This window comes from Kitasatospora sp. NPDC038210 (genome assembly GCF_055600605.1).
In genome coordinates this window covers 224,940-282,610 of sequence record NZ_JBVJYK010000001.1, presented here as the reverse complement: position 1 = coordinate 282,610, position 57,671 = coordinate 224,940, and the positions used below count along the sequence as shown (strand labels likewise).

The 57,671-nt window shown below is 73.9% G+C and carries 41 protein-coding genes (2 of these 41 cut by a window edge); 20 read left to right on the top strand and 21 right to left on the bottom strand.

All coding sequences use genetic code 11. From position 1 onward, the window contains the following. The 4 genes from ACZ7KX_RS01190 to ACZ7KX_RS01175 all read right to left on the bottom strand — a co-directional run. Positions 1–760: the 5' end (the start) of a phytoene desaturase family protein gene (locus ACZ7KX_RS01190; RefSeq protein ID WP_470324654.1), read on the bottom strand. The gene continues 980 nt to the left of window position 1, outside the view; the window shows 760 of its 1,740 coding nt (coding positions 1–760); the start codon lies at positions 758–760; its stop codon lies off the left edge, out of view. Then, positions 747–9,989 carry a non-ribosomal peptide synthetase/type I polyketide synthase gene (locus ACZ7KX_RS01185; RefSeq protein ID WP_470324653.1) on the bottom strand — a complete coding sequence of 3,081 codons (9,243 nt, stop codon included), beginning with the start codon at positions 9,987–9,989 and terminating at the stop codon, positions 747–749. The genes ACZ7KX_RS01190 and ACZ7KX_RS01185 overlap by 14 nt, the downstream gene beginning before the upstream one ends. A gap of 73 nt (positions 9,990–10,062) precedes the next feature. Further along, positions 10,063–10,920 (bottom strand): sterol desaturase family protein, encoded by an 858-nt coding sequence (locus tag ACZ7KX_RS01180; protein ID WP_470324652.1) that lies wholly within the window; start codon positions 10,918–10,920, stop codon positions 10,063–10,065. Between the two features lie 274 nt (positions 10,921–11,194). Next, the gene (locus tag ACZ7KX_RS01175) at positions 11,195–12,619 is read right to left on the bottom strand and encodes a helix-turn-helix domain-containing protein (protein WP_470324651.1); all 1,425 of its coding nucleotides are present in this window, start codon (positions 12,617–12,619) and stop codon (positions 11,195–11,197) included. Between the two features lie 374 nt (positions 12,620–12,993). Between ACZ7KX_RS01175 and ACZ7KX_RS01170 the strand changes: the two genes are divergently transcribed. Further along, positions 12,994–16,203 (top strand): M28 family peptidase, encoded by a 3,210-nt coding sequence (locus tag ACZ7KX_RS01170; RefSeq protein ID WP_470324650.1) that lies wholly within the window; start codon positions 12,994–12,996, stop codon positions 16,201–16,203. 107 nt (positions 16,204–16,310) lie between these two features. Here the strand turns inward: ACZ7KX_RS01170 and ACZ7KX_RS01165 are convergent, their stop codons facing one another. Together ACZ7KX_RS01165 and ACZ7KX_RS01160 are read right to left on the bottom strand one after the other, a co-directional pair. Then, positions 16,311–17,156 carry a hypothetical protein gene (locus ACZ7KX_RS01165; protein ID WP_470324649.1) on the bottom strand — a complete coding sequence of 282 codons (846 nt, stop codon included), beginning with the start codon at positions 17,154–17,156 and terminating at the stop codon, positions 16,311–16,313. A 68-nt stretch (positions 17,157–17,224) separates the two neighbouring features. After that, positions 17,225–17,851, bottom strand: coding sequence for a hypothetical protein (locus ACZ7KX_RS01160; protein WP_470324648.1), 627 nt, complete (start codon positions 17,849–17,851; stop codon positions 17,225–17,227). Positions 17,852–18,041: 190 nt separating this feature from the next. On the opposite strand from ACZ7KX_RS01160, the gene ACZ7KX_RS01155 reads away from it, so the two are divergent. The 4 genes from ACZ7KX_RS01155 to ACZ7KX_RS01140 all read left to right on the top strand — a co-directional run bounded on the left by ACZ7KX_RS01155 (position 18,042) and on the right by ACZ7KX_RS01140 (position 23,190). Next, positions 18,042–19,280, top strand: a complete 1,239-nt coding sequence (locus tag ACZ7KX_RS01155) for a cytochrome P450 (protein ID WP_470324647.1) — start codon at positions 18,042–18,044, stop codon at positions 19,278–19,280. A 165-nt stretch (positions 19,281–19,445) separates the two neighbouring features. Beyond that, positions 19,446–19,952 carry a carboxymuconolactone decarboxylase family protein gene (locus tag ACZ7KX_RS01150; RefSeq protein WP_350522000.1) on the top strand — a complete coding sequence of 169 codons (507 nt, stop codon included), beginning with the start codon at positions 19,446–19,448 and terminating at the stop codon, positions 19,950–19,952. Positions 19,953–20,138: 186 nt separating this feature from the next. Next, a complete protein-coding gene (locus ACZ7KX_RS01145) occupies positions 20,139–21,905 on the top strand; it encodes a penicillin-binding transpeptidase domain-containing protein (protein WP_470324646.1) in 1,767 nt (588 codons plus the stop codon). Positions 21,906–22,065: 160 nt separating this feature from the next. Continuing rightward, a complete protein-coding gene (locus ACZ7KX_RS01140; protein ID WP_470324645.1) occupies positions 22,066–23,190 on the top strand; it encodes a hypothetical protein in 1,125 nt (374 codons plus the stop codon). 53 nt (positions 23,191–23,243) lie between these two features. On the opposite strand, the gene ACZ7KX_RS01135 is transcribed toward ACZ7KX_RS01140, so the two are convergent. Both ACZ7KX_RS01135 and ACZ7KX_RS01130 read right to left on the bottom strand, forming a co-directional pair. Next, positions 23,244–24,488 (bottom strand): RNA polymerase sigma factor, encoded by a 1,245-nt coding sequence (locus tag ACZ7KX_RS01135; RefSeq protein WP_470324644.1) that lies wholly within the window; start codon positions 24,486–24,488, stop codon positions 23,244–23,246. Further along, entirely contained in the window at positions 24,485–24,856 is a 372-nt protein-coding gene (locus ACZ7KX_RS01130; RefSeq protein WP_350522004.1) for a YciI family protein, read from the bottom strand. The genes ACZ7KX_RS01135 and ACZ7KX_RS01130 overlap by 4 nt, the downstream gene beginning before the upstream one ends. A 387-nt stretch (positions 24,857–25,243) precedes the next feature. On the opposite strand from ACZ7KX_RS01130, the gene ACZ7KX_RS01125 reads away from it, so the two are divergent. Then, entirely contained in the window at positions 25,244–26,149 is a 906-nt protein-coding gene (locus ACZ7KX_RS01125) for a UTP--glucose-1-phosphate uridylyltransferase (protein WP_470324643.1), read from the top strand. An 85-nt stretch (positions 26,150–26,234) separates the two neighbouring features. Then, a complete protein-coding gene (locus ACZ7KX_RS01120) occupies positions 26,235–26,648 on the top strand; it encodes an Imm7 family immunity protein (RefSeq protein WP_470324642.1) in 414 nt (137 codons plus the stop codon). A 92-nt stretch (positions 26,649–26,740) separates the two neighbouring features. Here ACZ7KX_RS01120 and ACZ7KX_RS01115 read toward each other — a convergent pair whose 3' ends face one another. Then, on the bottom strand, positions 26,741–28,090 hold the full coding sequence (locus tag ACZ7KX_RS01115; RefSeq protein ID WP_470324641.1) for an FAD-dependent monooxygenase: 1,350 nt from the start codon (positions 28,088–28,090) through the stop codon (positions 26,741–26,743). A gap of 208 nt (positions 28,091–28,298) precedes the next feature. Here ACZ7KX_RS01115 and ACZ7KX_RS01110 point away from each other — a divergent pair, with 208 nt between their 5' ends. Then, entirely contained in the window at positions 28,299–29,078 is a 780-nt protein-coding gene (locus ACZ7KX_RS01110) for a DUF2625 family protein (protein ID WP_470324640.1), read from the top strand. Positions 29,079–29,147: 69 nt separating this feature from the next. After that, a complete protein-coding gene (locus tag ACZ7KX_RS01105; RefSeq protein ID WP_470324639.1) occupies positions 29,148–29,717 on the top strand; it encodes a hypothetical protein in 570 nt (189 codons plus the stop codon). Positions 29,718–30,201: 484 nt separating this feature from the next. Here ACZ7KX_RS01105 and ACZ7KX_RS01100 read toward each other — a convergent pair whose 3' ends face one another. From ACZ7KX_RS01100 to ACZ7KX_RS01090, 3 genes are all read right to left on the bottom strand, one after another. Then, on the bottom strand, positions 30,202–31,341 hold the full coding sequence (locus ACZ7KX_RS01100; RefSeq protein ID WP_470324638.1) for a nucleotide disphospho-sugar-binding domain-containing protein: 1,140 nt from the start codon (positions 31,339–31,341) through the stop codon (positions 30,202–30,204). Positions 31,342–31,373: 32 nt separating this feature from the next. Beyond that, positions 31,374–32,729 (bottom strand): ATP-grasp domain-containing protein, encoded by a 1,356-nt coding sequence (locus tag ACZ7KX_RS01095; protein WP_470324637.1) that lies wholly within the window; start codon positions 32,727–32,729, stop codon positions 31,374–31,376. 171 nt (positions 32,730–32,900) lie between these two features. Beyond that, positions 32,901–34,937: a PEP/pyruvate-binding domain-containing protein gene (locus ACZ7KX_RS01090; protein ID WP_470324636.1), complete on the bottom strand. Its 2,037-nt coding sequence runs from the start codon at positions 34,935–34,937 to the stop codon at positions 32,901–32,903. A 707-nt stretch (positions 34,938–35,644) separates the two neighbouring features. On the opposite strand from ACZ7KX_RS01090, the gene ACZ7KX_RS01085 reads away from it, so the two are divergent. The 6 genes from ACZ7KX_RS01085 (at position 35,645) to ACZ7KX_RS01060 (ending at position 41,421) form a co-directional block, all read left to right on the top strand. Next, complete coding sequence (locus ACZ7KX_RS01085) at positions 35,645–35,983, top strand: hypothetical protein (RefSeq protein WP_470324635.1); 339 nt, start codon at positions 35,645–35,647, stop codon at positions 35,981–35,983. Positions 35,984–35,993: 10 nt separating this feature from the next. Beyond that, positions 35,994–36,230, top strand: coding sequence for a hypothetical protein (locus ACZ7KX_RS01080; RefSeq protein WP_470324634.1), 237 nt, complete (start codon positions 35,994–35,996; stop codon positions 36,228–36,230). 242 nt (positions 36,231–36,472) lie between these two features. Further along, on the top strand, positions 36,473–37,276 hold the full coding sequence (locus ACZ7KX_RS01075; protein ID WP_470324633.1) for a glycerophosphodiester phosphodiesterase: 804 nt from the start codon (positions 36,473–36,475) through the stop codon (positions 37,274–37,276). Then, positions 37,273–38,700, top strand: coding sequence for an MFS transporter (locus tag ACZ7KX_RS01070; RefSeq protein WP_470324632.1), 1,428 nt, complete (start codon positions 37,273–37,275; stop codon positions 38,698–38,700). The genes ACZ7KX_RS01075 and ACZ7KX_RS01070 overlap by 4 nt, the downstream gene beginning before the upstream one ends. A 291-nt stretch (positions 38,701–38,991) precedes the next feature. Continuing rightward, positions 38,992–39,882: a DUF4253 domain-containing protein gene (locus ACZ7KX_RS01065; RefSeq protein ID WP_470324631.1), complete on the top strand. Its 891-nt coding sequence runs from the start codon at positions 38,992–38,994 to the stop codon at positions 39,880–39,882. A 168-nt stretch (positions 39,883–40,050) separates the two neighbouring features. After that, the gene (locus ACZ7KX_RS01060) at positions 40,051–41,421 is read left to right on the top strand and encodes an NUDIX hydrolase (protein WP_470324630.1); all 1,371 of its coding nucleotides are present in this window, start codon (positions 40,051–40,053) and stop codon (positions 41,419–41,421) included. A gap of 15 nt (positions 41,422–41,436) precedes the next feature. Here the strand turns inward: ACZ7KX_RS01060 and ACZ7KX_RS01055 are convergent, their stop codons facing one another. Both ACZ7KX_RS01055 and ACZ7KX_RS01050 read right to left on the bottom strand, forming a co-directional pair. Beyond that, complete coding sequence (locus tag ACZ7KX_RS01055) at positions 41,437–41,802, bottom strand: hypothetical protein (protein ID WP_470324629.1); 366 nt, start codon at positions 41,800–41,802, stop codon at positions 41,437–41,439. A 470-nt stretch (positions 41,803–42,272) separates the two neighbouring features. Further along, positions 42,273–42,893 (bottom strand): CGNR zinc finger domain-containing protein, encoded by a 621-nt coding sequence (locus tag ACZ7KX_RS01050; protein WP_470324628.1) that lies wholly within the window; start codon positions 42,891–42,893, stop codon positions 42,273–42,275. An 86-nt stretch (positions 42,894–42,979) separates the two neighbouring features. Between ACZ7KX_RS01050 and ACZ7KX_RS01045 the strand changes: the two genes are divergently transcribed. After that, entirely contained in the window at positions 42,980–44,629 is a 1,650-nt protein-coding gene (locus ACZ7KX_RS01045) for an FAD-dependent monooxygenase (RefSeq protein ID WP_470324627.1), read from the top strand. A 57-nt stretch (positions 44,630–44,686) separates the two neighbouring features. Here ACZ7KX_RS01045 and ACZ7KX_RS01040 read toward each other — a convergent pair whose 3' ends face one another. Then, positions 44,687–45,115 carry a hypothetical protein gene (locus ACZ7KX_RS01040; RefSeq protein WP_470324626.1) on the bottom strand — a complete coding sequence of 143 codons (429 nt, stop codon included), beginning with the start codon at positions 45,113–45,115 and terminating at the stop codon, positions 44,687–44,689. A gap of 120 nt (positions 45,116–45,235) precedes the next feature. After that, positions 45,236–45,844: a DJ-1/PfpI family protein gene (locus ACZ7KX_RS01035; RefSeq protein WP_470324625.1), complete on the bottom strand. Its 609-nt coding sequence runs from the start codon at positions 45,842–45,844 to the stop codon at positions 45,236–45,238. 122 nt (positions 45,845–45,966) lie between these two features. Between ACZ7KX_RS01035 and ACZ7KX_RS01030 the strand changes: the two genes are divergently transcribed. After that, positions 45,967–46,611 carry a DUF6368 family protein gene (locus ACZ7KX_RS01030; RefSeq protein WP_470324624.1) on the top strand — a complete coding sequence of 215 codons (645 nt, stop codon included), beginning with the start codon at positions 45,967–45,969 and terminating at the stop codon, positions 46,609–46,611. A gap of 68 nt (positions 46,612–46,679) precedes the next feature. Continuing rightward, positions 46,680–47,204 (top strand): DUF6879 family protein, encoded by a 525-nt coding sequence (locus ACZ7KX_RS01025; RefSeq protein ID WP_470324623.1) that lies wholly within the window; start codon positions 46,680–46,682, stop codon positions 47,202–47,204. A 27-nt stretch (positions 47,205–47,231) separates the two neighbouring features. On the opposite strand, the gene ACZ7KX_RS01020 is transcribed toward ACZ7KX_RS01025, so the two are convergent. After that, complete coding sequence (locus ACZ7KX_RS01020) at positions 47,232–47,714, bottom strand: ATP-binding protein (RefSeq protein ID WP_470324622.1); 483 nt, start codon at positions 47,712–47,714, stop codon at positions 47,232–47,234. A 199-nt stretch (positions 47,715–47,913) separates the two neighbouring features. Here ACZ7KX_RS01020 and ACZ7KX_RS01015 point away from each other — a divergent pair, with 199 nt between their 5' ends. Next, positions 47,914–49,167, top strand: coding sequence for an XRE family transcriptional regulator (locus tag ACZ7KX_RS01015; protein WP_470324621.1), 1,254 nt, complete (start codon positions 47,914–47,916; stop codon positions 49,165–49,167). Next, a complete protein-coding gene (locus tag ACZ7KX_RS01010; RefSeq protein WP_470324620.1) occupies positions 49,164–49,676 on the top strand; it encodes a GNAT family N-acetyltransferase in 513 nt (170 codons plus the stop codon). The genes ACZ7KX_RS01015 and ACZ7KX_RS01010 overlap by 4 nt, the downstream gene beginning before the upstream one ends. Before the next feature lie 88 nt (positions 49,677–49,764). Here ACZ7KX_RS01010 and ACZ7KX_RS01005 read toward each other — a convergent pair whose 3' ends face one another. The 4 genes from ACZ7KX_RS01005 to ACZ7KX_RS00990 form a co-directional block, all read right to left on the bottom strand. Next, the gene (locus tag ACZ7KX_RS01005) at positions 49,765–50,460 is read right to left on the bottom strand and encodes a DUF7158 domain-containing protein (RefSeq protein ID WP_470324619.1); all 696 of its coding nucleotides are present in this window, start codon (positions 50,458–50,460) and stop codon (positions 49,765–49,767) included. Continuing rightward, complete coding sequence (locus ACZ7KX_RS01000) at positions 50,457–54,728, bottom strand: glycoside hydrolase family 38 N-terminal domain-containing protein (RefSeq protein ID WP_470324618.1); 4,272 nt, start codon at positions 54,726–54,728, stop codon at positions 50,457–50,459. Before ACZ7KX_RS01000 ends, ACZ7KX_RS01005 begins: the two co-directional genes overlap by 4 nt. Before the next feature lie 38 nt (positions 54,729–54,766). Then, on the bottom strand, positions 54,767–57,226 hold the full coding sequence (locus ACZ7KX_RS00995; protein ID WP_470324617.1) for an endo-beta-N-acetylglucosaminidase: 2,460 nt from the start codon (positions 57,224–57,226) through the stop codon (positions 54,767–54,769). A gap of 151 nt (positions 57,227–57,377) precedes the next feature. Continuing rightward, a protein-coding gene (locus ACZ7KX_RS00990; RefSeq protein ID WP_470324616.1) for a LacI family DNA-binding transcriptional regulator crosses the window boundary here: on the bottom strand, positions 57,378–57,671 show its 3' portion. 789 nt of this gene lie beyond the right edge of the window; only the last 294 of its 1,083 coding nucleotides appear in the window; its start codon lies beyond the right edge, outside the window — the gene reads right to left on this strand; its stop codon occupies positions 57,378–57,380.

Below are 57,671 nucleotides of genomic sequence, written 5' to 3'. Positions count from 1 at the left end.
GCTCCTCCACCGAGCGCGCCAGCCCCAGCGAACCACCCTGCGGGAAACCCGCGTTGCCGTTGTGCGCGGCGGCCAGCGTGTACAGGTACGGCAGCAGCGGGAAGCCCGCGGGCTCCTGCAGGAACATGTTGGGGAAGGCCCGGCGCAGCAGTGGGTCCTGGAAGCGTTCCGCGAAGCCGCTCATCGGGGTGGTCGCGGTGCGCCAGAACAGCCGGAAGGCGGGCAGGACGGTGCGCAGGGTGCGCAGCCGCTCCGCCGTGGTGCGCAGCGGCGGCGGGGTGAGCTCCCAGGGAAGGTCGATCGCGGCGAAGCGGCGCAGGTCCCGGCAGAAGGCCCGGATCGGCCCGGCGTCGCCGGGGGCGAGGGCCAGCAGGTGGCGTTCCAGCCGGTCCGGGTCGCCGTAGAAGGTGACGGCGCGGCCGTGTTCGTCGACGACCCGGTTGAAGGTGTCGAAGCGGGTCACCGACTTGCCGTCGAGGGCGCCGAGTTCGCTCCAGACCTGGTGCGCGCCGGTGCCCTCGGCGGTGCCGATCAGCCAGTCGATGCAGTAGTCGAACAGGTAGCCCTGCCGGGACCACGCGGTGCAGCAGCCGCCGGGCAGCACGTGCTTCTCGAAGATCCGGGTCTCCAGCCCGCTCATCTGCGCGTAGCAGCCGGTGGCGAGGCCGGCCAGGCCGGCCCCGATCACGATGACCCGGGGCGGGCCGCCGGGGGCCCGCTCCCTCGTGGACCAGTCCGGTCCGCGGTCAGCCGCGGCCATCGGCGGTGCCTCCGGCCAGGATGGCACCCGCCAGTTCGGCGTTGCGGGCGGCGTACTCGCCGTCGAGCATCTCGGCGTGGCTGCCGTGGCCGGCGTACACGGCGGTGCCGGTGGTGGAGGCGCCGTGCCAGGAGCCGTCCTCCCCGCCGACGTGCACGCCCAGCCGCTCGCGCTCGCAGACCACGTCGAGCTGGGCGCGCACGGTGCCCGTGTTGGGGGTGCGGCTGCAGAACTCCAGGTAGTCCCGGGCCTGTTCGAGCGTCTCGCGGGCGACGATCCGCGAGCCGGTGTGGCGGTGCAGGTGCTCGTGCAGTTCGCGTTCGAAGACGGCCACGTGCTCCTCGCCGAGGTCGAAGGCGTCCAGGACCCGGTAGGCGTCCACCAGCAGCACCGAACCGACCGTCCGGCCCCGGCGTTCCAGCTCCTTGGCCACTTCGAAGGCGAGGTTGCCGCCGAGCGAGTAGCCGAGCAGGACGTGCGGGCCGGACGGGTCCAGTTCCTCGACCAGGTCGGCGTAGCGGGCGGTCTTGTCGTCGCCGGTCAGGTAGTTGAAGGCGGCGATCCGGTGCTCGGGCAGGTGGGCGGCGAGCTGCCGGTAGACCAGGCCGTGGCCGCCGGCGGGCGGGAAGCAGAAGACCGTCCGGCCGCCGGTGGCCCCGGCGTTGAACCAGAGGTGGGGCTGGCCGCCGGCCACCTCGCCGGTGATGATCTGCTCGATCGTGCGGGCCATGCCGTGCAGGGTGGTGACCTTGAACAGCAGGCCGACCGGGATGCCGATGTTGAACTCGGTCTGGAGGTGGTGGATCAGCTCGATGAGCCGGATCGAGCTGCCCCCGAGTTCGAAGAAGTCGTGCTGCAGGCCGACCTCCTCCAGGCCGAGCAGGGTGCGCCAGTGCTCGGCGACCCGGGTCTCGTAGAGGGTGACGGGCGGTTCGTGCCGGGCGCCGCCGGTGTCGGCCTTCGGCTCCGGCAGCGCGGCGAGGTCGACCTTGCCGTTCGGGGTGAGCGGCAGGGAAGGCAGCTCGGTGAGGTAGGAGGGGATCATCACGGTGGGCAGGTGCTCGGCCAGGTGGCGGCGCAGTTCGCGGCGGTCCAGCACGGTGCCCTCGGCGGGGACGACGTAGGCGGCCAGGACGGTCTCGCCGGAGGAGTCCTGGCGGACCGCCACGCAGGCCTGGGCGAGTTCGGGGCGGGCGGTGAGGTGGGCCTCGATCTCGCCCGGTTCGATCCGGTGGCCGCGGACCTTGACCTGGTTGTCGATCCGGCCGAGCAGGTGCGCGGTGCCGGCGGTGTCCCAGTGGCCGAGGTCGCCGGTGCGGTAGAGGCGTACGGGCCGGCCGTCCAGCTCCAGGGTGGTGAAGCGCTCGGCGGTCTGCTCCGGGTCGTTGGGGTAGCCGGCGGCGACGCCCGCGCCGCCGATCCACAGCTCGCCGGGCACGCCCGCCGGGACCGGCTCGCCGTACGGGTCGAGGATGTACAGCGCGCTGTTCGGGAAGGGGCGGCCGATCGGCACCATCCGGCCGGGCTCCAGCTCCTCGGCCGCGCCCTCGTAGTAGGTGCTGTCGACGGTGGCCTCGGTCAGCCCGTAGGAGTTGACCAGCCGGGTCCGCCCGCCGCACAGGGCGCGCAGCCGGCGGTGCTCCGCGGCCTTCCAGGAGTCGGATCCGACGACGACCAGCTTCAGGAAGTCCAGTCGCAGCCCGTCGCGTTCGCAGTGGGTCAGCAGTGCGCGGGCCACGGCGGGCACGAACTCCCCGCAGTCCACGGCTTCTTCGCGCATGACCCGGTGCAGCCGGGCGCTGTCGAAGAGCAGCTCGCGGTCGACCAGGACGAGGGTGCCGCCGGTGCCGAGCGCCCGGGCGAGGTCGCCGGAGAAGACGTCGAAGGCCGTTCCGGCCATCTGCAGGTGCACCCGGGCCTCGGTGTCCAGCCGGTACTCGGCGCGCCAGCCGGCGGTGACGGCGGCCAGGTTCCGGTGGTCGACCCGGACGCCCTTGGGGCGGCCGGTGGAGCCCGAGGTGTGGATGACGTAGGCGGCCCGGTCGGGGTCGGCGGCGGGCAGCGTCCCGGTGGCCGCGGCGGGCAGCTCCAGTTCCTCCAGGGTGACCGGCCGGGCGGGCAGTTCGGCGGGCAGCGGGCCGCGCTGGTCGACCACGACCAGCTCGGCCCGGGCGTCGGCCACCTGGTACGCCAGCCGGTCCGCCGGGTGCCCGGGGTCGAGCGGGAGGTACGCGGCGCCGGCCCGCCAGATCGCCAGCAGGGTGGTGATCAGCTCGGGTGACTTGTCCAGGCAGACGGCCACCACCGAGCCCTCGCCGACGCCCAGTTCGCGCAGCCGCAGGGCCGCGCGCCGGGAGCGCCGGTCCAGTTCGCCGTAGGTGAGGCGCCGGACCTCGTCGCGGCCGGGCGCGACCACGGCGACGGCCTCGGGGTGCTCGGCCGCGGCCTTGGCGATCAGTTCGGGCAGCGGGGTGTCGTGGTCGATCCGGCGTTCGGCCCCGCTGAAGCCCGTGAGGATCTCGCGGCGCTCGGCCGCGTCCAGCATCCGCAGCCGCCCGACCGGCTCGCCCTCGGGGGCGCGGGTCATGGCGTCCAGCAGGTTGCGGTAGTGCGCCGCGAGCCGCCGGACGGTGGCGGGCTCGAAGAGGTCGGAGTTGTACTTGAAGACGCAGTGGAAGCAGCCGTCCGAGCGGTCCTCGTAGGCGGACAGCGTGAGGTCGAACTGCCCTTCCTCCTCCGGGAGTTCGATGTACTCCAGGCGGTAGCCGAAGCGCTCCACGGCGACCTTGTGGGTGAGCAGGATGAACATCGCCTGGAACACCGCGGAGCGGCTCGGGTCGTGCTGCAGCCCCAGCTGCTCGACCAGCAGCGGGAAGGGGTACTCCTGGTTGTCGAGCCCGCCGAGCACGCTCTCCCGCACCCGGGCCAGCAGCTCGGCCACCGTCGGCTCCCCGGCCAGGCTCACGTGCAGCGGCAGCGGGTTGACGAAGTAGCCGTAGACGGAGGCGAACTCCTCCTGGGTGCGGCCGGTGACCGGGCTGCCGACCACGATGTCCGGCTGCCCGGACCAGCGGTGCAGCACCAGGTAGTAGGCGCTGAGCAGCACCATGAACGGGGTGGCGTTGTGCGCGCGGGCCAGCTCGTGGACGCGGGAGGTGAGTTCGGCGTCCAGCCGGAAGAACTCGGAGGCGCCGTTGTGGGTCTGCACGGCCGGCCGGGGCTTGTCGGTCGGCAGCGCCAGCACCGGCATCTCGGCGGGCAGGTGGCCGCGCCAGTAGTCGAGCATCCGCTGTGCGGCGGGCCCGGCCAGGAAGCGGTTCTGGTGGTTGAGGAAGTCCAGGTAGCGGGCGGCGACCGGGGGCAGGTCGGGGGTGCGGCCCTGGCGCAGCGCCTCGTAGACCTCGAACAGCTCCTCGATGAAGGTGAAGGTGGAGATCGCGTCCGAGACGATGTGGTGGACGGCCTTCATCAGCACCCAGCGGTCCGGTCCGCGCCGGAACAGCCGCAGCCGCACCAGCGGGTCCTCGGCGAGGTCGTAGGGCCGCCGGTACTCGCGGACGATCAGCTCGTGGATCTCCTCCCACGGGCGGCCCTCGACGTCGAACAGCCCGGTGTCGGCCTCGGCCTGCGCGCGGATCCGCTGGACCGGCCGGCCCTCCTCCGCCGTGAACGCGGCGCGCAGTCCGGGGTGGCGGGCGACGAGGTGGCGGAAGGCGGCGAAGACCAGCTCCGGGTCGAGCACCGCCCGCACCTCGACGGCGCCGCCGATGTTGTACGCGAAGCCGTCCGGGTGCAGCTGGCGCAGGAACCAGAGCGCCTGCTGGTTGTGGGTGAGCGGGTAGCGGGACTCGTCGGTGTGCAGGTCGACCTCGGCCCGGGCGGCGTCGCCGTCGGTGTCGAGCCGCTCGGCGAGGCCAGCGGTGAGCAGGTCGGCCAGGTCCCCGACGGTGCCGTTGCTGAGCAGGGCCACCACGGGCAGGGCGACGCCCAGCTCGCCGTGCACCCGGGCGCGCAGCTCCATGGCGAGCAGCGAGTCCAGGCCGTGCGCGCCGAGCCGGGTGTCGCTGTCGACCCGCTCGGCGCCGATCCGCAGCACGGCCGCGGCGGCGGCGGTGAACCGCTCGGTGACCAGCGCGCGCCGGGTCTGCGGGTCGGCCGCCCGGTAGGCGTCCAGGAAGCCGCCGGTCTCGGCCGGGGCCTGCTCGGCGGCGCTCGCCGCGAGGTCGGCGACCAGCGGCGGCGGCGCCGGGTACCAGGCGAGGAAGGTCGGCCAGTCGACCACGGTGGCGACCAGCAGCTGGGCGCGGTCCTGCCCGAGGACACGCTCCAGGACGGCCGTCCCGGCGTCCGGCGGCAGCGAGCTCATGCCGCGGGCGTCGCGGTAGTGGGCGACCAGGCCCAGCTCCTCGATCATGCCGGTGGCCCAGGGGCCCCAGTCCAGGCTGAGCGCGGGCAGGCCGTCGGCCCGGCGGTGGTGCGCGAGGGCGTCCAGGAAGGCGTTGCCGGCCGCGTAGTTGGTCTGCCCGGCGGTGGTGAGCAGGGAGGCGACGGAGGCGAACAGCACGAAGTGGTCGAGCGGTTCGTCGCGCAGCAGCCGGTGCAGCAGGTGACCCCCGACCACCTTGGGGGCGTAGCCGGCGTCGAAGGACGGCCGGTCCATCTGCGCCAGCAGGGTGTCCTTGACCTGCCCGGCGAGGTGGAACACGCCGCGGATCGGCGGGCGTTGGCGCTCCCGGTAGTCGGCCAGCCAGGCGGCGAGGGCTTCCTCGTCGGTGACGTCCACCGGGGCGAGCAGCGGTTCGGCGCCGAGCGCCTGGAGTTCGCGCAGGAAGGCGATCCGCTCCCCGGCGGGGGTGTCCGGGTCGGTGTGCGCCCACTGCGAGCGCTCGGGCAGGGCGGTGCGGCCGACCAGGATCAGCCGCCGGGCGCCGCGCTTGACCAGGGTGCGGCACAGCAGCCGGCCGAGGGCGCCGAAGGCACCGGTGACCAGGTAGCTGCCGTCGGGGCGCAGGACCGGCGGGAGCGGCCGGGTGAGGCCCTCGGCCTGCCGCAGTCGGCTGGTCAGGCGGCCGCCGGCCCGCAGCGCGATCTCCTGCTCGTCCCGGGCAGCGAGTTCGGCGAGCAGTGCCCCGGCCTGGTCGGTCGCGGCGACGGCCGGGTCGAGGTCGATCAGGCTGCCGCGCTGGGTGACGAGTTCCTGCTGCCACAGCACCCGTCCGATGCCCCAGGCGGGGGCGCCCAGCGGCTCGACCCGCTCGCCGGGGGCCGCGGGCTGGGTGCCCCGGGTGACGATGTGCAGCCGGCCGTCCGGGCGGGCCTCGGGCAGGGCCCGGGCGAGGGCGATCAGGGAGTAGGCGCCGAGGGTGGCGAGGCCGTCGAGCCGGTCGGCCGTGGTGGCGTCGAGCGCGGGCAGGTCGAGGTTCCAGAGGTGGACGACGGTGTCGTAGCCGGGCTCCAGGGCGGCGAGCAGTCGCCGGACGTCCTCGGCGGAGTCAGGGCGTACGGTCGAGTGCCCGTCGGCGTACCGGTACTCGGTGCCGGGGCGGACGAGGTGGCAGCTGGCGCCGCGTTCGGCGGCGAGTGCGGCCAGCCGCTCGGCGAGGCCGCCGCCGTCGGCGAAGAGCAGCAGGTCGCCGGTGGCCTCCTCGGCGGCCGGGGCGGGTGCCTCCACCCAGGCGACCTCGGTGAGCCAGCCGTCGATGGTGGCCAGACCGACGGAGGCCGGCGCCTGGGCGACGTCGGCGACCCGGAAGCCGGTGATCCGGCCGAGCGGGGTGCCGTGCTCGGCGTACAGGGCGATGTCGCCGACGAGTTCGTCGCCGCTGTCCCGGGTGACGGTGGCGTGCGCCCACAGGGGCCGGTCGCCGATCTCGTCGAGCCGGACCTCCTCGATGGCGACCGGCAGGCGGACGCTGCCGCCCTCGGGCGTGTGCAGCGTGGTGGTGAGCAGGGTCTGGAAGCAGGCGTCCAGCAGCACCGGGTGCAGGTGATGGTCGGCCGCGTCGGGGCCGAGTCCGGCGGTCGGCCGGATCCGGGCCAGTGCCTCGCCGGGGCCGGCCCAGACCTGCTCGACGGCCCGGAAGGCGGGCCCGTAGTCGTAGCCCCGCTCGGCCAGCCGCCGGTAGCACTCCGGTCCGTCGAGGTGCTGCCCGTGGGCGTCCGGCGTCGAGACGTCCAGCGCGGGGCCGTGCGAGCGCCGCTGGCCGGTGCGGACGCGGCCGCAGGCGTGCACGGTGGGCTCGCCGCCGGCCGGGGTGGCGGCGATGCTGAAGCGGGCGTCCTCGGGCGCGTAGCCGAGCTGGACGGTGACGGGCTCGGTCTCGGAGAGGAAGAGCGCCCGGTTGAGCTCGACCTCGGCCAGCACCACCTCGGTGCCGCCGGTCAGGGCGCGGACGGCCTGGGCGGCCATCTCCAGGTACCCGGCGGCCGGGAAGACCACCTGGCCCTCGATCCGGTGGTCGGTCAGGTACGGCAGCCGTTCGGGGTCGAGCGCGGTGGTCCAGCCGGGCTGGGCGCTCGCGGTGCGTCGGCCGAGCAGCGGGTGGTCGACCCGGCCGAGCCGGACCTGCTCGACCGGCGCGGGCTCGACCCAGTACCGGTCGCGTCGCCACGGGTAGCCCGGCAGCGGCACCGGCCGGCCGCCCGGATGCAGCGCATCCCAACTGAACTCGACGCCGAGGGTGTGCAGTTCGGCCAGGCTGCGGGCGAACCGTTCGGGTTCGTCCTGGCTGCGGCGGATCGACGGCAGGGTGTGCGCCTGCTCGGCGCACTCACGGATCGCGTGCCCGAGCACCGGGTGCGGGCCCAGCTCCAGGAACAGCGCGTGCCCGTCCTCGGCCATCCGCTCGACGGCGGCCCGGAACCGGACCGGGTTGCGGACGTTCTCCCACCAGTACCCGCCGTCCAGCTCCGGCCCGCGGGCGAGCCCCTCCCGCGCGGTCAGGTAGAGCGGCAGCCGCACCTCCTGCGGCTTGAGGGCGGCGAGCGCCGCGATCAGCTCGTCCCGGATCGGGTCCATCCGCACGCTGTGGTACGGGACTTCGACGTCCAGGAGCCGGGCGAACACGCCCTGCCGCTTCAGCTCCTCGGCCAGCTCGCCGAGGGCTTCGGTGTCCCCCGCCAGGGTCACCGCGGACGGGCTGTTGACCGCCCCGAGCGAGATCCGGGTGCGGTACGGCCGGATCCGGCGCTCCGCCTCCGCCTCCGGCAGGCCGACCGCGAGCATGCTGCCGGTGCCGGCCAGCCGCTGCTGGAGCCGGCTGCGGGCCAGCACCACCCGGACGGCGTCGGCCAGGTCGTACACCCCGGCCTCGTGGAAGGCGGCGACCTCGCCGGTGCTGTGGCCCACCACCGCGTCGGGGCGCAGACCGTGGCTGCGCCAGAGCGCCGAGAGCCCGACCTGGACGGCGAAGTTGGCGGGCTGGGCCAGCCAGGTCTCGGCCATCCGGGAGTCCGCCTCGTCCCGGTCCAGCTCCGTCAGCAGCGACCACCCGGCCTGCTCGCGGATCTCCTGGTCGACGGCCAGCACGGCCTCGCGGTAGGCCGGTTCGCTCTCGTACAGGCCCCGGCCCATCCCCCACCACTGCGGGCCCATGCCGGTGAACACCCAGGCCAGGCGCCGCTGTCCGCGCTCCCGGGCGCGGCCCCGGGCCACCCGCGGGTGCTCCTCGCCGCGCTCGCACGCGGCCAGTGCCTCGTCCAGGTCCTGCCGGGAGCCGTACGCGACGGCCAGCCGCTCGGGCAGGTGCTGGCGGCGGTGCGCCAGGGTGTGGCCGAGGTTGGCGAGGGAGGCCCCGGCGGCGAGCTCCTGCCGTACGGCGGCGACGAGTTCGGGCAGTCCTGCGGCGTCCTTGGTGCTCAGCGGCAGGACGGTGCACGCCGGCTCCGCGGCCGGTGCGGCGGGCCCGGGGCGGGGCGGCTCCTCCAGCAGGACGTGCGCGTTGGTGCCGCCGAAGCCGAAGGAGTTGACGCCCGCGCGGGCCGGGCCGCGGTGCTCGGGCCAGTCGACCGGTTCGGTCGGGATCTCGAAGGGCAGCGCGGCCAGGTCGATGCCGGGGTTGGGCCGCTCCAGGTTGAGGTGCGGCGGGATGCGGCGGTGCTTGAGGGCCAGCGCGGTCTTGATCAGCCCGGCGACGCCGGCGGCGGCCTCGGTGTGCCCGATGTTGGTCTTGACCGAGCCGACGTAGCAGCGGTCCCCGGTGCGGCGGCCGACGCCGAGCACCCGGCCGAGCGCGGCGGCCTCGATCGGGTCCCCGACCGGGGTGGAGGTGCCGTGCGCCTCGACGTACTGCAGGCTGCCGGGCAGCACCCCGGCCTCGGCGCAGACCCGCTCGATCAGGGTGACCTGCGCGTCCGCGCTGGGGACGGTGATGCCGTTGGTGCGGCCGTCCTGGTTGACGCCGCTGCCGAGGATCACCGCGTGCACCGGGTCCCCGTCGCGCAGGGCGTCGGAGAGCCGCTTGAGCACGACCACGCCGACGCCCTCGGCCCGTACGTAGCCGTCGGCGGAGGCGTCGAAGGCGCGCGACCGGCCGTCCGCGGAGAGGAAGCCGCCCTTGGTCTCGGCGATCGTGTACTGCGGCGCCATGTGCAGCAACGCGCCCCCGGCCAGCGCGAGTTCGGTCTCGCCGCGGAGCAGGCTCTGGCAGGCCAGGTGGACCGCGACCAGGGAGGAGCTGCACGCGGTGTCGATCGAGACGCTGGGGCCGCGGAAGTCGAAGCAGTGCGAGATCCGGTTGGAGACCATCGTCATCATGGTGCCGGTGGCGGTGTGCGCGGCGATGGTGGCGAAGTCGAGGTCGGCGAACTGCAGGATCTTCCAGTCGAGGGTGAAGGCGCCCATGTAGACGCCCACTTCGCGGCCGGCCAGCTCGCCGGGGCGCAGGCCGCCGTCCTCCAGGGCCTCCCAGCTGACCTCCAGGAGCTTGCGCTGCTGCGGGTCCATGTGTTCGGCCTCGCGCGGGCTGATGCCGAAGAAGTCCGGGTCGAAGGTGTCGAAGCCGTCGATGTAGCCGCCCCGGCCGCCGATCAGCCGCCCCGGCTTGGCCCGGTCACGGCTGCCCAGGGTGCCGGTGTCGTACCGGTCGGCGGGCGTGTCGGTGAGACAGTCCCGGCCCTCGATCAGGTTGCGCCAGTAGGTCCGGTGGTCGTTGGCGTGTCCCGGTAGGCGGCAGCCGATACCGGTGATCGCGATCGGTTCGCGGGGCGCGGCGGAGGGCGAGGAGGTCATGGTCCAATCCGGAGGGTGATGGATGCTGGCGTGGCGCCGGGGCACGGGCGAGGGGCGGCTGCGCGGACCGGGTTCAGACGGACTGCTCGGTGGTCTTCGCCCGGCGCCAGGGGTGGAGCAGGCTGGCGCCGAGCTCGCCGGTCGTGGGGAACGCCGCGGGATCGGTGAGGCCGACGGTGGTGGGCACGCGGCCGGGCCGCCAGGTGAAGCTCCCGAACACGTGGTCCCACAGCGAGAGGTCGGAGGAGTAGTGGCCGGCTTCGGCGAGGTCGGTGCTGTGGTGCAGGCGGTGGAGTTCCGGTCCGGCCAGGACGTGGCCGAGCGGGCCGAGGTGGACGTCGATGTTCGCGTGGACGAAATACCCCTGCGCCAGAACGAATATTCCGACCACGAACACGGAATCCGCGGAGAATCCGATCAGAGCCAATGAAAGTTGGACGACGGACTGCGCGAAGAGGACGTCCAGGAAATGATTCACGCCGTTGTTCGCGACGTTCACCTTCTCCGGGACGTGGTGCACGCCGTGCAGCCGCCAGAGCCACCGGTTGTGGTGCGACCAGCGGTGCACGAGGTAGTCACCGAGCGAGCCGACCAGCAGCGCGAGTGGGATCTCCACCGCGAAGGGGAGCGCCGGGTGCGCCGGGCCGAGCAGTTCCACCAGCGCGGTCACCACGCCCTGGGCCAGCGCACCGCCGACCATGCTCAGCACGAAGTAGACGCTGTACCAGCCGAGTTCGCGACGAGTCGGGTGCCAGTCGGTCCGGTACGGGATCACCCTCTCCAGCACCGCCAGGTATCCGATGACGGCCACCAGGACGAGCGGGGAGACCCGGTCCGGCGCCCAGTGGAAGTGCAGGGTGGCGACGGCGGTGCAGAGAACGCCCAGGAGCAGGAGCGGATGGGCGAGCCGGCGTGCGGTGGCGTACAGCACGCGCCCCCCGTTCTTCGCGGACTAACGACTGGATTCGTCCACGACTCTAGCGGGAGCCGATGGTCGGGGCAGTCATTCGACGTGTTAACGCCATGAATGACCCGATCGGCGGACGATACGCGCACGAAGTTGACGCTCGAACGGCGTGAAGAGGGCGCATTTTGGCGCAGTTACGGAAGTTGCCGGGGTGCGGAGCCGTCACACCGCCGGGCGAGCGCCGTCGAGCGCCCCGTGTGACGGACACCGCGCCGAACACCGCGCCGCAGGCCGCCGCTCAGGCCCGGACCAGCTCCGCCAGCCGGTGCGCGGCGCGCGGTTCGCACGCCGCCAGGCGGTCGCGCAGGCCGCGCAGCTCGTGCTCCACCAGCGCGGGGAGGGCGGCCGCGGGCGTGGCCTCCAGGGCCGGAGCGAGGAGTTCGACGGCCGCCCGTGGATCGTGCGCACAGACCAGGCAGTCGGCCGCACGGACGACGAACAGCAGGCGGCTGGCCGGGAGTTGGGTCGGGCCGAGCAGGCCCAGGGCGGTCTCGGTGGCGCTCAGCGCCCGGCGGGCCAGCCGGGGGTCGTCCCCCGCCGCCGCGAGGTCGCGCAGCGCGGCGGCCGCCGCGGACTCGACCCGCATCCGCATCGAGGCGATGGAGAGCCAGGGCACGTCGGCCTCGTCCTCGACCCCGACGTGGTCCAGGTGCGACCGGGCCTGGCCGATCTGCCGCACGGTCTCCCGGACGTCGCCGGTCAGGGCGTGCGCGCGGGCCCGGCTGATCCGGCCCATCGCACCGGCCCAGGGCCGGCCGGGGGCGACCCGGTCGATCTCCCGGGCGTAGCCGAGCGCGGCCTCCGGGTCGCCGTCCAGCCGGGCCAGGATGCTCAGGTCGCTGAGCGTGCCGACCTGGGTGGCCTGGTCCCCGGCGAGCCCGGCCCAGGTGAGCGCGCGGTCGTAGCAGGCCATCGCGGTGGCGTTGCGGCCGTCCTGCATGCGCAGCGCGCCGGCCGCATGGGCGTGCTCGGCGGCCAGCCGGGCGAGCGGACGGCGCTGCGCGGCGGGTGCGGCGGCGAGCCTGGCGAGCACCGCGTGCAGGGTGCGCTCGACGGCGGCGGCCAGGCCCGGCCGGTCGCCGGTCTCGCCGGAGCGCAGGCGGGCGGCGAGCAGTCCGGTCAGGGCGTGCGCGGTGGCGGCGTCCAGCGGCGGGCCGGCGGCTGTCCCGGTGGGCGTCCCGGTGGGCGTCCCGGTGGCGCAGAACTCGGCGTGCAGACCGGCGAGTTCGGCGGCCGCGGGGACGTCGCAGCCCTCGGCGCCGTGCAGCGGGCAGAGCAGGCCGTAGTCGGGCAGCCGCGCCGGGGCAGGGGCGGCGGGGGCCGGACCGGCGGGGGCGACGCCCGGCAGCGGGGGCCGCAGCAGCGCGGGCGAGAAGACGTCGGCGCCGCACAGCTCGGCGGTCTCGGCACGCAGACAGGCGGCGCTCACCTCGCCTCCCGCGCCCAGGAGTCGGTCGATCCGGTCGGCGACCCTGGGGGTGACCCGGCGGGCACCGTGCTCGATCTTGCTGACGGCGGTGTGGTCGTAGCCGATCCCGGCGCCGAGCTGTGCCTGGGTGAGGCCGGCCCGGCGCCGCCAGTGCCGCAGCCGGGCGCCGAACTCCCGCCAGGCGCCCCGGCCCTGGCCGATCGGCGGCGCCGGAACGCCCGTCGCTGGGGCCACGCGGTTCCGCTCCACGGCTGCCTCCCCGGGGTGCGTCCTCGGCCCCGGCCGATCGTGGGGCCCGCCGACGATTCCAGTGGTTCCGACGACTCCGACGACCAGGACGGTACTCGATGGCCGCCCGCTCCGTACATGACGTGGTCTCAACCACTGCGAGGAAAGCCCAGCTTGACGCAAAGCAGCGCCGCGGGCTTGACGGAATTTGCCAACCCCATGCCTCGCCCGCACCAGCCATTGACCCGGGCATGACGCCATGTGAGGGTTCGGGCACCCGAGCGCGGACGGCCCGCACGGCCCTCCCCCTGCCCCGGCCTGCGGTGCGCCACCAGCCGTTGCCGTCCGCGGTCGAGGACCCCCACATGCGAGGAGCCTCGATGCAACGCAGAGTTTCCACCGGTCGGTTGCTCACCACGGCGACCACCCTGACCGTCCTGGCCGGCCTGATCGCCGCCACCGCGGGGCCGGCCACCGCCGCGCCCACTCCCTCCCCGGCACCGCCGAACGCCCTGGCCGCCGCCGTCAACGCGGCCGACGCCGCGGCCGCGGCCGGATTGGACGCACTCGCCAAGGGCCCCGGCGAGACCTACGAGCGCCGGGCCGTCACCCCCTGGATCGGCGGCCTCTACTCCGTCTCCTACGAGCGCAGTTACCGCGGCCTGCCGGTCGTCGGCGGCGACGCGGTGGTACTCGCCGACGGGCAGGGCAAGGTCCGCGGCCTGCAGTCCGCGGCCCCCGGCCCGATCGGCGGCTCCGTCACCCCGCAGATCGACGCCGGCCGGGCCGAGCGGACCGCCCGCGCCGAACTGCCCGCGGTGGACGCGGTGGAGTCGAACCGGCTGGTCGTCCGGGTCAAGGACGGCAACGGCGGCCGGCTCGCCTGGGAGACCGTGCTGACCGGCCGAAACGGCAACGCCCCGAGCCGGCTGCACGTCTTCGTCGACGCGGCGACCGGCGAGGTCGTCGACCGCTACGACGACGTCCACGCCGGCACCGTCAACAGCAAGTGGAACGGCCCGGCACCGGTCACCATCAGCACCACCGGATCCGGCGGCTCGTACTCACTGCGCGACCCGAACCGGCCGGGCCTGTCCTGTTCCGACTACGGCACCGGCCAGGTCTTCTCCAAGTCCACCGACTCCTGGGGCACCGGCAGCCCGACCAGCAAGGAGACCGGTTGCGGCGACGCCATGTTCGCGGCCCAGAAGGAATGGGACATGCTCCGCGACTGGCTGGGTCGCAACGGGCACAACGGCAACGGCGGCAGCTGGCCGGTGAAGGTCGGCCTCAACGACGTCAACGCCTACTGGGACGGCAGCACGATATCCATCGGCCACAGCCAGGCCAACGAGTGGATCGCCTCGATCGACGTGGTCGGCCACGAGTTCGGCCACGGCATCGACCAGTACACCCCGGGCGGCGCCAACAACGAGGCCGGGCTCGGCGAGTCCACCGGCGACATCATGGGCGCGCTCACCGAGGCCTACGCCAACGAGCCCGCGCCGTACGACAACCCGGACTACACCGTCGGCGAGATGATCAACCTGGTCGGCAGCGGGCCGATCCGCAACATGTACAACCCCTCGCTGGTGAGCAACAACCCCAACTGCTACTCCTCCTCCATTCCGAACACCGAGGAGCACGCGGCGGCCGGCCCGCTGAACCACTGGTTCTACCTGCTGGCCGAGGGCTCCAACCCGGGCGGCGGCAAGCCCACCAGCCCGACCTGCAACAACTCCTCGGTCACCGGCATCGGCATCAAGGACGCCGGGCGGGTCTTCTACGGCGGCATGCTGCTCAAGACCAGCGGCATGACGTACAAGCGCTACCGCACCGCCACCCTGACCGCGGCGAAGAACCTGGACCCGTCCTGCACCTCCTTCACCCGGGCCAAGGCCGCCTGGGACGCGATCAGCGTGCCCGCGCAGAGCGGTGACCCGACCTGCACGCCGTCCGGGAACAACGACTTCTCGCTGTCGCTCGGCCCGGCGTCCGGCTCCGTCCAGCCCGGCTCCTCGACCACGGCGACGGTCGGCACCACCCTCACCTCGGGCACCGCGCAGTCCGTCAACCTGAGCGTCTCCGGCGCCCCGGCCGGGGTCACCGCGACGGTCAGCCCGTCGTCCGTGCAGACCGGTTCGTCCGCGACGCTGACCCTGGCGGCCTCCGCGGGCGCCCCGGCCGGAACGTACGTGATCACCGTGACCGGCACCGCCGGAGCGGCCACCCACACCACCCAGTACACCCTGACCGTCGGCGGCGGGGGCAACCCCGGCGGGCCCGCGCCCGACATCGACGTCGCCAAGGTCCAGGCCCACTTGTCGCAGCTGAACGGCATCGCCAACCAGAACGGCGGCAACCGCCGGGCGGGCACCGCCGGGCACAGCCAGTCGGTGGCGTACCTCAAGGGCAAGCTGCAGGCCGCCGGCTACACCGTCAGCGAGCAGACCTGCACCTCCTGCACCTACCAGTCCAACAACCTGATCGCCGACTGGCCCGGCGGCCCGGCCGACCAGGTCACCATGTTCGGCGCCCACCTGGACAGCGTCGGCGCCGGCCCCGGCATCAACGACAACGGCTCCGGCTCGGCCACCCTGCTGGAGAACGCGCTCGTGCTGGCCCAGCAGAACCCGACACTGACCCGGCACGTCCGGTTCGCCTGGTGGACCGGCGAGGAACAGGGCCTGCAGGGCTCGCAGTTCTACGTCGGCCAGCTGGGTTCCACGCAGCGCTCCGCGATCAAGGCGTACTACAACTTCGACATGGTCGGCTCGCCCAACGCCGGCTACTTCGTCAACAACATCTCCTCCGCGGCCTCCGCACCGATGAAGGCCTACTGGGACTCGCTCAACCTGCAGCCGGAGGAGAACGTCGAGGGCCAGGGCCGCTCGGACGACTACTCCTTCCAGCAGGCCGGCATCCCCACCTCCGGCTACGCGGCCGGCGCCAGCGACACCAAGACCTCGGCGCAGGCCGCCAAGTGGGGCGGCACGGCGGGCCGTTCCTACGACTCCTGCTACCACCAGTCCTGCGACACGACCGGCAACGTCGACGCGACGGTGCTCAACCGCAGCGCCGACGGCGTGGCCTACACCATCTGGAAGACCTCGGTCGGCGGCAGCACCCCCGCCGACGACTTCTCCCTCGCGGTGAACCCGGCCACCGCCACCGTCAACCCCGGGGACAGCGCCACGGCGACGGTCTCCACCGCGACCACCTCCGGGTCGGCCCAGACGGTCAACCTGACCGCCTCGGGCGCCCCGTCCGGCGTCACGGTCACCTTCAGCCCGTCCTCGGTGCAGTCCGGCGGCTCCGCCACCGTCACCGTCGCGACCTCCGCCGCCACCCCGGCCGGCACCTACGCCATCACCCTCACCGGGACCGGCTCCGCCACCCACAGCACCGGCTTCTCCCTGGTCGTGGGCAACGGGAACCCGAACCCCGGTGGCACCTGGACGCCCGGCACCACCTACCGGGCGGGCGACCTGGTGACCTACAACGGAGTGAGCTACCGCTGCGTCCAGGGCCACACCGCCCAGGTCGGCTGGGAGCCGCCGATCGTCCCGGCCCTGTGGCAGCCGGTGTGACCGGGGCGACCTGACACCATCCGCAAGCCGCTGCGCCGCGGGCCGTCGAGGGGGACGGACCGCGGCGCAGCCGTGTGCCGGGGCGGGCGGTCATCCGGGGCGGGCGGTCATCCGGGGTGGAAGGCGACCCGGACGGTGGAGTCGAAGGGGAGGATCAGCCCGTTGCCCGTCTCCCAGGTCCAGTCGCGCGGGACGAGGAACATCCGGCCGCCGGAGTGGGCCAGCAGCCGGAGGCCCTCGTAGCGGTACCGGAACCGCGCGCCCTGCTCGACATCGGGCAGCACCGTCTCCCGCACCCCCGCCCACCCCAGGTGGAGCCGCTCCGAGGTGTCCAGGACGACCGCCGGACGCCGGTAGAGGTGGTGGGCGAGCTGCTCGGCGTCGGCCGTCCCCTTCTGCTGGGCGTACCCGTCGACCGCCCAGTACGAGCAGAGCACGACGAGCGCCACGCTGATGCCCAGCGCCGCGCGCTCCCCGGTCAGCGGGTAGGCCGCGCCGGTGCTGCGCACGTACATCAGCCGGGCCAGCACCGCGAGCAGCAGCGCACCCCCGAGCAGCAGCGGGGTGCCCATCGGGCCGGCGTCGACCACCTCGAACCCGGCCAGGAAGCCGAGCACCAGCAGCGGCAGCGTCAGCGCGGTCACGGCCAGGCAGATCCACCGGACCGTCCGGGCGCCGCCCGTACCGCCCCCGACCGCCCTGGTCGCGAGGTGGTAGCCCAGCGCGCCGACCAGCGCCCCGCACAGCGCCACCCCGGCCGGGACGTACAGCGCGGGCGAGCTGCGCAGCAGCAGGTCCTGGGTGGCGAAGCCGATCGTGCCGGCGTCGATGCCGAAGTAGCTGTAGAGCGAGCTGGTGTACGCGTAGCCGAAGAAGAAGAGGAGCGCGGTGAGGAGGGTGGTCGGGGCAACCCAGGTCGCGAGCTTGGCGATCCAGTCGGTCCAGGGCCGCACGGGCGGCTGCTGCGGCTCGTCCCGGGGCGCGCCCGGGGGCCCGTGCGGGGGCTCCTCCTCGGCAGCGCTCAGGAGTTGCTCCCGGCGCCCGGCGAGGTGTCGCCGTACGGGCTCACCCCGCCGTCGGGAGTCTTGCCGCCCGGGGAGGTGGTGGTGCCGTTGTCGGGGGAGATGATCGACACCCTGCCCACGGCCGTGATCCGCTTGCTGGAGCCGTCGACCGTGACGGTGAGGCAGATCGTGCGCTCCTTCGTGCCCGGCTTCCAGTCCGGGAGGGTGAACTCCACCTGCTCGCCCACGCCGTCGGTCACCCTGACCTGCTGCGAGCCCGGGTTGACCGCGTACGCCGAACTGCCGCAGTCGGCGACCTTGCTGACGGTGGCGTCGAAGCTGCTCGTCGACGTGAAGTGCAGCGCGATGAGGGCGCTGTTGTCGGTGCCCTGGACGTTCGCCGACGGCTCGCCGGCGGTCCTGAACCCGCCCTGGTTCCCGGTGTCCTGGGTCCGCTGGTCGTCGGTCCGGCCGTCGTCGGTCTGCCCGTTCCCACTCTGGCCGCTGTCGCTCCGCTGACCCGAGGCGGAGTCTCCTCCGCCGCCGCCTCCGCAGGCCGCCAGGGCCGGCACGAGCAGGGCGGCGGCCAGCCACCGGGCGGTCCGGCCCGTCCGGCCGCTTCCGAGGTGCCGGGTCCCGGGCATGCGTTCTCCCATCCGCGCAGCGAGCGGGGCCGGTCGGCCCCGCCGCACGGTACCCGTTCGCATACGGCCGGCCGGGCCGCCGCGCCGGCCCCGGCCCGGACCGCCACCCGGTCGGCGCAGTCCGGCCGCACCCCGGCCTGGCATAGAGTCGAAGCGGACGCACCGTCAGTACAGCGGAAGGACACCACCCGTGAGCACGGACACCCGCCCGGTACCGGAGCTGGCCCCGGAGGCCGTCGAGCAGTGGCGGGCCGAGGGAGCCGAACTCGTCGAACTGCTGGCCCGGGCGCAGCGCGGCGTCGGCGGCCTCGCCGCGGTGCGGCTCGGCCCGGCGCCGACCGTCCTGGTCACCGACCCGGCGGCGGTGCAGCACGTCCTGGGCCGCCACCCGGACCGCTACGTCAAGCGCTCGCACCGCGCGCGGATGCTCGTCGGGGACGGCGTGCTGTCCGCCACCGGGGACGCCTGGAAGCGCCAGCGACGGCTGCTGCAGTCCCAGTTCACCGGTACCGGGATGCGCACGTACGAGCGGCGGATCGCCGCCGCGGCCCACCGCACCGCCGAGCGCTGGGCGGGCTACCGGCGCAGCGGGGAGACCTTCGACGTCGGCGAGGAGATGCGCCGCTTCGCCCTGGACACCGTCTGGCGGGCGCTCACCGGGCTGCCGCTGGACGACCGGACGGACCACGAACTCCGTTCGGTGGAGCGGGTGGTGGCCGCCATGCCGAAGCTTCCGACCAACGCGGCGGACGCCAGGGACGCGGTCGCCGAGGACCTGGCCCGGGTCGACGCCGTCGCGCACGCGGCGATCGACGCGGCGCGCTCGGCCGGCCCGCTGGAGGAACCGGGCGTGCTCCGGGTGCTGCTGGACGCGGGCGACCGCTTCCCGGAGTACACCGACACCCTGATCCGCGACGAGCTAGTCACCCTGCTCGTCGCCGGGCACGAGACCACCGCCACCACGCTGACCTGGCTCTTCCTGCTCCTCGACGACCACCCCGGGGCCCGGACGGCCGACCCGCACGCGCTGGTGAGCGAGACGCTGCGGCTCTACCCCTCCGCCTGGCTGCTCCCCCGGCACGCCGTCGAGGACGACGTCGTCGCCGGCCACCGCATCGCCGCCGGGACGGACGTGCTGATCTGCCCGTACCTCACCCACCGCGACCCGGCCCTGTGGCCCGACCCCGAGCGGTTCGACCCGGCCCGCTTCGCCCCGGGCGCGGAACGCCCCGGCCAGCTCGGCGCCTACTTCCCCTTCGGCCTCGGCGCCCGCGCCTGCCTGGGCACCCAGTTCGCCCTCCGGGAGACCACGGCCCTCCTCGAACTCCTGCTGCCGATGGGCGCGGTGGAGTTCCGCGCCAAGCCGTCGGGCGCCGTCTACAGCATCACCGTGCGGCCGGACGGGCCGACGCCCGCGGTCCTGCGCTGAGCCCTCCCGCGCGGTGCTCGGACGCACGCATGTGCGGCGGCGCTGTCACAACGGCGCCGCGGGATCCGTCGGGGAGGTGACGGCACCGCCGATCACACCGACCGCGGCGCTCCCGCCGCGCCGGCCGCTCCGGCCGCTCCGGCCGCTCCCGAGAGGAACACGACGATGACCACCCGATCGATCACCACCGAGATCCCGCTGCGCCCCCGGATGGCCCAGGACCCGGTTCAGCTCGTGCCCGCACTGGCCGAGGTGTCGGCCGCGCTCTTCCGGGCCACCGGCAACCGCTCGGTGCCCCGCAGCACCATCGGCCTGGTCCAGCTGCGGGCGGGCCAGATCGCCGCCAACACCTACCTGACCGTCCTGCACACCGGCTTCCTCCGCAAGGCCGGCGAGAGCGAGGAGCGGATCACCTCGGTCGCCTCCTGGCAGGACTCGCCGTACTTCACCGCCCCCGAGCGGGCCGCCCTCGCCCTGGTCGAGGCCGCCCTCCGGCCCGACCCGCACGGCGAGCGCGTCTCCGACGCGCTGTACGCCGAGGTCGCCGAGCACTACGACGAGACGGCCCTGGCCACCCTGATGATCGCCATCGGCCAGGTCAACTTCTTCACCGCCGTCGCCGTGATCGCCAAGCCCGTCCCGGGCCGCGCCTTCACCGATCCCTGGGCGTAGCGGCGCGCCGCGGGGCCCGCCGGGCGGGCCGGCGGGCCCCGCGGCTCCTGCTGTCGACCGATCGCCCGGCTCCGCATAGGCTGGTCCGCGCTCGAACGGATCGCCGGACGACCGGGCGGGCAGCGGGCCGGGGACTGCCGGAGGGGGCGGGCCCGTGATCAGGCAGGACACAGGGGGGACGAGGACATGCGCGAGGCGCAGGAGCCGGACGACTTCGCCGGGTACACCGAGCTCGACGACGGCCACGGCCAGTTCGAGGACGTCGGGTACCGGGGCGTCGAGTTCGCGGACGAGGAGGAGGCCCCGCGCCGCTCGGGTGCGCGGCGGGCCGTGCTGGTGGCGGCGGGCGGGGTGTTCGCCGCGCTGCTGGCCGTCGGCGGGTACGGCCTCTACAACATCGTGGACGCCGTGCAGGGCGGCAACACGTCGAGCAGCGACGGCGGCGGCACGCAGGGGCCCGACACCGCGGCGAAGGGCCCGCAGGAGCCACCGACCGCCGACCAGGCCGCGGCGGTGGCGAAGGACTTCCTGGCGGCCTGGGGCCGCGGGGACGTGACCGCCGCCTCCGCCCTCACGGACAGGCCGGAGACCGCCCGCGCCGCACTGGCCGTGTTCCGCGAGAACGTGCCGACCCGCTCGCTCGCGCTGACCCCGACGGGCCCCGCCCCCGCCGGCACGGCGAGCGATCCGGCCGTCGGCTTCCGGGTGAAGGCCGAGTTCGAGAACACCACGGGCGCCTGGGAGTACGACAGCGCGCTCAGCGTCGGCCGCTCCCAGGACGGCAAGGCCGTCGTGCACTGGGCGCCGACCGTGCTCCACCCGCACCTCGCCACGGGCGGCACGATCGCCGTGAAGCAGTTGCCCGGCCCGGTGTCCAAGCCGGTCGACCGCAACGGCAAGCCGCTCGACGGCTTCCCGTCGCTGACCGCCGTGCTCGCCAAGATCGGCCCCGCCGACGGTGCGACCGTCGTCAACGGGCGGGCCGTGGTGCTCTCGGGCCCCGGGCGGGAGCCCGAGCAGCTGTTCGTACTGACCCCGCCGAGCGCACCGCAGGTCAAGCTGACCCTGGACGCCGGCCTCCAGCAGGTCGCCGAGGAGGCGGTCAAGCAGCAGGCGGCGGGCGGCAAGCAGGCCTCGCTGGTGGCCGTCCAGCCGAGCACCGGGAACATCCTGGCGATGGCCTACTCGCCGAGCAGCTACAACCGCGCGGTCCTGGGCGGCCAGGCACCCGGCTCCACGATGAAGGTGATCACCTCCGCCGCCCTGCTGGAGGCCGGGGTGTCCCCGGACACCGTGGTGCCGTGCAAGGACACCACCTTCTCACCGCGCCCGTGGCACAACGACGAGCCGGGCAACTTCCCCTCGTACACGCTCGCGGACGACTTCAGCCACTCCTGCAACACCGGCTTCATCGACAAGGGCCTGGAGAAGCTGCAGCCGGGCACGCTCACCAAGGTGGCCCGCGACCAGTTCGGCCTCGGCCTGGAGTGGCACATCGGCATCGACAGCCGGGACGCCACCGTCCCGGTGCCGGCGAACAACGACGACGCGGCCTCCGAGTACATCGGCCAGGGCAGGATCCAGGTCAACTCGCTGGCGATGGCCTCGGTCGCCGCCACCGTGCAGAGCGGAACGTTCCGCCAGCCCGTGCTGCGGGAGGACGCCAAGCGCGCGACGGCACCCGGGAAGCTCCCCGCCGACGTCGCCCGGGACCTGCGCTCGATGATGTCCAAGACCGCCACCCAGGGCACCGCCCGCGCCCCGATGTCCGGCCTGTCCGGCCAGATCGGCGCCAAGACCGGCACCGTCGAGGCCGGCGGCAGCCAGGCCACCAACAGCTGGTTCATCGCCTACCGCGGCGACCTCGCCGTCGCCGCCGAGGTCGAGGGCGGCGGCCACGGCAACAGCGCGGCCGGCGTGGCGGCCGCCCAGGTCCTGAAGGCCGGCGGCTGAAGGTCCGTCTTCAGGCCCCCGTCGTCCGCGTCGCTGCGGTCGGCGGGGGCCCACCGCTCGGGACCGGCCGGGGTACGGATCGTAAAACCGCTTGCCAAGCGCGGAGTTCGGGTGCGACCATCGGCGCCGTGATCACGAGAATCGAGTCCACCGACCGCTGGTGAGCGCGGCGCCCGGGCCCCGGCCGCCCGACACCCGAACCGGCCTGTACGACCACGCGGTACGCCTGCACCGGCAGAACCCGAACGAGCCGCTGCCCCGCGACGGGAAGCCGTACCCCGACGACGGTCGACCACGCCCCGCTGCGCCCGACGACCTGCGGACGGCGGGCCTCCCGGTCGCCCGCGTCCTGGACGCGCACTTCGCCGAGCCGGCCGCCCGACCCGGCGCACTGGCCGACGCGTTCCGCGACCTCCACGTCCCGATCCACCGCAACGCGGACGTCGCCGCGGCCGCCCGCCGGTGCACCGACGCGTGGCGGGTCCGGCGGACCGGACGGTGGCTGGTGCGCCACGGCAGCGACGAGGGTGCCGTCGCCGTCGGGCTCGCGCTGCTCGCCGAAGCCGCCGCGCCGGACGACGGCCCGCTGATCCGGACGATCGGGCTGCTGTCCGGAACCTCCGGCCCGCTCGCGGCGCACGCACTCGAACGCCTCGACGGCGGAGCGGCGCACCTGCTCTGGCTGGCCGACCGGGTGGCCGGGTGGGGGCGGGTCCACGTCGTCGAGGCGCTCTGCCGGCTCGACGACCCGGCCACCCGCCCGTGGCTGCTGCGCCGGGCAGTCGACGGCGACTTCCTCAACGGCTACTTCGCGGGCAGGGCCGCCACGGCCGCCCGACTGCACGAGGTGCTCCCGGAGTTGGGGCGGGACCGCGAACTGCTGGACCACACCGGGCGGCTGCTGCAGATCATGACGCAGAGCGCCGGCATGGGAATGACCCTGCGCCACTACCCGCACTCCGCGGCCGTCCTGGCGGCCCACGCCCACCACGCGGGCGACCCGCCGCCCACCGTCGAGCGCTTCTGCGTCGTGGCCTCGCTGACGCTGCACCTGGCCACCGAATCCCCCGAGTACTCCGGCTGCACCCCCGCGCAGCTCGACGCGGTCCTCGCCGCCTACCTCGCGCTCCTCGACCGCGAGGACTGGTACGCGACGGCCCGCGCCGCCCTGGCCGGGCAGAACGAGTGGCTGCGGTGGTTCGCGGACTTCAGCCGCTCCCGGCTGCGCCTGCGGGTCTTCGAGGACTGGCCGCCGGCGACCGACGAGGCCGACGGGCCGGGCTGACGGCCGTCACCCCGGCCGGGGCGGGCGGACGGGCCGGACCGCCCGCCGAACGGTCAGACCTGCCGGACCCGCCCCGCGCGGTCCTCCAGGTAGCGCTGCTCCGCCAGGCTCGCGGTGGCCCGCGCGGCGCGGCGGTAGTGCTCGTACGCCCCGGCGCGGTCGCCGGCCTTCTCCAGCAGGTGCGCCCGCACGGACAGCAGCCGGTGGTGCCCGGCCATCCGGGCGTCGGCGTCCAGGGTGGCGAGGAGGGCCAGCCCGGCCTGCGGGCCCTCGACCTCGGACAGGGCGATGGCACGGTTGAGGGTGACCACCGGGTTGGGCGCGATCCGCTCCAGGATCAGGTAGAGGCCGTGCACCTGCCGCCAGTCGGTGTCCTCGGCGGTGTCCGCGTCGGCGTGGGTGGCGGCGATGGCGGCCTGCAGCTGGTACGGGCCGAGCGCCGGCCCGGCCAGCGCCGCCTTGACCAGCGCGGTGCCCTCGTCGATCAGCGCGCGGTCCCACGCCGTCCGGTCCTGCTCGTCCAGCGGGACGAGATCCCCGGCCGCGGTCGTCCGGGCGCTCCGCCGGGCGTCGGTCAGCAGCATCAGCGCCAGCAGCCCGGCCACCTCGCCGTCCCCGGGCAGCTGCGCGTGCACCGCCCTGGTCAGCCGGACGGCCTCGCGGGCGAGGTCCGGGCGGTCCAGCTCGCTGCCCGAGGACGCGGTGTAGCCCTCGTTGAAGATCAGGTAGAGCACGTGCAGGACGACCCGCAGCCGCTCCTCGCGCTCGGCGCCCGCGGGCGGCGCGAACGAGCTCCCGGCGGCCCGGATCCGCTGCTTGGCCCGGCTGATCCGGGCCGCCATCGTGGCCTCCGGCACCAGGAACGCACGGGCGATCTCGGCCGTGGTCAGCCCGCCGACCGCCCGCAGCGTCAGGGCGGTCCGGGAGGCGGCGGTCAACGCCGGGTGGCAGCACAGGAACAGCAGCAGCAGGGTGTCGTCGGTGTCCGGCACCCCCTCCGGCACCACCTCGGCGGCCGCCGTCGCCGACTCCCGCTCCCGGCGCGCCCGGTCGCTGCGCACCTGGTCGACCAGCCGCCGGGAGGCGACCGTCACCAGCCAGCCGCGCGGGTTGGCCGGCACCCCCTCGGACGGCCACTGCACGGCGGCGGCCAGGACGGCCTCCTGCACGGCGTCCTCGCACCCCTCGAACCGGCCGTACTTCCGCACCAGCGTGCCGAGGACCTGCGGCGTGAGCCCACGCAGCAGGTCCCCGGTGTCCCGGTTGCGTTCGTCGTCCTCGTTGCCCGTAGCCGTCATGCCTCCAAGTTTCCGTCGGAGAACATCACCTGCCGCACCTCGACGCCCAGGCCCGCGATCCGGGTGTCCGGGATCCGGGCCGCCAGCTCGATCGCGCGCGCCCTGTCCTCGCAGTCGACCAGGTAGAAGCCGCCCAGGAACTCCTTGGCCTCCAGGAACGGGCCGTCCGTCACCACCGGCTGCCCGTTGCGGACGGTCACCACGGCGGCCTGCGACGGGTCGACCAGCGCCTGCGTGAGGATCAGCTCGCCGGACTCCTTCACCTCCTCGATGAACCTGCCGTGCCCGGCGCCGATCGCCGCCTTCTCCTCGTCGGTCAGCGCGTCCAGCACAGCCGGGTTGATGTGCAGGCTGATCAGGAACTTCATCTCGTGACTCCCTCGGGTGTGCGGGCCCCGGCGGGGCCGCTCCGACCGGTGGTCGGAGCGGGCGCCGCCGTCTTGACGTCCTCCGCCGGAACTCTCCCACGGACTTCCCGCGATCCCGCCGCACCGCCGCATACGCGCCCGTGCCCGCGCCCCGGCGGCCCGGTGGCCCGGTGGCCCGGCGGCAAGGCGCCCCGGGGCGAGCAGGCGCACGCGCCGCCGGCGCCCCGGTGAACGGTCGACGAATTCTTGATCCACGACCCCAACTCCCCAGCAGGTCAACGGAAACAATCACACCGGAAGCCTTGGTAGCGTGACGTCACCGCGACCTCGTGCAGGCACCTGCACCGCACCCGCGCGCCGCACCACCGTCGAGACGAGAGAGGGCACATGGCCCCCAGGACGATCCGCCGAGCCGTCATCCCCGCCGCCGGACTCGGATCCCGCCTCCTGCCGCTGACCAAGGCCACGCCGAAGGAGATGCTGCCGGTCGGCGACAAGCCGGTGATCGAACACACCGTGCGCGAGCTGATCGAGAGCGGCATCACCGACATCACCATCGTCGTCAACGGCGACAAGGGCATGATCCAGGAGCACTTCCGCCCCAACCCCGTCCTCGTCGACCAGTTGCGCCGCGACGGCAAGGCGGCCTTCGCGGACGCGGTCGAGGAGGTCGGCGAGCTGTCCCGTCGCGGCCACATCAGCTACCTCTACCAGCACGGCCCGTACGGCAACGGCACGCCGGTGCTCAACGCCGCCCGCCACCTCGGCGACGACCCCTGCCTGGTGCTGTGGCCCGACGACGTGTTCGTGGCCGAGGTCCCCCGCGCGCAGCAGCTGATCCGGGCGTACGAGCAGACGAACGCGCCGGTCCTGGCGCTGATGCCGATGGCCCCCGAGGACTCCTACCGCTACGGCGTGCCGGTGGTGAAGGAGGACCTCGGCGGCGGCTCGCTCCGGATCACCGGGCTGGTCGAGAAGCCGAAGCCCGTCGACGCGCCCTCCGCGTACGCGGCCATCGGCGGCTACGTCATCACCCCCGGCATCGTCGACGAACTGCGCGAACTCACCCGCCGCTGGCACGAGAAGCCGGAGGACGAGGTCTACCTCACCGACGCCATCAACGCCTACGCCGCACGCCGCGCCGTCTACGGCCAGGTCATCGACGGCACCTGGTACGACACCGGCAACCCCGCCGCCTACCTCCGCGCCCAGTTCGCCGCCGCCCTCGCCAACCCCGAGTACGGCCCCGACCTGCGCAGGCTCGCCGCCGAACTCGCCCCGGCCGCCGGCTGACCGCACACGGCCGGGGGCCGGTCGGCGACGGCCGCCGGCGATGAGCCCAGCGAGCGGCGGCCGCCGGTCGGTAGGCTGCCGAGCCGTGTTCGAGTACCACGGGTGGATCAACGTCCTGGAGACGGCCGAAGCCGAGGCCGAGGCCGACGACACGGGCCTCGTCGAGGCCCGCCTGCGGGAGATCGCCGGGGGCATCCGGCGCCGGATCGACGAGATCGCCACCCCGTACCTCCTGGACCTGCGGTGGATGAACGGTTCGCTCTTCCTCCACCTCGCCGGCCACCCGAACCACCGGGATCCGGAGATCGTCGACTTCTTCCGCGAGGTCGGCGAGCGCGCGCCCGGCTCGTACGGCCTGCTGCACGTCCGCGACGACGAGGACCACCCCCACGAGAACGACGTCCGCGTCCTCAGGATGGTCCGAGGCCGGGTCACCGAGCACACCGAGCCGCTGCTGTCACCGTGCATCCCGGTGCTGGAGGACCCGTTCGAGGGCTGAGCGCCCCCTGGCCGCGCCGCCCCGACCGCGCCGCCCGCCCCGGCCGGCCGGTCCTGCCGGTCGGTCGGGGCCCGCTCCTCGGTGACGCGCCCTCAGTAGTCGGGCAGGTCGAAGACGGTGGCGGCACGGAAGGCCGCCTCCGTCTCCGGGCCGGGACGGTCGAGGCCGGGCCCGGCCGTGGCGCCGGGGGCTTCGGCGTCCTCCTCCGGGCCGGCGGTCGCGGCGTCGATGCCGTAGACCCTGGTGGTCAGCTCCAGGATGGCCTGGTTGGCCGCGACGTGGTCACGCAGCCGCTTCTCGTAGGCGGGGAAGGCGCGCCGGTGGTCGCCGTCCGCCGCGTGCAGCTCCCCGGCCAGGACGTAGGCCGCGGTCAGGGCCACGCTGGTGCCCTGGCCGGTGAACGGGGAGCAGCAGTACCCGGCGTCGCCGAGCAGGACGACGCGGTCGTTGGACCAGTGCTCCATCCGGATCTGGGCGACGACGTCGTAGTGGAAGGCGTCCGTCTCCCACATCCCCCGGAGGAAGCGCGGCATCTCCCAGCCCATCCCGGCGCAGCGCTCGGCGACCAGCCGGCGCTGGGCGGTGCGGTCCCGGGGCAGCATGCGTTCCAGCGGCTCGTCGGTGGCGAAGCCGACGAAGACCCGCAGTTCGGTGTTGTCGCGGACGGTCATCACCAGGCTGCTCCAGCCGGTGTCGGCCTGCTGGACGATCTCCCAGCGGTCCAGGCCGAGGTGATTGGGGACGCTCCAGCCGGCGATGTAGGTGCCGATGGAGTGCAGGTAGTCGGCCTCGGGGCCGAAGACGAGCCGGCGGGTGTTCGAGTGCAGGCCGTCGGCGCCCACGACGAGGTCGAACGACTGCTCGGTACCGCTGCGGAACCGGACCTGCACGCCGTCCCCGTACTGGACGAGGGTGTCGATCGAGTCGTCGAACCGGTACTCCACGCCCGGCCCGGCCGCTCCCGCGATCAGCTCCGCGAGCTCGTCGCGCAGGATCTCCACGTCGGGACCGCCGACCTCGCCGCCACTGGCCGTCCACTCGGTGGTGCGGCTCAGTTCGCGGCCGTCCGCGTCGACCACGGACATCCCGCGCAGGCCGGTCCTGCGGGCCCGGACCTCCGCCAGCAGGCCCATGCGCTCGACGACGTCCAGGGCGTTGCCACGGATGTCCACCGCCTGACCGCCGCCGCGCAGCGCCCGGGCGCGCTCGACCACGGTGACGCGGAAGCCGTAGCGCTGCAGCCAGTAGGCGAGGGCGGTGCCGGCGATCCCGGCGCCGGAGACCAGGACCGAGGTCGGGCGGGCGCTGCCGCCGTCGGGCCCGGGGCTGATCGGCTCGGCGTGGCCGGGCTCGCGGTGGCCGGGCTCGCGGTGGCCGGGCTCGCGGTGGCCGGGCTCGGTGTTGCCGGCTTCGGTGTTGCTCGTCCGGTTGTTGCTCGACACGGTGGACCTCCCGTGGGTCGGTGGTGCTGGTGTGGACCAGCCTGCGGCGGGCCGCCCACAGCACACGAACAGACCGCTCACAGCACCGACATGCCACCGGCAGGGCACTGACGGGGCGCTGACAGGGCGTCGTCGGCCGCGCCGTCGGCCAGCCGCGCGTCGGCCACCCGCCCGGCGGTGCGGCCGGCCGCGGTGCGATCATCCTCGGATGCGCGCGATCGACGAACTGACCGAGGTGGACGATCCGGCCTGGCCCGAGCTGGCGGCGGTGGTCGCGGCGAGCCCCGTCCCCGCCCGTGTGCTGCCCGCCGACCGCGACGAGGGACGCCGCTGCCTGCTGCAGCTGCAGGTCACCGCGCGCTCCGTGCTCGGCGCGCTGATGCTGCACACCGGCGGGTTGCTGCTGGACCACGGCTGGGTGCGCGTCTTCGGCGGCGGCGCCCCGGCGGCGGGCGGCGGCCCGGCGGAGAACGGCGGTGCAGCGCAGAACGGCGGCGCGGCGAACGGCGGCCTGCCCAGCCTCGGGCGGGTCAACCGCTTCCCCACCACGTTCGACCCCGCCTGGCACCCCGCCACCGGCCTGGTCGTCGGCCACGACGCCGTCGGCGGTGTCTTCGCACTCAACGGCCACGACCCGGCCGCCGGCGGCCGCCCGGGGATACCGGGACAGATCACCTACTTCGCCCCCGACACCCTGGAGTGGGAGGCCCTGGACATGGGCCACTCCGCATGGGTCTCCTGGCTCCTCTCGGGCGGCACGGAGGCGTTCTACGACGGGCTGCGCTGGCCCGGCTGGCGCGCGGAGGCCGAGGAACTCGCGCTCTCCCAGGGCATCACGGTGTTTCCGTTCCTGTGGTCCGAGGAGGCGCACGCGGACCTCTCCGGCACGGCTCGCCGGGCCGTGCCGATGCGCGAAGTCCTCGGGGTCGCAGCCGACTTCGCGCGGCAGCTGGGCGCCGCCGACCCCGGGTTCCTCGGCGCGGTGTAGAGCGACCCGGGCCATCGGATGGCGTAGTACTTCTCGCGCCGCCCTTGGGGGTTGAGAAGACTGACGAGCGTGTCCTCCACCGTGAACGCCGGAACCTCCCGCCCCGAGCGGGCCCTTGTCGGCGCGCTGCGGGCGAGGGCCGCGCGCGGCGCGCTCACCGCCGAAGCCGTGGTCCTCGCCCAGGGGCGCCTCCAGGAGCCGTGCCCCTGGCCGGCCGGCATGCCCCGGCGGGGCAACGGCGGCGCCTGCTTCCCCAACGCCTGGCGCGTCGCCCGCAGATCGCCCGCCCTGGCGTACGTAGAGGGCTACGTGATCGAGGACGACGGCACGGTGACCCACCACGCCTGGTGCGCCGACGAGCACGGCCGCGCCCTCGACCCGACCTGGCCCGACGGACGCGCCCGCGCCTACGCGGGAGTCGCCATGGTCCTGCCCTGGGTGGCCGCCGTCCGTCGGCGCACCTGCACGCAGACTCGCTTCCCCGGTGTGCTGGACCCTGCCGTCCAGCACACCAGGGACGCCGACCGGGTCCTGACCTACGGCGTCCCGGCGGGGGCGCTCCTCCTGCTCGGCCGCGACCTGCCGGAAGGCGCGCCGCCCCACCCGGGCGACGCCCGACAGCCCGACCTGGTCGCCTGAACCGCCCACCGGTCGCCCGCCCCGGACCCCCGTGACTGCGACCGCCGACTGAGCGCCGGGCCGGGCTACCGGGCGGTCCTCCAGGACGATGGCCCGCCGCGCTCGTCCGGTCCGGTTCGAGGTGCCACTCCACCTCGCAGGTCGAGCCAGGGGCGACGGCGAACAGCTCCGGGCCCGCGTCGGTCACCGTGAAGGGGAAGTCGGGAGCTCCGGGCCGAGCCGGGCCGGGTGTCGGGGGCTCCGCGTCCAAGTCCGCCGTGAAGCCCCGTGTTTCGAGCGCTGCCGGCGTCTCCACGCGGAGAACCGGCGGTCGCGCCGGTCGCCGCGAGTCGACCACGGGCCGCATCCGGCGCAGCACGACCGCCCGCGCCGTGAGCCCCTCGTGGGGAAGCCGCCCGCCGGGGGCCGGTACCGGGACCGTCTCCGGGGCCTTCGGCGAAGCGCTCGGCGGGGGCTGCGGGTTCGCGGCCCCCGTCGGCCGGCCTCAGCCGCCGAGTGCTCCGAGACCGAGGAGGTGCTCGGCCACCTCGGTCGGGCTCGGCATCGCCGCGAGCTCGGCGCTGACCTCGCGGGCGGCCGCGGCCGGGCCGGGGTCGGTGAGCAGGCGCTCCAGCAGGGCCGGGCCGATCTCCTCGGCGCCCGCGCTGAGGCCGGCGCCGCGGTCGCGGACCGCGTGGGCGTTGATGAAGCGGTCGGAGCCGTCGGGCAGGGCGAGTTGCGGGATGCCCGCGTCCAGGGCGGCGAGTGCGGTGCCGCTGCCGCCGTGGTGGATCGCGGCGGCGCAGGTGTCCAGCAGGGCCCGCCAGGGCACCCAGCCGTACGCGTGGACGTTGTCCGGCAGGGTGCCGAGCGTGCCGAGGTCGAGTTCGCCGGTGGCGAGGACGAAGTCGGCGTCGACCTCGGCGGCGGCCGCGATCACCCGCTCGATCCTGGTCAGGCCGTCGGTCTTGGGCGGCACGGTGCCCAGGGTGACCGCCACCCGCGGGCGGTGGGCGGGGGCGGCCAGGGGCTCGGGCAGGGCGCCTTCGCCGTTGTAGGCGACGGGCCGCAGGGTGCGGCCGTACCGCTCGGTGCCGGCCATGCTCGGCGGGGCGACGTCGAGGGTCTCGGCCGGCTCGGGCAGCCGGTCGATCCCGTGCCGGGCGAAGGTGTCCGCCATCTCGGTGAGCATCAGTTCGCGCAGCCCGGGGGTGCGGACGAATCCGAGGTCGTGCTGGACGGCGGGCACGCCGAGGGTGGTCGCCGCGAGGAGGGCCACCGGGAACAGGTACTCGTACACCACCAGGTCCGGCCGCCACTGCGCGGCGAGTTCGACGGTGGCGTCGGCCACCGTGCTGTTGACGTGCGCGGCCAGCGGGACGAAGGCCTCGCGGTCGGCCGCGTTGGTCTCGACGACCCGCCGCATCAGGTCGGGCCGCCGGGTGCGGCCGGCCTCGCGGATCTCCAGGCGCCAGTCCACGCCGGGGGCGAGCGGCAGGTACGGCAGCCCGGACGCGGCGACCGCCTCGCCGCCGTCCATCGAGGCCACCGCGACCTCGTGGCCGAGCCCGCGCACCGCCCGGGCGAGCGGAACCAGCGGGAAGAGATGGCCGACGCCGGGTGCGCCGGCGAACAGTACACGCATCGAAGTACCTCGGTGGTCGGGTGGGGCGGGGGTCAGCCGGCGGCGCGGTGCAGGGCGGCTTCCAGGCCGTTCAGCACCGCGTTGCAGTCGCGCTGCAGGGTGTCGGCGTCGACGGCGCTCAGCAGGTAGACCCCGAGCCAGTTGCGCGACCCGGCGTTCGGGTCGAAGGCGGGCACCGGCTGTCCGGCCGGCATGGCGAAACCGGGGACGGCCTCGATGGTGCTGCCCGGGGACAGCAGGCTCTGCCAGTCCACGGCCTGCGGGTCCCAGACCGGGCGGGTGCGCCAGGGCACGCCGAACGCGTCGGCCGGGACGACGGCCACCGAGGCGGCCGCCCGGACCCCGTCGGTGAGCATGGCCCCGGGGTAGTCGACGCGCTCGCCCAGCAACTGCCGGACCAGCATGCCGATCGGGTCGAGCCCGAAGACCTCGTGGACCTGCCGGGTCGTCAGCAGACCGCCGAACCGGGCCGCGGTCTCGATGACCACCAGCTCGCCGTCCTTCATCAGCTTGAGCTCGGTGTGGGTGCCGCAGTTCTCCAGCCCGAGCGCGTCGACGGCCTGCCGCGAGACCTCCTCGATCCGGCGCTGCAGGGGCACCGCCATGACGGAGGGCGAGGTGCTGGCCACTTCGACGAAGGACGGGACGGTCGGCAGCTTGGCGGTGATGGCGAGCGGACGGTAGACGCCGTCGGCGACGATCCCCTCCACGCTCACGTAGTCGCCGTAGCCGGGCTCCTCGTACCAGCCGTCGGTGGAGCCCTGGGCGATCTCCTCGACCAGCCGGTCCCGGTCGGTGTCGGGGGCGTAGAGCTCGTTCATGCCGACCTTGCTGCCGGCCTGCAGGCCGCGCTCGATCTCGTCCCACGCCGGCGCGGCGTCCTCGGCCCGCTCCAGCACGATCTGGGCGACCGAGCCGGCGCCCCAGGCCGGCTTGAGCAGCAGCGGGGGCGTGAACTCGGCGAGGGCGGCGTCCAGGTCGGCGAGGCTGTCGACCCGGCGGAAGCCGGGGATCGGCACCCCGGCGGCGGCCCACGCCTCCCGCATCAGCCGCTTGTCCCGGGCGCGGACGATCCCTTCGCCCGCGCCGGCCAGGCCGAGCCGGCTCGCGGCGTGCGCGACGGCGAGCACCGCGAACTCGGAGAGCGTGAGCACCGCGTCGGCCCCGATGGCCTTCGCGTACTCCACGATCAGCTCGACCAGGTCGTCGCCGCGCGGCGCCTCGGGGACCGTTTCGATGCTGGTGCAGCTGGGGCGCCACACCTCCTCGGCGGCGGTGGGCAGCGGCGCCAGCGCGAGGACGTGCAGTTCGCCGCAGGCGGCGATGCGCGGGAAGGCGTAGTCGAGCGGGGCTCCGCCCTTGACGTAGACGTACAGGATCCGGTTCAACGTGCTCTCTCCTGAGGGAAGTTCACTGGCCCGAGGGTGTTCGCCCCGGGCGGGCGCCCGGCCTGGGCGCTCGGCCCGCGGGGTGCCCCGCCGTGCGGCGGGCAGCCGCGTGGGCCCGCGCCGACGGCACGGCCGCGTCGTTCGCGGCCGTGCCGTCGCGGGCGGCCGGCGTCAGCCGGCGGTGCGGAAGGGGCGCAGCTGCAGCAGGCTCACCCGGTCGCCCTCGATGGCCCACTCGATGTCGACCGGGGCGGCGTAGCTCTCGTCGGGCGAGAAGTGCGACTGCAGCAGCCGGCTGATCAGGGCCAGTCGGCCCACCAGCTGCTTGGTCGTGGCGTCCAGGTCGGCGGTGGCGGTGCCGAGCGAGACCGTGCGGCTGCCGCCCTCCATGGTGTTGCACAGGTACTGGAGGGGGGCTCCCTCGCCGGTGACCACCTCGGTGACCGAGCGCGGCGAGATGTTGAGGTAGACGCTGCGGAAGTCCTGCGGGCTCAGCGGGTTGCAGGTGACCAGGACGCCGCCGACGGTGGCGCCGACCTGCTCCTGGACGACCACGCCCATGCGGCAGTGGTCCAGCGGGATGCCCGCCTGGTGCCGCAGCTGCACGGCGCGCGGCGACAGCAGCGAGGCCCACACCTCCCGGACCGCCTCGACGACCGCGTCCGTGCCGCTGACGTGCGCCACCGACTCGTAGAGTCCCGCGGCGGAGAAGCCCGACAGGTCCTCGGCGTTGGAGGAGCTGCGGACGACCAGCTCGGCCGCGCCGTACAGGTGCCGGTCGAGCGCCCGGTCGATCTCGGCGCGGACCGGGTCGGGCAGCGGGGCGGTGCGGATCAGCCGCTGCGCTTCGAGGCAGGCTCCGGCGGTCCCCGTGCTCTCCGCGGTCCCGTCCCGGAGCGCGGTGTCGAGCCGGTCGAGGGCGTCCCGGAGCTCCGTCGAGGAGTCCAGGAACCGCTGCTGGAGGGAGAACGGCAGCACGATCCCGCGCGGCACGTGGGCGTGCTCCTTCACCAGGCGCTGCGCGGCGTCGGCCAGCTCGGTGTCGTCCGCGTCCTGCGGGAGGCCGAGTTGACGGGCGAGGTAGCGCAGCAGGTTGTCCCGGGGCGGCCGCGGCACGCGGTAGAAGCCGAGCCAGCGCGGCGAGCCGTGCTGCAGCAGGTGGGCGAGCTCGCCGAGGTTGGCGGCCTTGGTGCCGAACCGGACGTGGTCGCCCGCGCGCAGTTCGGTCAGCGGGGTGACGGGGGTGGGCGTGAGGTCGGGCCGGTCCACGGTGACGCGTTCGGCCCGCGGCGCCGGCTCCGGCCGGTCGCCGTCGTGGCGCGGCGGCGCGGCTTCCAGCCGGAAGTCGCCGGCGTCGGCGTCGACCCGGTAGCGGACCCACCGGCCGGCCAGCCCGGCCTCCTCGATCCGGTCGGCGGCTCCGATGCGGACCGCGTTGGGTATCCGCCACCCGGTGGCCATCACGTTGATGTGGGAGAGCGGGGTGGTGTGCTCGGTGTGGATGAGGCCGGACACCCGCGGGACGTCCTCGGGCACCCGGGGCATCACCACGATGTCGTGCCACTGGAGCGGCTCGGGGTCGGCCCGGTACTCCTCCTCCGAGCGGAACACCCGCAGCCGCCCGTGGGCCTCCCCGGGGTTCAGGGGGACGAACGCGGCGGTGGAGTACAGCTCGTGGGCCAGGACGCGCGGTATCTCGTCCTCCGGGATCGCGGCGACGTACGCCTCCTGCCGGTGGTTGGCCGGCTTGAGGACGAGCGGCAGCGCGGGGTCGATGTGGGCGCGCACCCGGTGGTAGAAGGAGCGCAGCATGTCCTGGGACATGGTGTCGACGTCGACGGTCTCCAGCGAGAGGAAGGGGCCTTCCGCTCGCCCGCCCTCGTCGGTGCCGCTGCGGTCGTGCAGGGCGAGGGTGCCGAGATAGAAACGGCGGTCGGGATTCCGGTAGACGTCGTCGTTGAACGCGTCGAGCTCTCGGGCGAGTTCGTCGATCGACATGCCGAGTACGTCGCACGCGATGTAGCGGACGTGGAGTGTTCCGTCCGCACTGTCGATGAAGTGGAGCACCGACTCGGCGCGGTCGAGCACGATTTTCACATAGGGGTAGCCGCCGACGTTGCCGGCGAGCTGGGAGAACTCCTGGATGGTGAGCGTTTCGCCGGTGAGGCGGGGCCGCGTGGTCGCTTCGTTGCGATCCGAACGGGTCATGCGCACAGTTCAGCCATTCGTCATCGTGTACACGATCGGTGTGCACCAGGTCAGAAGTTGGTACGGCTACACACACACTGCCATCGATTCCGAACATCTGACGAATATTCAGGCGACATCAGGCCACTGCGGATTGTTTCGGCCATGAACACGGGCTGCGGCAAAGCGCGCGGCACGCCGTTCCGTGACGGGGATCACAGGAGGTCGGTGCCCGATCGACCCGGCCGCTTGAAATACGCCTGAAATGTTGATTCCTGCACGACCCGCGCGAAGTGCCACCCGTCCACCCGCACCCGGAAGCGGAACCTCCCGATCGATTCGATGTCATGTTCACAAAAACCGTCGTCGGTACGAAAGAATCGACACCGGAACCCCGCTCCGAGGGGACGCCGACGCACCCGGCCCGGCTGCACCATCTGCCCCCATCCGCCCCATCCACCTCATTCGCCCCATCCATCCCGTCCGCCCCCCGGCCGATTTCCGGCCCCGCCGGTCACGGGGGGATCACCGAGCAGTCGACGCATTCATTTCCGGGCACGGAAATACATGACCACGAGTGACGGGCCGCCGGTGAATTGACCGACGGTGACGATTCCGGCGAACACATGGATCGTATACATCCCGGACATTCGGACCTACACTGGAATCAGTTCGTGCCGCCCTTCCGGGAATTACGGCCCCCGGCCGGTGGATGGAGGTGCGCCGCCGTGGCGACGATACAGATGTCAGGGCCCTACTACTACGACGTGACGCAGTGGCTGGGAGCAGGGGGCCTCCCCTCCCGGCAGACCGTGAACTTCTGGGTCGGCTCGTTCGACCAGGTCAACGGCTGCGTGGTGGTCACCGGCACGCCGGACACCCTGCAGCCCATCGGAACCGCCCAGCAGCGGACCGCCCTGTGGGTGCAGGACATGTCCGTCGAGAACGTCCCCACGGTCCACGGGGACCTCACGACCCACGAGTTCTACATCTGGGCGACGTACTTCAACAGCAGTGCGAATTCCATCCGGTATTTCACCGCCTGGATCGCCTTCATCATCCCCTGAGGGGGCGACGATGCTCTTGACAGTGATCCACGACCGGAGCGGGAACATCCTCGGCACGGTGGCCCACCCTCCGGGGACACCGGCCTCCGGACCGGCGCTGAAGCCCGGTCAGTACGTCGCGGACATCGACGCGCCGGAGATCTCGGCGGACCTCGAACCGCCTGCGGTCTTCGAACGCCTGGCCCGGGTGGCCGAGGAACACCGCGTCGAGCTGCGGGACGGGGAGGCGCACCTGGTCCGGCGGTGAGGCCGGACGCAACAGGAAGGGTGGAGCAGGAAGTCGGTCCGTCCGACTTCCTGCTCCGCCCTTCCTGCTCGACGCGTCCTGCCCGAGTGCTCCCGCCCGCCGATCGGCGTGACCGCATTACCGCTTGACAGAGTGCGTAATACTGTAACGCGCGAGGTCGGGCGCGGTCCGGGACGGCGTCGGAGCGGGCGGTGCGGCTCCCTCCCCGCGCGGCTTCCTCCCCCAGCAGCTCGGAGCACGACATGCACGCCTTCCTCGACCATCCGGGGCCGCTGGCCTTCGCGCACCGGGGCGGCGACCTCGGGCACCCCGAGAACTCGCTCAGGGCCTTCGAGGCCGCCGTCGCGCTCGGGTACCGCTACCTGGAGACGGACGTGCACACCACCCGGGACGGCGTGCTGGTGGCGTTCCACGACTCCCACCTCGACCGGGTCACCGACCGCACGGGCGCCGTGGCGGAGCTGCCCTGGGAGAACGTCAGGCAGGCCCGGATCGGGGGCACCGAGCCCGTGCCGCTGCTGGAGGACCTGCTCGGCGCGTTCCCCGAAGCCCGCTTCAACATCGACGTCAAGGCGGCCTCGGCCGTCGCCCCGCTGGTCGAGGCGGTCCGCCGGACCGGCGCCTGGGACCGGGTCTGCGTCGGCGGCTTCTCCGACAGCCGGCTGGCCGCCGTCCGCGCCGCCGCGGGCCCCCGGCTGGCCACCTCGCTCGGCCCGCGCGAGGTGGCCCGGCTGCGGCTGCGCTCGCTGGCCGGGCCGCTGCTGCCGGGGCGCGGGGCACCGTTCGCCGGTTTGTGCGCCCAGGTGCCGGAGCGCCACATGGGCGTGCGGGTGGTCGACCGGGCCCTCCTCCGGGCCGCCCACCGCCTCGGCCTGCAGGTCCACGTCTGGACTGTGGACGATCCCACACGGATCAGGGCTCTCCTCGACCTCGGTGTGGATGGCATCATGGCCGATCGCATCGACGTCCTGCGGGACGTCCTGGGCGAGCGCGGCTGCTGGACGGACGGCAGTACCGGCTCCAGCACGGTGATGGGAACCCCATGAGCACCACGAACTCCGCGACGCACCTTCCGGACGACCCCCCGACCGGGCCGGCGCCCGACCCGGCACCCGCCGACGGCCGGGCCCTGGAGCGGATACGGTTCGGCTGGTACGTCAACGACTGGGCCAACGCCGCCTTCTCCGCCAGCGTCCTGACGGTGTTCCTCGGGCCGTACCTGACCTCGGTGGCCAAGGATGCCGCCGACGCGGCCGGCGACGTCCACCCGCTCGGCCTGTCGATCCGCGCGGGCTCGTTCTTCCCGTACACCGTCTCCTTCTCCGTGCTGATCTCGGTCGCGGTGATGCTGCTGACCGGCACCGTCGCGGACCGCACCGGGCGGCACAAGGAACTGATGTGCGGCTTCGCGTACGTCGGCGCGCTCGCCACGATGGGGATGTTCTTCCTCGACGGCGACCGCTACCTGCTCGGCGGCGCCCTGCTGGTCGTCGCCAACATCTCGTACGCGGTCTCGGTCGCGCTCTCCTACGCCTACCTCCCGGGCCTGGCCTCCGCCGACGAGCGCGACGCGATCTCCTCCAAGGGCTGGGCGTACGGCTACGCGGGCGGCGGACTGCTGCTGATCGCCAGCCTCGCGCTCTTCCAGGGCCACGAGGCGCTCGGCGTGACCTCCGGCACCGCCGTACGGATCTGCCTGGCCTCGGCCGGCCTGTGGTGGGCGCTGTTCACGATCGTCCCGCTGCTGCGGCTGCCCTCCCGGGCCGGCGCGGTGTCCGGCCGCGCCGCGGCCGACCGGGCCGCCGACCGGCCCGCCGACCGGCCCGCCTCCGGCAGCCTGCGGGAACTCGGCCGCACCCTGAAGGGCATGCGCAAGCACCCGCTCACGCTGCTCTACCTCGGCGCCTTCCTCTGCTACAACGACGGCATCCAGACCGTCGTCTCCCAGGCTTCGCTCTTCGGCAGCGAGGAACTCGGCATGGAGCAGGGCGCGCTGGTCACCGCCGTGCTCATCGTCCAGATCGTGGCGATCGGCGGTGCCCTGATGCTCGGCCGGATCGCCCAGCGGTACGGCGCCAAGCGGACCATCCTCGGCTCCCTGGTCGGCTGGGTGGTCACCCTCGCCCTCGGCTACTTCATGCCCGCCCACCAGCCCGTCTGGTTCTACGGCCTGGCCGCCATGATCGGCCTGGTGCTGGGCGGCAGCCAGGCGCTCTCCCGCTCGCTGTTCTCCCACCTCATCCCGCCCGGGCGGGAGGCCGAGTACTTCAGCCTCTACAAGGTGAGCGACCGCGGCACCAGCTGGATGGGCCCGCTGGTCTTCGGCCTCGCGTACCAGCTCACCGGCAGCTACCGGTCGGCGATCATCTCGCTGCTGGTGTTCTTCGTGATCGGCTTCGCCGTGCTGGCGAAGGTCCCCGTCCGCCGTGCCATCGAGGCCGTCGGGAACCCGGTGCCCGAGCGGATCTGACGGACGGGGCCCTGCCGACTCCCGCCGGTCGGGAGGCCGCGGGGCCCGTTCCGCCCGGGCGGCAGGGGCGTCGACGCAGCGGGCAGTACGGGCGGCACAGGCAGCACGTCGGCCGGACCGTGCGCCGGCACCGGCGACTCACCGGGGAGTGGCTGCCGCTGGATACCCGTGTGCGGCACCGACAGGACCCCCTGTGGACAGTCCCGATCGCGGCGTCCGGTCGGCCCCGCGGGATCCTCGCCCGGAGGCCGCCGTGCGGGCACTGTCCGACCCGGCCCCTACCGTGGGAACATGATCGATCGCCCCCCGGTGCCCGTCGGCCTCCGTCCGCTGTTCCCCGACGGCGCCGTGCAGGCCGCCCTGTCCACGCCCCTGCCGCCGGGCCGCCTGATCGTTCCGGCCGGGGGCGACGGCCACGGCGGCGACGCCCCGGTCATGTGGCTGAGCGACGGGCCGGCGCCCGCCGGGCTGTGGGAGGAACTGCAGCGGGAGCACCCGCGGTCGGGGCTGTGGCCGCTGCTGCTGACCCGTCGGGCCGGCGACCAGGAGTTCCGGCCCTGGGCCACCGGCGAACTCCACCCGGCCCGGGCGGACGTGCTCGACTCCCACGACCCCGCCGCCCTCCTGCAGGGCTGGTGGACCTCCGAGGCCGAGTTCCCGGTGGACGACCCGGAGGAGGCCGAGGATCGCCGGCGGATCCTGGAGCCGTTCGGGGTCGACTGGCCGGGCCTGGCCACCGCCCCGCACCCGGCGGAGGACGACCCCGAGGACGACGACCAAGAGGACGACGCCCCGGAGGGCCCGGATGCGGCGGCCGCCGCCGTGGCGCGCTGGCTGCTGCGGCACGACCCCGGGCTGCGGATCGGGCTCGTCCGCGCCGGCAGCGGCGCCGAGGCACTGGCCGTCTGCGGCTGGACGGCGGCCGGCAACCACGACCCCGGTGAGCTCGCCGCCGTCCTGCGGAGCTGGGAGCGGCGGTTCGGCGCCCGGGTCGTCGAAGTCGGCCCGGACGGGCTGCGGTTGAGCACCACGGCGCAGCCGGACGACCTGGACGAGGCGATGCCGATCGCGGCCGAGCACCTCGCGTTCTGCCCCGACAACGTCTTCCAGGGCACCGAGAGCCTGGTCGACTACGCGCAGGAGCTGCTCCTGGAGAACTGCTGGTCCTTCTGGTGGGACTGACGGCGCCTGCGGGTGATCAGCGGCGCAGGGGCCACGCGGGCCGATCGCGGAACGTCGTGGTGATCCGTTGCGTCCCGCACCGGGGTGGGTAGGGCACGGGCTGGACACCGGCACCGGCACCGGCACCGGCACCGGCACCGACACCGACCCGGCGGAAGGCTGCACACCGTGATCGACTACGACCTCCTGGCCCGTACCGCGCTCGCCCTGGGCTTCGAGCGGCTGTCCGTCGGCGTGGTCGTCCTCGACGCCTCCGGGCGGGTGCTGATGCTGCGCCGCCGCGAGGACGACGCGCTGCCCGGGCTCTGGGACTACCCGGCCGGCGGGCTGGAACCCGGGGAGGGCGTGCAGGCGGGCGCGCTCCGCGAGCTGTCCGAGGAGGCCGGCATCACGGTGGCCGCCGACGGCCTGGAGTACCTGCGGTCACTGGACTTCGTCGACGCCGCGGGCCGCCGGTTCCGCCACTTCGTGTTCACCGCCACCGTGCCCGACGGCACCCCCGTGGCGCTCACCGAGCACGACCGCTTCGTGTGGGCGGAGCTCGACGACCCGCCGCCGACCAGCGACGGCTACCGCGAGGTGCTCGACTTCGTCCGGCGGCACCGGGCGGTGCCGGGCTGGCGGCCGATCAGCCGGTACGTCGGGGGGATCGCCCTGTCCAACCTGTACGGGGCGTTCTACTTCACGGACTCGGCCGGGCGGGCGCTGTGCCTGCGCAACGCCCTCGACCCGGAGCGCTGGCAGTTCCCGGGCGGCGACACCGATCCGGGCGAGTCCCCGTGGGACACCGCGCTGCGCGAGGCCCGGGAGGAGCTCGGCCTGGACCTCGCGGTCGAGAATCCCGGGATCGTCGCCCGCCAACAGCTGCTCGCCGTGGTGCACTTCTCCCCCGGCGCCTACTGGCCGCTGCACCAGGTCGGCCACGTCTTCTGGGGCGGACGGCTCGACGACGAGCAGCTGGGCCGGATCCGGCTCTCCTCCGAGCACACCGAGTGGGCGACCCGGAGCCTGCACGACTGGCACTCCGTCATGCGGCCCGCCGACTACCGCCGGCTGATGCTGGTCGACCGCGCCCGGCGCTCCGACCTCACGCTCTTCGGCGAGCGGCCGGCGACGGGCGCCGTCGACGAGCACGGCATCGCACGGGACTTCGAGGGCGTGATGACGTTCGTGACCAGTCCGGACGGCGGGCGCCTGCTGCTGAACCTGCGCGACGACGTGCCCGGCATCGCCCACCCCGGGCTCTGGACCCCGATCGGCGGTTGGCGCGAGGGCCGGGAGAGCGCGTACGAGGCCGGGGCGCGGGAGGTGCTGGAGGAGGCCGGCATCCGGGTCGAGGGGCTGCGCGCCGTGCCCGGCCCCCGGCACCCCGAGATCCACGAGTCCACCGTCGTGCTCCACGGGACGTACGCAGGACCGGAGTCCGACCTCGTCCTCGGGGAGGGCCGGGCCGTCCGCATGGTCCCCCTCGACGGGATCCGCGACCTCCGGACCCCGCCGTACCTGGCGCACTACCTGGCCCGGATCGGGGGCAACTGAGCCGCGGGCGGGGCGTCAGCAGCCGATGTAGCGCATCGCCACGCTGGTGAAGTACCGGCCCGAGGGCGCGTAGAGGGTGACGGCACGGGACTTGCCCTTGCCACCCGCCCAGTCGCTGTCCACGTAGCCCCCGCCGGACAGGTTGCCGCGCACGAACGGACAGCGGCCGTCGGCCTTGGTGTCGTGCACCGTCCCGACGACCTTGGTGTTGTTGTTGCACCACTTCCCGTTCGCGTAGCCCTCGGCGGAGCTGATGCTCCAGTTCTGGGTGCAGGAGTCGGCGGCCGGAGCGGCGTGGGCGCCCGTGGCCGGGAACAGCAGCGAGGCGAGCGTCAGGGCGGCGACGACGGCTCCGGGGACGGCGGGGCGGCGCAGGGGCATGGCGGTACCTCCAGGCAGGGTGCGAACGGTGGGCGGTGCGCGTCGGCAGCGGCCCCGGGACGCACGGCAGGTCCCACCGGCCACCCGCCGGACGGCACTCGCCCCGACGGTCCACCGAGCCTGACGTACCCGAACGACCACCGTCAACGGCGCCGCCGGGTGCCCGGCGGGGCCCGGCGCCCCACGGGCACCGGGACGGCCGGTCCGCCCCGTGCGCCCGACCTGAACCGCGGAAGCGGCACCCGCACGTCGGTCGTTCACGCGAACGCCGACCGGGTGTTCGACGATCGCGGGTGCGGCCGGCCGGCACCGGCTCCGCGCCCGGCTGTCGGACCCTGCCGATCGGCAGGTGTCGCGGGCCTGCGGACTGCGGGAATGTGCCGATCGGCAACTGCCGGACGACGGCGTCGATGCGGAACGCTGGGGGACACCGGAAGCCGCCGAGGGAGCGGCCGGGAAGGAGATCCCCGTCATGACTGACCGTGTCCGGTGCCCGGACCCTGTCGGGACGCACTGCCTGACGCTTCGCCGGACTCCGCTGCCCGCTGGGCGCGGTGGGTGGCGACGCGGACGCGGGTGGCGCAGCGGGGGGTGCAGTAGCGCTGGGGGGTGCGACGGCCGGTGTCGATGAAGAAGCGGCCGCAGCCGGGGGCCGCGCACCGGCCCCAGGCGCAGGTGCCGCGTTCGCTGAGCCAGAGGCCGAGGGCGAGGGCGGCGGTGGAGAGCAGCCAGTGGGTGAGGCCTGCGTCGGCGGGGGCCCGGGTGTGCAGGGACCAGGGGCGGCCCGGGAGGCGGACGAGACGGGGGCTGGCGGGGTGACGGTCGAGCAGGGTGTTGATCGCCTCGGCGGCCCGGTCGGGGTCGTCGGTGTCGAGGATGGCGATCACGTGGGCGGTGGCGTCGCGCAGTTCGCGGGCGTCGGCATCGGTGAGCCGGAACGGCGGGCCGCCGTGGCGTTCCAGGAGCGCCTGGAGATCGGCGGCGCTCGCGGCGGGGTCCTCGCGGACGGTGTTGGCGAGTTCGGCGAGGAAGTGGAGGCCGCGGGGGTTGCCGTCGCCGGGGTCCTGGGCCGCGGGCTTGCTCTGCGCCATGGGTCGCCTTCTTCGTCTCGGGTGGTCACCTGCCCACCATGGTAACGTCAAATTGAATCAATGAGCGTTACGAAGGGGTGGGTGCCATGCGATTCCCGGAGACGACGTCCGTCCTGATCGTCGGCGGGGGGCCGGTCGGGCTCACGCTGTCGGTCCTGCTGTCCGGGTACGGCGTGCCGCACCTGCTGGTCGAGGCACACCCGGGCACCTCGCACCACCCCAAGGCGCGGGGGGTGTCCGCACGTTCGATGGAGATCTTCCGGCGGTGCGGCCTGGAGGAGGAGATCCGTCGGGCCGGGCTGCCGGCCTCGCAGGTGTCCTTCTACCGCGGCCGCGACCTGGTCGACCCGGACTTCGTCCGCACCGGTGTCTCCGGGCAGGAGGGCGGCGTCGAACGCACTCCCTCCCCGGGGCTGATCTGCTCCCAGGACGCCCTGGAGCCCGTCCTGTTGCGGCGGGCCCGCGAACTCGCCCCGGACGGCGTCCGGTTCGCCACCCGCCTGGTCGCCTTCGCCGAACACGGCGGCGGCGCAAGCGCGGACGGCCCGCCCGAGGGCGGCGTTCACGCCACCGTGGAGGACGGCACCACCGGCGAGCGGCACACCGTGCGCGCCGACTGGCTGGTCGGCTGCGACGGCGCGGCGAGCACCGTCCGCGAGGGGGTCGGGATCGCCGTGGAGGGGCCGACCGGTCTCGGTCACTACCTCAGCGTCCGCTTCGAGGCGCCCTTCGGTGAGGTCGTCGCCGACCGCGCCAGCGCCTCCTACTTCCTCACCCCGCCGGGCCGCGGCGGCTTCCTCGCCGTCGACAACGACCGGCACTGGATCTACCAGTACCCGTACGACCCGGCACACGAGGACGTCGCCCGGCTGGTCGCGGACGGGCCGCGGCTGGCCGAACTGGTCCGGGACGCCGCCGGGCTGCCGGACCTGCCGGTCGCCGTCCGCTCCACCATGACCTGGCGGATGGACGCCCGCCTCGCCTCCGCCTACCGCCGCTCCCGGGTGCTGCTCGCGGGCGACGCCGCCCATACGGTGCCCCCGACCGGCGGGCACGGCATGAACACCGGCCTCGGCGACGCGGACAACCTGGCATGGAAGCTCGCCGCGGTCGTCGCCGGGACGGCGGGCGAGGCACTGCTGGACAGCTACGAGGCCGAACGCCGACCGGTGGCCCGGCAGGTCATCGACATCTCGCTCGCCAACTCCCGGGCGCGGAGCGGCTACCGGATCGACGACGAGCTGCTGCTGACCGCGGCCTACCGGTCGACCGCCGTCCTGGACACCGTGCCAGACCCGACCGACCCCACCGACTCGACCTCCCCGGACGACCCGACCGCCACGGTCCGGCCGGCGCTGGACCCCGAGCACACGCACCCCCTCGGCGCACCCGGCACCCGGCTCCCCCACCTGCGCCTGGCCGGCCCGACCGGGCCCGCCTCCACCCTGGACCTCGTCGGCCCCGGCTTCACCCTGCTGGCGCCCGCCGCCACGGAGCCGGCGTGGCGGTCGCAGGCGGACACCGCCGCCGGGGCCGGCCTGCCCGTCGCCGTCCGTCCGCTGCCGCCCGCCCTGCTCGGGGAGGACTCGCCGGCCGGAGCCGTACTCGTCCGCCCCGACGGTCACATCGCCTGGCGGGCACCGCACCGGCCCGCCGACGAGACGCACCTGCTCACCACCCTGCGGCAGATCCTGTCGGCAGGACGGAGCCGGTCGGCAGGTGTGACCCGCCCCTGAGAACGCCTCCGGGACGCAACGGTGGACGCCCCGCCGGCTCAGCCCGCCAAGCCCGCTTCAGCCCGCCGCCGGTTCCTCCCTCCGGCGGTTCCACCGCCGGTCCTCCGCCTCCCGCTGGGCCGCCAGGGAGGGGTAGCCGTCGACGGCCTCGGCCGGGCGGCCCAGCCGGATCAGGAGGTGCGCCAGGTCGTGCGGGGCGCCGTACTCGGCGGAGCCGCGCAGCAGTTCGACGGCCTCCTCCGGCCGGCCGTCACGCTCCAGCAGGAACGCGATCGTGGTGTCCTCCCGCTCCCCGGCGTCCTCCGCCGGGAGGGCGTCGATCTCCGCGATGGCCTCGCGGGCCCGCCCGCGCGCAGAACCACTCCCCCGCTCCCGGGCCGCCCGCACCAGCAGCTCCGACTGCCCGCCCGCCAGCAGGGCCTCCACCATCAGCGGCGTGACACCAGCGCGGTGGGCGGCCTGCCAGTCAAGGTCCTCGATGTCCACGTCGACAGCCTACGGAGCACCGATGACAGGGGCCCGGGGCCGTCCGCCCCGCCCCGGGATCCTCAGGGCAGGGATCGTCAGGGCAGGGGCCGTCAGGGCAGGGCCGTCAGGGCAGGGCCGTCAGGGCAGGGCGGCCTCGCCCGTCCGGACGGCGCGCAGGGCGCGATCGACGGTCTGCTGCTTCTCGCCGACCGGAGCCACGTAGTCGACGACGCCGCGCGCGGCGTCCTCCCCGAGCATGCGGGTGATCACCCAGGTGGCGAGGTACTGGGAGGCCAGGCAACCGCCAGCCGTGGCGATGTTCCCCTCCGCGTGGAACGGCGCGTCCAGCACGGTGACACCGCGGGCTTCCACGAAGGGCCGGCTCGTGAGGTCCGTGCAGGCGGGCATGCCGTCGAGCAGCCCGAGCCGGGCCAGCACCAGTGCGCCGGAGCACTGCGCCCCGATCAGCTGGCGCGCCGGATCGAGCACCAGCCGGGAGACCAGCCGGTCGTCGGCGACCACGTCCCGCGTCTTCACCCCGCTGCCGATCAGCACGACGTCGGCGTCGGTCACGAACTCCATCGGGCGCTGCCCGGTCACCTCGACGCCGTTCATCGAGGTGACCACCGGAGTCGGCGTCGTGAGGAAGGCCTCCAGGCCGTCCGCACGGCACCGGTTGATCAGGGCGGAGGCGATGAAGCTGTCGAGCTCGTTGAACCCGTCGAAGGTGACCACGGCTACCTGCATCAGAACTCCTCACGGACGGGACGCCGACGCCCCAGTCTCCCCGGCGGCATCGTTCCCCGTCGAGGACCGACCGGCTCGAATAGCGCTCGCACCCGCCGAACTCGCTCCCCTATGCTCCCCGCATGTCCGGACCGACCTTGGTGATCGATCTCGCCGAACCCCTCTCTCCTACTGTGCTGGGGGAGTTCCGCGAGCTGGTGGCGGGGCTCTCCTCCCACTTCGAGGAGAAGCGCCCCGGGTACTACGACGTCCACGTGCCCGCGGAGCGACTGGGTGTCGAGGACACCCGGGACGCGGAGCGACAGCACCAGTGCCCCCTGCCGCTGCTCGGCGGGCTGCAGCCCGCGGACGAACGGCTCACCGCCCTGGTGGGCTTCGACCCGCAACGCGAGGACCGGCGCCGGCCGTTCCACCTCTACCTGATGGGGGCGGGCGCCGGGGACGACGACATCTTCGCGGGCGAGCACGCGGACGAGGACACCGACGCGATCGCGGCCGTGCTCGGCGGCCCGCCGGTACAGGCCGTCAACATCAGCGCCGGCTGCAACGGCCGGATCGACCACGTGGCCACGGCCCTGCTGACCGCGGCCGTCCTCGACGTCATCGGCGGCGTGGGCAAGGCCGAACTGGCGGACGGCCAGCAGGCGGTGACCGCCGGGCTGCCCGGCCTGCTCGGCGTCACCGACGACGGCTGGGACACCGCCCTGGTCACGGCGGAGTTCCTGCGGGCCTGGGTGGAGCGGCCGGGGTTCCGGCTGGTCAAGTAGCGGTGGTGCCCTCGGGAGCAATGGCCGTACGGTTCACGGGAATCGACCGGCATCGAGGAAGGCTTGTGATGACGCAGAGCGCACCGGACTTCGCCGAGCTGCTGAGGGGCGCCGAACGCTCCGCCGTGCACCTGGAGATGCGCGACAGCTACGCGGTCGGCGACGAGGTCGAGTCCTTCGAGCGGTTCCGGAGGACCGGCGAGGTCGACAACGACCCGACGGCGTCGTTCTGGCCCGCCTGGATCCCCCTCGTGGAGGACGCGATCTCCCGGGGTGTCGTCATGCGCCGCGCCCGCATCGTCTCGGAGCCGGTCACCGACTACATCCGCTACGAGCACGCCGTCACCCCGGTCAACCTCGCCGCCGGCGAGCAGGTCCGCTGGCTCCCCCGGAGCCGGGCCTCGACCATCGCCCTCCCGGGCAACGACTTCTGGCTGATCGACCGACGCCTGGTGCTGTTCCACTGGTTCACCGGCGACGGGGACTGGGCGGGCCACGCCTTCACCGAGGACGCGGCCGCGGTCACCCTCTGCGCCACGGCGTTCGAGGCCGTCTGGGCGGCCGGCATCCCGCACGAGGAGTTCGCCGTCTGACCCCGTGGGCCCAAGCCCGTGAGGCCGTCACGCCACCGGCTGGAGGGGGCGGAGTTCGCCCGCCGTGCCCCATCCGTGGGCAGTGGCGCTCGGCGTCTCGCAGGGCTCCAGGAACTCGAACCAGACGACCTTGCCCGCTCCCGCCGGGTGCCAGCCCCACGCGTCGGCCAACGCCTCGACGAGGATCAGCCCTCGCCCGCCGGTCGCCTCCGGATCCGCCCCGGAGCGTTCGAAGGCCGGCTCGGGATCCGACACCTCCACCCGCAGCCGCCCGCCCACGCGGCGGACGGTCACCGCACAGCGCGCCTTCGCATGCTCCATGGCGTTGGCGATCACCTCGCTCGCACAGAGTTCGAGATCCCGCAGCGATCGGGCGAGAAGGGGAACGCCCCAGGCCCGGACGATGTCCAGCACCAACCTCCGCGCCGGCGGGACCGCTTCGCCACCCGGCTGGACATCCCACTCCAGCGGCACCGGAAACCGAGCGGTCCTGAGCGGGCTGACGATCATGTTCCACCCCACTGCTCCTCCTTACAGGGCACGGGCAAGCAGCCGAGGCCCGCACCTGTTCCGACCTCCACTCAACTCCCGTTCATGACCAGCGGGAAGTGAAAGACAGGGCTGGCACAGGCACCTCCGGAGGGAAATTTTGACCTTCCCATTACATGAGGCCGTGCGCGCTCCGCAATCACCCGGATACGCTGAGAACATGGGGGACAATCCCGAACTCCGCGCCGTCATGGCCGATCTGGGGCTCACACGGGCTGCCCTGGCGCGCCTGGTCAACCGCGAACTCGTTGCCCTCGGCTGCCCGGGAACCCTCACGGTGAGGACCGTGGGCACCTGGCTCGCCGGACAGTCGCGATGGCCCCAGGGCAGAATCCGTGCCGCACTCGAACGCGCACTGAACCGCACGCCCGAGCAACTCGGTTTCATCCCGCCTCGCGCCTCCCGGCCCCAAACACCCCCGGAGGAACCCGTGCTCCGCCGCAACTTCCTCGCCGCATCGGCCGCCGCCGCTCTCCCGTCGAACCGCGCCTTCCGAAGCCGCGCCGTCGGCCACAGCGACGTTGATCGGCTCAAGGAGAGCCTCAAGATCCTCACCACGCTCGACGATCACCGGGGCGGGCACGGATCACTTGAGACAGCAGCGCTGACCGGCGCCCGCCAGGCCCTCGGCAAGGTGGACACGACCATCAGCGAGAGCGTCCAGCGGCGCCTCTACAGTCTCGCCGCCGACTACACCGCCACTGCCGGGTTCTCGTGTATCGACGACCGCCGACTGGACGACGCCGAGCGGCATTTCGAGACGGCTCTGCGCCTTGCCGGTCTCGGAGATGATCACGTGACGGCGTTGCGCGTGTTCAACTGCCTTTCCATGGTCGGCTACCAACGGAACCGGCCGTCGATCACCCTGTCAGCCGCCCGGGCCGCCCAGGATGCCCGGGCGGCCCGCCGCGATCCGCTCCTTGCTTCGCTCGCCCACGCCCGCGCCGCCATTGCCCACTCGACCACGGGCGACCGGCAGACCGCCCTGCGGTGCCTCGGGCATGCCTGTGATGCGCTTGGTCGCGCCGACGGCCGCGAGCGTCCGACGTGGACCGACTTCTACGGGCCGGCCGAGCTCTTCGCGCTGAGTGCTGTCGTCCATCAGCACCTCGCCGACAGCCCGGAGTCGGAGAGCGCATCACACCGCGCGCTGGCCGGGATCCCCCCGCAGTTCCGCCGCAATCGTGCATCCGCGACCGCCCGCCTCGCGCTTGCCCAGCTCGGACAAGGAGAACTCGAACAGGCCACCGCCACCGTCGGCGGCGTTTACGACCTGATGGGCACCGATCCGCTTCCGCCCAGGTTGCGCACCCTCCTCGGCGACTTCCATCGTGGCCTGATCACCCTGGCGCCGACCTCGGCGGTTACGCGAGAGTGGACCGACCGAGTCCACGCCCAGGGAGAGAACCAGTGACGATAGCCCTCCGCCGCTACGAAGCCGGCCACCTTCCCGCCGACCACACGCAACTGCTCGTCGACGTCCACGCGGACGCCTACCGGGAACAGTCCGACGACCCCTTCGTTCAGCGCTTTCCCTGGTTCGCCGAGCACTGGACCTGCCGGCCCGGCTACACCTGCGTCGTGGCCTACGACGACGACGTGCCGGTCGGATACTCCTACGGCGCTCCGTTGGAGGACGGTCGCGAGTGGTGGCGCCGGCACATGCCGGCGCCTGCCGACACCTCCACGTTCGCCGTGTCCGAGGTCATGGTGCGGCCCGAATGGCGCAAGCTCGGCATCGCCGAACAGACACACGGTGCCCTGCTGGCCGGGCGGGGCGAGGCTCTGGCTGTCCTCTACGTCGACGTCACCCATCCGCGGGTCCAGGCGATGTACGAGCGCTGGGCGTACCGGAAGGTCGGCGAGCACCGTCCCTTCGAGGACGCCCCGCTCTACGCCGTCATGATCCGCGCCCTTCGGTAGCGGCAGGTCCGAGCCAACACGCGGACTGCGAGACCCGTTTGGTCCGCCCGCTCGACGGAACGAGTTCGGCGGGCTGATCGGCTCCTCCTCAGTGGCGGTGGTGGTTGTCGGGTTGGGCGGGGTCGCCGGGATGTTCCAGTCCCTCGACCAGGGTGAGGCGCCGACCGCGCTCGTGGTCGAGCCAGCGGACGAAGGCGGCTCGGCGGGCGGCGGCCCGTAGGGCGGGGGTGGGGTCGGGGGTCTCCGGAGCAATACGGGTGGCGAGCACGGCGGCCGTCCAGGGGCCCACGGTGACCCACTCGCCCGGGCCTACGGCGCGCAGGGCCTCGGCGAGGGCGGCCGGCAGGGTGCCGGGGTCGGCTTCGAACTCGCCGTCGGGGAGGGCGAGGCGCCAGCGGGCGGACGGCGTTCGGGCGGTCATGGCACGGTAGTGGGCGACGTCGGCGGGCGAGGGCTCGACGTCGGCCGTCACGGAGTCGTGGACGGCGCGCACGGCCGCACTGCCCTCGTAGGCGGCCGCCGTGATGGAGCCGAGTTCGACGGCGGCCCGGTGGTCGAGCCGGGCGGGGCCGTCCGGGCCGACGGGCAGGTGGCGTTCGACGGCCACCGCCTCGCACAGGGCCTCGGTGAGCAGGACCTGCGCGACCCACCGGGTCAGCTGACGGTCCTCCGAACTTCCCGGCTGCGGCAGGGCAGTGGCGCGCGGGCCCGCGCGCAGGGCGGCGAGACGGCGGTCGAGGGCGGTGCGCGGGAGCGGGTTTCCGTCGAGCAGGCCGAGGGTCATGCCTCCACCACCAGGGCGACGGTAGGGGCGTACTGGCAGCGGCCGAACCACATCACCTTGGCGAGCGCCCAGAACGAGCCGGGGCCGGCCGCCGGCGGGACCGCGACGTCGAAGTCCACCGTCGCCGAGGAGCCGGCCGGGACGGTGAAGCCGCGTACGGGATCGGGGATCGCCTCCCAGGTGCCCCACGGGGACACCAGCTGCAGCTCGCCCCGGACCTCGCCGCGTGTGCGGTTGGTGAGCGTGACGCCCAGGGTGGCCCGGTCGCCGGGGGCCACCCGCAGGGTCCGGTGCGAGACCTCGACGTCCAGGCCGGTGTCCCGGCCCGCCGTCGCCCTGGTGCCCTGGGCGGCCGTCCAGTCCTCGGGTGCGTCCCCGGCGACCGGCAGCAGCGCCGGGAGGTCGCCGACGGCGATCGTGACCACGTCCTCGATCCGCTGCCCGTCGTGCTCGATCCGGACGGCCGCGAAGTACAGTCCGGGCTCGGCGCCGGCCGGCGGGACCAGCGTGACCTCGAACCGCAGGTGACCCCGGGGCGCCAGCCGGTACGGGCGGCTGCCGAGGTCGGTGGCCCAGCCCTCGGGCGGCAGGACGACCGCCGTTCCCTCGACCGCCGTGTCCCGCAACTGCGACGACAGGGCGATCGAGAGCGTCACCGGCTCCCCCGCCGTCCGCACCAGTCCCGGCGAGGCTCCGACGGACACCGGCAGGTAGCCGAGCGGCGCCGGGCCCCGGTTGTGCAGCCAGTAGCGGGCGTGGACGGGCTGGGCGGGTTCGGCCACCGGGCCGAGGACGGGGCCGTCGGCCGGGGCCACGGCTCCGGGTGCGGTTCCGGGCACGGCTCCGGGCACGGCTCCGGCCGCGGCGAGCAGGGTGGCGATCCGGGAGCCGGGGAGGTCGAGGCACGGGGAGCCGGCGTCGAGCGGCCGCTCCAGCAGGTCGGCCGGCCGCACGTCGCCCAGCCCGAGCGCGCCACCGAGCCGCGCCGTCCGTCCGAGGCCGGTCGACTCCATCAGCCGGACGGTGAGGTCGTGCCCGCCCTCCGACGCCGCCGAGCCGTGGGCGATCGGGTTCCCGGCGGGCTTGAGCGTGCCGAGCAGCACCTCCCGCTGCGGTTCGACCCGCAGCCAGGACACGGTGGCGGGCAGCGCGCCCTCCTGGGCGGGGACGATCCGCGCGTACAGCGGGTGGTTGAACTCCTGGCCCTGCGCGGGCAGCGCCTGCTGCCGCCAGTCGCCGTCCCCGCCGACCAGCGCGTAGCCGAACTCGTGCGTCCAGTGCTGGAGTTGGAAGGACGACCCGTCCGGCAGGGTGCGCCGGGGCGGGTCGATCCAGACGCCCGACGGCCAGCCGGTGCACGAGCGCATCAGCGACAGGTGCAGCGCCCCGGTGGTGTCGACAGCGAAGCCGGGCAGGCCGAAGCTGAGCAACGCGACGCTGTGGTCGGCGAGTCGGTCAGGCACCGGCGCCGGGCAGGGGGCGCTGATCCGGGCGTCGGCGAGGTCGTCGACCAGCGCGGCCACGTCGGAGACGACCAGCGCCGGCAGTGCCCGCAGGTCGCGCAGGTCGGCTCCCGGCCTCCAGACCTCCGGGAGCGGGGCGAGGGCCGGCACCCACACCGCGCCGTGCGACTTCAGCACGGCCGCGTACTCCTCGCCCGCCCGCTCGATCAACTCCCGTGCGGCGTCGTTGACTTCCGGCGATCCGACCACAACCCGGAAGTCCGGCAGGTTGGAGTCGACCTCCAGCCAGCCGTAGCGCGCCCAGTCGGCGCCCGAGGTGGTGGCGGTGACGCCCACCCGGGCGAGGGCGACCACCAGGGACCGGGCGTCGGCGGCGTCGTCCAGCGTCGGGACGACGACCTCCGCCACACCGAGGGCCCGGGAGCCGATGACCGTCCCCGCCGGGTCGGTGAGGTCGACGCGCGTGGTGGAGCCGATCCCGAACCAGGTGTTGGCCGGGTTGTCCAGCGTCCACGGCGCCTCCGCCGAGTCGACGTCCGGCATGGCGAAGCCGCGGCCGACGACCGCTCCCGCGACCTCGCTGACCGGCAGCCCGCCGGGGACGTCCACGGGGAAGCGCAGCCGCAGCAGCCGGTCGGCGCCGCGGTGGTCGACGACCCTGGTCCGGCAGTCGACCCGGTGGAGCCCGCGCCACAGGGTGACGGTCTGCTCGTACCGGACGCCGTCGACCGTGCCCTCGATCACCAGCCGCTCGCCGAGCGGCCCGGTCTCCCGGCGGACGGACGCGGCGGCCTCCCCGGAGCCGACCACCGGCCCGCTGGGCAGCAGGTGCCAGGGGCCCTCGCCGAAGTCGGGGTGCTGCGGGTACTCCTCGTACACGCGCAGCTCGTTGCCGATCCGGCCGTCCTGGATCAGCTCCCGTTCGTGCCGCAGGTCCCGCACCGAGGAGAGCCCGCCGCCGCGCGCCGGGTCGGCGGTGACGCGGTACCGGTCGTTGGCGATGACGACCCCCTCGGCCGCCGTCCACGGCGGCTCGCCGGCGCTCGCCGCGGCGCCCTCCGCCGCGCTCTCGGCGGGACCCGCCACCAGCTGCCAGGTGCGCCAGCCGAGCGCGGGCACGTCCGTGGCCAGGAACCGCAGCGCCCCCCGGTCGACGGTGCTCGGCACCGGCTGACCGGCGTCGTCCTGCACCCGCACCGACCGCACACCGGCCGGCAGTTCGACCGAGACCAGGTCCGTCCGGTCGAAGGACAGCGTGTTGGTCACCACCACCGAGCCGCCCACCCCCGAGCCGCCCCCCGCCGTGTCGATGCGGCCCACCAGGGCGTCCAGTGCCGCGTCCCGCACCGCGCTCGCCAGGTCGTACGCCTCCCGCCAGCCGCCCAGCAGGTCCAGGTACACCTGGTCGGACTCCGAGCCGGTGATCGCGTCGTGGTGCGCCCCGTAGGCGAGTTGGCGCCAGACCTTGTCCAGCGCCGCGGCCGGGTACCGGCCCAGCCCGCAGACGCCGGCCAGCGTGGCGAGCTTCTCGGCGTCCACCGCCGCGACCTCGCCCGCCCGCTGGGCCTGCTTGGTGTCGATGTACGAGACGTCCTTGCCGGTGTAGACCGGGTTCATGTCGCGGGTCTGCGGGCTGGGCCGGCGCCCGGTGGCGGCGAGCTCGGCCCGGACGGCGTCGAGGAAGTCGCGCGGGGTGGCGCAGACGAACCGCGGCCAGAGGTACTTGGCGGCCCAGGAGCGGTGGATCCCGGTGACCCACTTGTTCGGCGGGGTGTAGTCCGTCCCGACGGGCAGCAGCAGGTTCTTGGTCGCCCCGACCGGCTTGAGCTTGCGGTACAGCTCGTAGACGGCCTGCTCGGCGGTGGCGAGGTCGGGCGAGGAGTCCATCCACCATCCGGCCGAGTAGTGGTGCGGCATGTAGTGGGTGAGCACGCCCTCGCCGCCGGGCGCGATCCATTCGAACTCGCTCGGGAACTGCATGACCCGGGCGTCGTCCTTGGCCTCGCGGAAGTTCTTCTGGATCGGGCCCCACTGGTGGAACGGCCCGCGCGCCCAGGCGCTGCCGGTGAGGCCGGCCGCGGCGAGGTGGCCGGGGAACTGCGGGTCGTGTCCGAACACGTCGAGCTGCCAGGCGGTCCGGGGGTCCGCGCCGAGGATGTCGCGCTGGTAGCCGATGCCGTGGACGATGTTGCGGATGGTGGTCTCGGCGCCGGTGAGGTTGGTGTTCGGCTCGTTGTAGGTGCCGCCGACGAGTTCGACCTGTCCGCGCTCCAGCAGCAACCGCAGCGTCTCGCGGCGTTCCGGGTGCTGGTCGAAGTAGGGCTTCAGGTAGTCGACTTCGGCGAGCACGAAGCGGTACACCGGGTCCCGCAGGGCGAGGTCCAGGTGGGCGTCGACGAGCGCGAAGCCGTTGCGTTCCCAGCGCGGCCGGGTGGTGGCGTCGGCGGAGAGCAGCTCCCAGGGGGAGGTGTAGGCGGCCTGGGTGTTCCACCAGACCGGGTCGTAGTGGAAGTGCGAGACCAGGTACACCGTCCAGCCGGGCTCGGCGACCTCCACCACGGCGTCCACGGCCGCCGCCTCCGCCCGTACCGTGACGGGGAGTCGGGAGCCCGGCCGGGCGCCGGGGGTGATCTCCAGGGGGACTTCGACCGCCCCCGTGCCGGTCGCCCCGCCGTGGACGCCCGGGCCGTCGACGGTGATCCGGGCGGCCGGGCCCTCGGTCGTCACCCGCAGGACCTGGCGCGGGGCGTCCTCGGGGCCGACGAACAGGTCGGTGCTCTCGACGGCGGTGATGGTGACCGGCACGGGGTGCGTCCTTTCCTGGGAGCCGGAGGGGCGGGGGGCTACGCGCCCCAGGCCTCGAACTCGTAGATGCGGGCGGCCGGGTCGGTGGTCTGGGTGGGCTTGGTGACCACCAGCCGGACGTAGCGGGCGCTCGTGTTCACCGGGTGGGTGGTGGTGCCGGCGGTGTTGCCGGTGACGCCGACGACCGTCGTCCAGGGGTCGGTGGTCCTGGCGCGGACCTGGACGGAGAAGTCGCGGGTGTTGTACGAACTGCTCTCGCCGCCGGCCGAGGCGTGCTTGACCACGAACTTCGACAGCTGCTTCACCGAACCGAGGTCCACCTCCAGCCACTTGGCGGAGGTCAGGGTGCACCACTTGTCGCCGTTGCCGCCGCTGACACTGCCGTTGACGGCCTTGGCCGGGCCCTCGTTGGCGTTGCACTGGCCGGAGCCGGTGGCCGCGCGGTTCAACGCCAGGTTGCTGGACGCAGGCGGAGTGCTGTTCCAACTCACAGTGGTGGACGCCGCGTCGGAGCGCCCGTAGGTGGTGGACACCGCCTCGACGTCGAGCGTGGTGGCGCTCTCCCCGCCCGCCCGGTCGAGCCGCCCGACGAAGTACGCGTCGTTGGGCGTCGCGCCGAGGAAGGTCCGGGTGCCGTCCGCGTTGCGGCGGTACACCTCGTAGTGGTGGACGTTGCCGCCGGGCGCCGCCGTCCAGGACAGCCGCAGCGACTGGCTGGAGCCCGAGGTCAGGTCGCTCGCGCCGAGCACGGTGAGGCCGCTCGGCGCCGCCGGGTTCTCCACCGCCCCGTCGTACACGGCGACTTGGCCGACCCGGAGGTCGTAGGCGGGGTCGGAGCCGTCGACCCGCAGCGCGATCTGCGCGATGGTGCGGCCCGCGTACGGGGAGAGGTCGAGGGTGTGGCGCTCCCACCCGGTGCCGGAGTCGGCGCCGACGTCGATCGTGGTGAAGCTGTTCGGCGCGTCGGTGAAGGCGACGGCGGCCTTGAGCTTGGTGGGCCCGGCGGCCGGGGTCTTGACCACCAGGTCGAGCCTGGTGTCCGCGGTGACCGGCAGCGCGGTCTGGTACAGCCGGACGGTGTTGGCGGCGTCCAGGGTGCCGGTCAGCCGCAGCGAGGAGCCGCCCTGGTAGGCGTCGGTGAAGTCGACGGACGGGGTGAGCCTGCTGCCGGCGGAGTCGACCACCCAGCGGTAGGTGGGCGGCACGTCCTGGAGCGAGAGGTTGTTCCAGCCGCCGGTGGCGACCCGGGTGCCGCCGGCGTTGTAGAAGTCGCCCTGCCCGGCGTCGAAGTTGGTGACGAAGGGCTTGGCGGTGATCGGCGAGGACTCGGCGACGTAGCCGGCCAGGCCGGGCCAGCTCGACGAGAGGTCGATTCGCGACGGGTCCCCCGCGGCGCCGACCCAGTAGCGCGCGTCCTTGGCGTAGAAGTCGGCGCGGTCGGTGGCGGACTTCCAGGTCCACTCGGGGCGGTAGAGGCCGAGCGAGGTGGTGTGCGGCCCGCCGGACGGGAAGAGGGTGTTCCAGTCCACGCCCGTGTTGTAGCCGTTGGCCTCGGTGTCGATGCCGGAGTAGAGGTCGTACTCGCTTCGGCCGAGCTGCCGGGCCAGGGTGCGCGAGGAGTCGAGGCCACTCGCGGACCAGCCGAAGTTCAGGAACATCGAGTCCGAGGTGCGCTTCGAACCGTCTTGCAGGAACGGCGAGTTGGCCGAGGTCAGGGCGTTCTGCCAGTTCACCGCGCCGGAGGTGGTCATCGCGTCGTACCACATGAACTCGGTGCCGCTCTGCGCCTCGGTGTACTGCATCAGGTTGCGCAGCTCGCCGGCGAGGGCCTGATCGCCGCCGCCGGTCTCCTGGTTGATGAACCAGCCGTCGAAGCCGTAGTACCGGGCGGCCTGGACGAGCTTGTCGGCGACGGGGTAGCGGCTGCCGGACTTCTGGACGAAGTCGCGGACCCACTGGAGCTGGCCGCCGTACGCGCCGGGCGGGAAGAAGACGGTGCCGTAGACCTTGACGCCGTTGCGGTGGGCGGCGTCGATGACGGTCGGGTTGGGGGCGAGGATCAGGCCCTCGCCGGCCGAGCCGCCCCAGAACACCAGCTTGTCGACGTACTGCCAGTAGCCGAAGGCGTAGTAGTTGGGGTCGGCGGAGCCCTGCGAGGGGTTGTTCGACGTGGGTCCGAAGGAGACCAGCGAGGCGATCTTGCCCTCGCCCGTCCGGGCGTTGGGGTTGGCCCTGAGCGCCGGGTCGCCGGTGCGCGGCTGCAGCGGGACGCGGGAGCGGTTGAAGCGGGCGTCCGGGTCGGTGGCCGGGTCCCAGTTCACGATGGTGTTCGGGTACCAGTACGAGGCGAAGGGCTGGTTCCCGGCGGCGGCCGCAGCCGATGCCGCGGCCGCGGCAGTCGAAGCTGCCGGAACGGGAACGGCACGGGCGGCAGGCACGACGCCCAGCGAGGCCGTCGCGAGCGCGGCGCCGAGCAGCAGGGGGAGACGTCTTGACATGCGGTGGCTCCGATCGAGCGGAGTGGGTGGGGCCGGGCCCACCGGCAGCGGCAGGCCCGGGTGCATGCGGGCGTGGCGGTGCTCATCGAGGGGAGTTCAACGAACATGACAACGGGCGGTGCACAGGACCGGCCCCCTCGGCGCAGCGAGGCTAAACCGGTTCAGAACCCGTGTCAACGACTCGCGCAGCAACCGCGCCCGCCGGTGCGGACGGCGCGGCTCCCGGCGGCGAGGTGGACTCCCGGACGGTCAGCCGCGGTGTGGGCATCTGCAGGTCCCGCCCGGGCCCGGCCTCGTCCAGCGCCTCCAGCAGGCTGCGGGCGACCTGCTCGCCGAGCGCGAAGGTGTCCCGGCTGAGCGCGGTCAGCGGCGGGTGGACGATCCTGGCGAGCACCGAGTCGTCGAAGGAGACGATGGAGAGCTCGCCGGGCACCGCGACACCCAT

Excerpts from the sequence above, each read along its gene's own strand:
- ACZ7KX_RS01185 (WP_470324653.1), bottom strand. The coding sequence starts at position 9,989 with ATGACCTCCTCGCCCTCCGCCGCGCCCCGCGAACCGATCGCGATCACC.
- ACZ7KX_RS01170 (WP_470324650.1), top strand. The coding sequence starts at position 12,994 with ATGCAACGCAGAGTTTCCACCGGTCGGTTGCTCACCACGGCGACCACC.
- ACZ7KX_RS01160 (WP_470324648.1), bottom strand. The coding sequence starts at position 17,851 with ATGCCCGGGACCCGGCACCTCGGAAGCGGCCGGACGGGCCGGACCGCC.
- ACZ7KX_RS01150 (WP_350522000.1), top strand. The coding sequence starts at position 19,446 with ATGACCACCCGATCGATCACCACCGAGATCCCGCTGCGCCCCCGGATG.
- ACZ7KX_RS01145 (WP_470324646.1), top strand. The coding sequence starts at position 20,139 with ATGCGCGAGGCGCAGGAGCCGGACGACTTCGCCGGGTACACCGAGCTC.
- ACZ7KX_RS01135 (WP_470324644.1), bottom strand. The coding sequence starts at position 24,488 with ATGACGGCTACGGGCAACGAGGACGACGAACGCAACCGGGACACCGGG.
- ACZ7KX_RS01130 (WP_350522004.1), bottom strand. The coding sequence starts at position 24,856 with ATGAAGTTCCTGATCAGCCTGCACATCAACCCGGCTGTGCTGGACGCG.
- ACZ7KX_RS01125 (WP_470324643.1), top strand. The coding sequence starts at position 25,244 with ATGGCCCCCAGGACGATCCGCCGAGCCGTCATCCCCGCCGCCGGACTC.
- ACZ7KX_RS01110 (WP_470324640.1), top strand. The coding sequence starts at position 28,299 with ATGCGCGCGATCGACGAACTGACCGAGGTGGACGATCCGGCCTGGCCC.
- ACZ7KX_RS01100 (WP_470324638.1), bottom strand. The coding sequence starts at position 31,341 with ATGCGTGTACTGTTCGCCGGCGCACCCGGCGTCGGCCATCTCTTCCCG.
- ACZ7KX_RS01090 (WP_470324636.1), bottom strand. The coding sequence starts at position 34,937 with ATGACCCGTTCGGATCGCAACGAAGCGACCACGCGGCCCCGCCTCACC.
- ACZ7KX_RS01080 (WP_470324634.1), top strand. The coding sequence starts at position 35,994 with ATGCTCTTGACAGTGATCCACGACCGGAGCGGGAACATCCTCGGCACG.
- ACZ7KX_RS01075 (WP_470324633.1), top strand. The coding sequence starts at position 36,473 with ATGCACGCCTTCCTCGACCATCCGGGGCCGCTGGCCTTCGCGCACCGG.
- ACZ7KX_RS01070 (WP_470324632.1), top strand. The coding sequence starts at position 37,273 with ATGAGCACCACGAACTCCGCGACGCACCTTCCGGACGACCCCCCGACC.
- ACZ7KX_RS01065 (WP_470324631.1), top strand. The coding sequence starts at position 38,992 with ATGATCGATCGCCCCCCGGTGCCCGTCGGCCTCCGTCCGCTGTTCCCC.
- ACZ7KX_RS01055 (WP_470324629.1), bottom strand. The coding sequence starts at position 41,802 with ATGCCCCTGCGCCGCCCCGCCGTCCCCGGAGCCGTCGTCGCCGCCCTG.
- ACZ7KX_RS01050 (WP_470324628.1), bottom strand. The coding sequence starts at position 42,893 with ATGGCGCAGAGCAAGCCCGCGGCCCAGGACCCCGGCGACGGCAACCCC.
- ACZ7KX_RS01045 (WP_470324627.1), top strand. The coding sequence starts at position 42,980 with ATGCGATTCCCGGAGACGACGTCCGTCCTGATCGTCGGCGGGGGGCCG.
- ACZ7KX_RS01035 (WP_470324625.1), bottom strand. The coding sequence starts at position 45,844 with ATGCAGGTAGCCGTGGTCACCTTCGACGGGTTCAACGAGCTCGACAGC.
- ACZ7KX_RS01030 (WP_470324624.1), top strand. The coding sequence starts at position 45,967 with ATGTCCGGACCGACCTTGGTGATCGATCTCGCCGAACCCCTCTCTCCT.
- ACZ7KX_RS01025 (WP_470324623.1), top strand. The coding sequence starts at position 46,680 with ATGACGCAGAGCGCACCGGACTTCGCCGAGCTGCTGAGGGGCGCCGAA.
- ACZ7KX_RS01020 (WP_470324622.1), bottom strand. The coding sequence starts at position 47,714 with ATGATCGTCAGCCCGCTCAGGACCGCTCGGTTTCCGGTGCCGCTGGAG.
- ACZ7KX_RS01015 (WP_470324621.1), top strand. The coding sequence starts at position 47,914 with ATGGGGGACAATCCCGAACTCCGCGCCGTCATGGCCGATCTGGGGCTC.
- ACZ7KX_RS01005 (WP_470324619.1), bottom strand. The coding sequence starts at position 50,460 with ATGACCCTCGGCCTGCTCGACGGAAACCCGCTCCCGCGCACCGCCCTC.
- ACZ7KX_RS00995 (WP_470324617.1), bottom strand. The coding sequence starts at position 57,226 with ATGTCAAGACGTCTCCCCCTGCTGCTCGGCGCCGCGCTCGCGACGGCC.